Consider the following 57,671-nt stretch of genomic DNA (forward strand, 5'->3'; position numbering starts at 1 on the left):
ACAGGCGCCGCGGACCGCAGGGCGCCAGGATTTTCTTGACAAGTGTCAGGAAAGATCCAGAACGCCCGGCATGGACATCCGCCGCCGCCGCACCCGCCTGCGCCTCGACCGGGCACTGAAACAGCTTCTGTCGGAACGCCCGCTCGCGGACGTCTCGGTCGGCATGCTGTGCAAGCGCGCCGGCGTCACCCGCCAGACCTTCTACGACAATTACGGCGGCATCCCGCAGATGCTCGACGCCTACCTGACGCTGCTGCTGTCCGAGATCGAGGCGCGGCACGCGCGGCTCATGGACCACCCGCCGCCCGAGGAGACGGCCGAGCGGATGCGGGCGCTCGCGCAGTCGGTCTTCGCCGACATCGATCCCGCCGACGCGCGGCTGCGCGCGCTCTTCGACGGCGTGCCGGGCCTTGCCGCCGAGCGGCGCTTCGCCGCGCTGGTCGAGGGCTTCCTCGAGCGCGGCGATCCCTGCGGCGACGCCCTGCTCGAACCCGACGCGCGACGCGTGCACGCCCATTTTTTCACCGGCGCCTTCATCGGGCTCCTGCGGCTCTGGGTGTCGGACGCCTCGCCGCGTGACCCGGCGCTCATGGCGCACTATTTCACGTCGCTGGCGCTCGGCGGCCGCTTCGGCAGCACCGCCCCCCACACCGAACGGAGCCCCTCATGACCAGACTGACGCAGGTCCTGTCCGCCGCGCTCGTCGCGCTCTGCCTTCCCGTCGCGGCATTCGCGCAGGAGGAGGCGGCGAACCCCACCCCGCCGCCGCGGCCGGCCAAGCTGATGACCCTGCAGGCGGGCGATGACCGGATCGCGCGGCAGTTCTACGGCCGCGTCGAGGCGCGCGAGACGGTGGAACTCGCCTTCCAGGTGGGCGGCCAGATCGTCGAGTTCCCCGCGCCCGAGGGCGGGCCGATCCTCGAGGGCGGCCTCGTGGCGCGGCTCGACCTCGACCCGTTCCGCCGCCAGCTCGACGAGGCACGCGTGAACCTCTCGAAGGCCGAGCGCGACCTAGCGCGACTCGAGGCACTGTCGGGCAGCGCCGTGTCCGAGGTCCAGCGCGAGGACGCGCGCACGCAGGCGCAGTTGGCCGAGATCGCGGTCGCCGATGCCGAGGACGCGCTCGAGAACGCCACGCTGAACGCGCCCTTCGACGCGCTTGTGGCGCGGCGCATGGTCGCCAACTTCTCGACCGTGCAGGCCGGCACGCCGGTCGTGCGCATGCACGACATGTCCGAGAAGCGCGTCGCCATCGACGTGCCCGAGGTGCTGTTCCGCCGCGCCGCGGGCGGCGAGGACGTGGAGCTCTTCGCGACGTTCCCGGGGGACGACACGCGCTACCCGCTCCTGCCGCGCGAATTCGAGGCCGAGACCGCGGATGTGGGCCAGACCTTCCGCCTGACGCTCGCCTTCCAGAGCGATCCGGGCGACTGGGTGCTGCCCGGCTCGTCGACCACGGTGACGGCCCTGTCGGGCCTCGGCGCGGGCAGCGGCATCCTCGTGCCCGAGACGGCGCTCGTCTACGGCGCCGACCGCTCGCCCAACGTCTTCGTCTACCGGCCCTCGGAGGACAACGCCGACACCGGCACCGTGGTCCTGACGCCCGTCGGGATCGAGACCCGCAGCGACGGGCGCATCAGCCTTGTCGAGGGACCCGAGCCCGGCACCGAGATCGTCGAGACCGGCGCGCCGCAGCTCGAGGACGGCCAGCAGGTCCGCCGCTTCACCGGCATCGGGGAGTAGGCCCATGTCCATCGCCCGCGCCTCCATCGACCGCGCCCTGCTCACGTGGCTCCTGATGCTCGGCTGCCTTCTGGGCGGCATCTGGGGCTTTGCCACCATCGGGCGGCTCGAGGACCCCGCCTTCACCATCAAGAACGCCATCGTCATCACGCAGTATCCCGGCGCCTCGGCCGAGGAGGTCGCGCGCGAGGTGTCCGAACCGCTCGAGAGCGCGATCCAGAAGATGGCCGAGGTCGACACCATCACCTCGTCCAACAAGCCCGGCGTCAGCCGCATCGACGTGGAGATCGAGTCGATCTACGACGGCACGGAACTGCCCCAGATCTGGGACAAGCTGCGCAACAGGGTGAACGACGCGCAGGGCGACCTGCCGGAGGGCGCGGGGCCGTCGCTCGTCAACGACAGCTTCGGCGACGTGTTCGGCCTGTTCTACGCGGTCACCGCGCCCGGCTACAGCGACGCGGAACTGCACGAGCTCGCGAACTTCATGCGGCGCGAGATCCTCGCGGTCGAAGGCGTCGCCGACGTGGAGGTGGCGGGCCTGCCCGAGGAGGCGATCTTCGTCGAGCCCGACACCGCGATCACCGCCAATCTCGGCATCCCGCCCGACGCCATCGCCAACGCGCTGGCCAATTCCAACGCGGTGCAGCCGGCCGGGTCGGTCGACCAGAACGGCCAGTCGATCCGCATCGAGCGGCCGGCGGGATCGGACAGCGTCGAGGAGATCGAGGGCCTGACCATCGGGGTCGGCGGCGAGGTCATCGACCTCACCGACTTCGCGCGCGTGCACCGTGACCGGATCGAGGATCCGGGCATGATCATCCGCTTCAACGGGCAGGAGGCGTTCACGCTCGGCGTCTCGGGCAAGTCGGACCTCAACATCGTGGACGTGGGCCACGCAGTCGACGACCGCATCGACGTGCTCTTCAACGACATCCCCTACGGCGTCGAGATGCACCCGATCTACCAGCAGCACGTGGTGGTCGAGGAGGCGTCGAACGCGTTCCTGATCAACCTCGCCATGTCGGTGGCCATCGTGATCGTGGTGCTCGCCCTCTTCATGGGCTGGCGCGCGGCGCTGGTCGTGGGCGTCACGCTGCTGCTGACCGTGGTCGGCACGATCTTCTTCATGGCGATCTTCGGCATCGAGATGGAGCGCATCTCGCTCGGCGCGCTCATCATCGCCATGGGGATGCTCGTCGACAACGCCATCGTGGTGGCCGAGGGCATGCAGAGCGACATGGCACAGGGCAAGTCCTCGCGCGAGGCGGCCGGCGACGTGGCGGGCAAGACGCAGGTGCCGCTGCTCGGCGCCACGGTGATCGGCATCATGGCCTTTGCCGGGATCGGCCTCTCGCCCGACGCCACGGGCGAGTTCCTGTTCTCGCTCTTCGCCGTCATCGGCATCTCGCTCCTGCTGTCCTGGGTGCTGGCGATCACGGCAACGCCGCTTCTCGCGCACTACTTCTTCAAGCGGGGCGCGCAGGGGGCGGCAGGCGCCTATGACGGGCCGGTCTTCCGGGCCTACGGCGCGCTCCTGCGGGGTGCGATCCGGCTGCGCTGGCTCGTTGTCGTCGCGCTGATCGGGGTCACCGCAGCCTGCTACGTCGGCTTCGGCATGGTCAAGCAGCAGTTCTTTCCCGACAGCAACACGCCGCTCTTCTACGTGCATTACAAGCTGCCGCAGGGCGCGCAGATCGAGCGCACCGCGGACGACATGGGCGTGATCGAGGACTGGCTCGGGGGGCGCGACGACGTGGTGTCGGTGGCGACCTTCGTGGGCGGCGGCGCCTCGCGCTTCATGCTGACCTACGCGCCGGAGGAGAGCCTGCCGACCTACGGCCACCTCATAATCCGCACCGAGACGCTGGAGCAGATCCCGCCGCTCCGCGCCGCGCTCGAGGAGTTCGGGCGCGCGTCGCTGCCGCAGGGCGAGTTCCGCACCGAGCGGCTGGCCTTCGGGCCGGGGGGCGGCGCGCCCATCGCCGCGCGGTTCTCGGGATCGGACCCGGACGTCCTGCGCGCCCTCGCGGCCGAGGCCGAAACCCGCATGCTGGAGGCCTCGGACCAGCTGCAGGACCTGCGCACCGACTGGCGCGAACGCGAACTGGTTTTGAAGCCGGTCTACGCTGCCGAACGGGCCCAGACGGCGGGCATCGCGCGCGAGGACGTGTCGCAGGCGCTCGCCATCGCCACCGACGGCACCCGCGCGGGTGTCTACCGCGAGGGCGACCGGCTGATCCCCATCGTCGTCCGGGCCCCCGGCGCGGCGACGTCCGGTGCGAGCCACCTCGTCGACCAGCCGGTCTGGTCCGACGCGGCGAACACCTCGATCCCGCTCGAACAGCTGATCGACGGCTTCGACCACGAGGTGCACGACACGCTGTTCCAGCGGCGCGACCGTGTGGCGACCATCACCGTCGAGGCCGGTGTGCCGGCCGGCGTGAACGCCAACGCGGTCTTCACCGAGATCCGCGGCGCCATCGAATCCATGCCCCTGCCCGAGGGCTACCGGATGGAGTGGGGCGGCGAGTACGAAAGCTCCACCGAGGCGCAGTCGAGCCTCGGCCAGCAGCTGCCGCTCTCGCTCCTCGTGATGGTGCTGATCTCGATCCTGCTGTTCGGCAAGCTGCGCCAGCCGCTGATCATCTGGCTGCTCGTGCCGATGGCGGTGAACGGGGTCGCGCTCGGGCTTCTGGGCACCGGGCTGCCGTTCTCGTTCACGGCGCTGCTCGGGCTCCTGAGCCTCTCGGGGATGCTCATCAAGAACGGCATCGTGCTGGTCGAGGAGATCGACCTCACCCGCGAGGCGGGCGTGCCCTTCCACCGCGCGGTGGTCGACGCGTCGACCTCGCGCCTGCGTCCGGTCCTGCTCGCCGCGGCGACCACGATCCTCGGGATGACGCCGCTCCTGTGGGACGCGTTCTTTGCCTCCATGGCGGTCACGATCATGGGAGGTCTGGGCTTCGCCTCGATCCTCACGCTGATCGCGGCGCCGGTCTTCTACGTGCTGTTCTTCCCCCGGGCGGCACGCGAGGATCGCGCGTCCTAGGCAGGCTCCTGCCCGCCGCGCGGGCAGGCCCCGCGGTCCGCGCCCGGGAACGGGCGCGGATACGCCGATCGGGCCCGGGCCACGGGTTTTGCACGAAAAATTCACTGGACGATTCGGCTTTGCGCTCCACACCGGTAGGGCGGAACACACCGGCGGGGATGTGACCTTGAACAATACGGAAGACATGCGGCCGGACCCGGCCCGGACCATCGTGCGGCCCCTCAACCGTCGCGCCCTGCGCCGGCGGTTGCACTGGACCCGCATGTCCATCCCGGCGCGCCGCCGGCTGGTCCTCGCGCTGAACGCGGGCACGGTCGCGCTGCTCTTCGCCGCGATGACCGCCATCCTGTCGCCCGAGGGCATCGCGGCCGCCGAGGCGGCGATGCTCCTGGCCTACCTCCTGACGCTGCCCTGGCTCTCGATCGGCATCTGGAACAGCGTCCTGGGCTTCCTCATCGACCGGCGGCACGGTGACGCCGCGGCGCTGCGGGTGACGCCCGCGCTTGGCCGGGTCCGCGGCACCGAGCCCGTGACCGCGCGCACCGCCATCGTCATGCCCCTGCGCAACGAGGACCCCGAGGCGTCGGTCGCGCGCCTCCGCCGTCTCGAGGAAGAGCTGGCGCGCACGCCCTGGGCCGGGCGTTTCGATTTCCACGTGCTCAGCGACACCGACCGCCCCGAGATCGCCTGGCGCGAGGAGGCGGCGATCGCCGCCTGGCGCCGCGCCCTGCCCAACCTGCGCGTGACCTACCGCCGCCGCACCGACAACGCGGGGTTCAAGGCGGGCAACATCGCCGAGTTCCTGTCGCGCCACGCCGAAAGCTACGAGTTCTTCCTGCCGCTCGACGCCGACAGCGAGATGGGCGGGGATACCGTGCTGCGCATGGTGCGCGTGATGCAGGCCTCGCCCGAGATCGGCATGCTGCAGAGCCTCGTGACGGGCCTGCCCGCCAAGAGCCTGTTCACCCGCGCCTTCCAGTTCGGGATGCGCCACGGGATGCGGTCCTACACGCTGGGCTCGGCCTGGTGGCAGGCCGATTGCGGCCCGAACTGGGGCCACAACGTGCTGATCCGCACCGCCCCCTTTGCCCGCCACTGCATGCTGCCGGTGCTGCCGGGCCGCGGCCCGCTCTCCGGCCACATCCTGAGCCACGACCAGCTCGAGGCGGTGCTGATCCGCCGCGCGGGCTACGAGGTGCGCGTGATCGCGGAGGAAAGCGAGAGCCGCGAGGAGAACCCGCCGAGCCTCGTCGACTTCATCCGCCGCGAGCTGCGCTGGATGAACGGCAACCTTCAGTACCTGCGCCTGCTCGACATGCCGGGACTGAAGCCCGTGAGCCGCGTGCAGCTCGTCCTCGCGATCCTGATGTACGTGAGCGCGCCCGCCTGGATGGCCTTCGTGCTGATCGGCGCGGGCCTTGCCGCCTACCCCGCGCAGTTCGACAGCGTGCCGGTCTGGACCGGGCTCGCGTTCTTCGCGGTCCTGATGACGCTGACCCTGATGCCCAAGATCATGGGGATCGGACAGGTGCTGGCCGATCCCGAACGCGCCGCCGCCTATGGCGGGCGGGCCCGGATCGTGGCGGGCGGCGCGGCCGAGATCGTCCTGTCCATGCTGACCGCGCCGGTGGTGGCGCTGTCGCTCGCGCGGTTCGCGGTCGGGCTGCTGTTCGGCGTGCGCAGCGGATGGAGCGTGCAGCAGCGCTCGCGCGAAAGGCTCGGCTGGGACGAGGCGGTGACGGCGCTCTGGCCGCAGACGCTGATCGGCGCCGGCCTCTGCGCGTGGCTCTGGCACCATGCGCCATGGGCCATCGCCTTTGCGGCACCGATCCTGCTCGCGCTGACCTTCGCGGTTCCGCTCGCGGTCCTGACCACCCTGCCCGGCGCCGGCGCGTGGTCGCGCCGCACGGGACTTTTCGACATTCCCGAGGACCGCGCGCTGCCGCTCCCCGAGGACCGGGCGCTTGGCGAAAGCGCCTGACCCCTACCGGAAGAAGAGGAGGAGAGACATGTTCCGTTCCGCCACCGCGCTCTGCGCCGTCGCCGCCGCGACCCTGACCGCGCCGGCCGTGCAGGCCGAGCCCGCCACCTGGGACATCGACCCCGAACACGCGGTCGTCGCCTTCACGATCATGCACGCGGGCTACGCGCGCGTCCTCGGCCGCTTTTCCGACGTGCAGGGCAGTTTCGTCTACGACCCGGAAGCGAACGAGCTGGGCGACGTGACCGCGACGATCGGCGCGGGCAGCGTCGACACCGACCACGAGGCGCGCGACACCCACGTGCGCTCGGCCGACTTCCTCGATGCCGAGGCGCATCCCGAGATCACCTTCACTGCGACGGGCGGCACCGCCGAGACCGACACCACCGGCACGGTCGAGGGCGAGATCACCATCCGCGGCGTCACGCAGCCCATCACGCTCGACGTCACGCTGAACAAGGTCGCGACCTATCCCTGCTGCCACGGCAAGGAGACGGTGGGCGTGTCGGCCACGGCGAGCCTGTTGCGCAGCGAGTTCGGATCGACCTACGCGCTGCCCGACTTCGTCGGCGACGAGGTGAGCGTGATCCTCGAATTCGAGGCCATCCGCCGGGACGGCTGACCACCGGTCCGATCCCGCGCTCCCGCCCTGTCGCGGCCCCGGCACGGGGGCCGCACCCCACGTGCGCGTGACGTCACGCGGCGCGCCCGCGTCTTTACATCCCGTGTGCCAGCCACAAATGTCAGCCCGATGACCGACCTTGCCCACAGCCACGCCGAAGCCGCCCGCGCGTCCGACCGGACGCTGCCGCAGGCTTTGGGCGATCACGACCTGTCGGACCTGATCGGCTGCCCGTCCTGCGACGCGCTCTACGTGGCGCGGATGCCCGAACAGGGCGAGCGCGCGGTCTGCGGGCACTGCCACACCGTCCTCATCGCGCCGCGCAAGAAGGCCGGCGCGCGCATCCTCGCGTTGTCGCTCGCGACGCTGATCCTGGTCGTGGGTGCGCTGTTCTTCCCGTTCCTCGAGATCCACGCGGCGGGCTTCGGCAACCGCGCCTCGATCCTCGACGTCGCGTCGAGCTTCCAGTCGAACCGGATGGCGGCGCTGTCGCTCGCGACCGCCGCGATGATCGTGGTGGTGCCGCTGATCCGCATGGTGCTGATCCTCTATGTCCTGACGCCCATCGTCTTCGACGCGAAACCTTTTGCGCAGGCGCGACGTGCCTTCCGCTGGAGCCAGGAGCTGAAGCCCTGGGCGATGGCGGAGATCTTCGCGCTCGGCTGTGCCGTGGCGCTGGTGAAGGTCGCCGACCTCGCCCAGATCGGGTTCGGACCCGCATTCTGGATGTTCTCGGCGCTCGTCCTCATCGTGATGTTCAACGACAATTACCTGTGCACGTGGTCGGTATGGAAATCTCTGGAAAAGCGCCCCGACTGACGGCCCGCGATTCCGGGCTCGTGACCTGCCGGGCCTGCGCCCGGGTCTGGCCCATGGACGCGGAGCGGTGCGCGCGCTGCGGCGCGCGGCTGGTGTCGCGCGACCAGGGCAGCATCAGCCGCGTCTGGGCGTGGTGGGCCGCGGGGCTCATCTGCTACGTGCCCGCGAACCTCTACCCGATGCTCGTGACCGACACGCTCGTCTCCCACCAGGCGAGCACCATCATCGGCGGCGCGGTCGAGATCGCGCATCACGGCAGCTACGGCATCGCCGCGATCATCCTGATCGCGAGCGTGCTGATCCCCATGGGCAAGTTCATCGCGGTGGCCTTCCTCGCGCTCTCGGCGCGGCGCGGATCGCGCATGTCGCCGAACCGGCGCCATCACCTCTACGAGGTGGTGGAATTCATCGGACGCTGGTCGATGATCGACGTCTTCGTCGTGGCGATCCTGAGTGCGCTCGTGCAACTTTCGGCCGTGGCGCAGATCCGACCCGGCCCCGCCGCCTTGACATTCGCTCTGTCGGTCATCTTCACGATGCTTTCGGCACAGAGCTTTGACAGCCGCCTGATCTGGGACAAGGCGCGCGAGCGAGAACGGAAGACCGCACAGTGAACGACGACACACCGACCACCGGCCCCGCCACGCCCGGCGAGGTTCCGATCGAGAGCCGCCGCCGCAGCCTGTGGGACAAGGTGTCCATCGTCTGGCTGATCCCGGTGGTGGCGCTCGGCGCCGCCCTGAGCGTCGCCTGGCGCAACTACGCCGACCAGGGCCCGCTGATCGAGATCGCCTTCGACAATGCCGCGGGCATCAGCGCCGACGAGACCGAGCTGCGCTACCGCGACATCGCGGTGGGCGTGGTCGAGGACGTGGGCTTCAACGACGCGCTCGACAGCGTGATCGTGTCCGTGCGGCTCGACCGGGACATCGCGGAATACGTGGACACGGAGGCGCGGTTCTGGGTCGTGCGGCCCGAGGTCAGCGCGCGCGGGGTCTCTGGGCTCGATACCGTGCTGTCGGGCGTCTACATCCAGGGCGCGTGGGACAGCAGCGTCGGCGACGCGCGGCGCAGCTTCACCGGGCTCGAGCGCGCGCCGCTGGTGCTGACCGACAACGAGGGCGTCACCTTCACGCTGACCTCCCCCGACGGGCTTCCGACCTCCAAGACCCCGATCATCTACAAGGGCGTCGAGGTCGGCATGGTGGACGCGGCGCAGATCGACGCCACGGGGGCGGGCGTGATCGCGGACGCGGTGATCTATTCGAACTACGCCGATCTCGTGTCGACCTCGACGCGTTTCTGGGACATCTCGGGCTTCAGCTTCTCGCTCGGGGCCTCGGGCGCGCAGCTGAACTTCACCTCCTTCGCCTCGCTGATCTCGGGCGGCGTCACCTTCGAGACGCTGGGCTCGGGCGGCGAGCCGCTGCGCTACGGCGCGACCTACGAGCTGTTCCCGGACGAGGAGGCCGCGCGCGACAACTACCTCGTCGAGGGCGAGGGCGAGGCGGTCGACGTGTCGATGATCTTCGACCAGAACCTGTCGGGCCTCTCGACGGGCGCGGCGGTCGAACTCGGCGGCCTGCGGGTGGGCGAGGTGGCGAGCCTGACCGGCATCGTCGACGAGGAGCGGTTCGGCGACAGCGAGGTGCGGCTTCTCGTGACCGCGCGGATCAATCCCGGCCGCTTCGGCCTGCCCGAGGGCGCGGATGCGGAGGCGCTCTTCGACTATCTCGAGCGACGCATCGACGAGGAAGGGCTGCGCGCGCGGCTGACCAACGCCTCGATCCTGACCGGCGGGCTCAAGATCCAGCTGACCGAGATCGACGACGCGTCCGAGGCAGCGCTCGACCGGGCCGCCGAGCCTTATCCGAGCCTGCCCACCGCACCGGCCGAGATCACCGACGTGACCGCCACCGCGCAGGGCGCGCTGCAGCGGGTGTCTGACCTGCCCATCGAGGAGGTCATGCAGTCGGCCATCGACCTCATGAACCAGGCGACCACGCTCATCGGCAGCGAGGCGCTGCAGGAAAGCCCCGACGCGCTGCTGGGCATCCTGACCGCGTTCCGCGGCGTGGCCGAAAGCGACGCGGTGCAGGGGTTGCCTGACCAGGTGTCCGGTCTCGTGGGCCAGCTGCAGGAGACGTCCGAGACGCTCGACACCGTGATCGCGCGCATCGAGGAACGCGACACCGTGGGCACGCTCACCGACGCGGTGTCGACGGTGAACGACGCGGCCTCCGCCCTGCCCGACCTCCTGGCCGAGGCGCAGGGCGTGCTCGCCAACGCGCGCGAGGTGCCGCTGCAATCGCTCTCGGCCGAGGTGTCGAACCTCCTGACCACGGCGCAGGCGCTGCTTGCCGAAACCGACCGGCTGCTCGCGTCAGAGGACGTGCAGGCGGTCCCGGGCGAGGTGCGGGGGCTCCTGTCCTCGACCCGCGACGTGGTCGAGAGCGAGGGCGTGCAGGCGCTGCCGAACCGCGTCTCGGGCCTCGTGACCGAACTGCAGACCGCAACGCAGACGCTGAGCGGCTTCCTGACCGAGCTCGAGCAGCAGGATGCGGTGGGCCGCATCGTCGCCGCGATCGAGGACGTGCAGGCGGCGGCCGACGACCTGCCGGCGCTCGTCGAGGAGGCGCGCGGCGTGGTGGAGAATGCCAACGAAGTGCCGCTCGACCAGCTCGCGACCGACGCGTCCGAACTCATCACCTCGGCCGACCGGCTGCTCGACCAGGAATCGACCCGCGCGCTGCCCTCCGAGATCAACACGGCGCTCGCCGAACTGCGCGCGACGCTCGCCGAACTGCGCGAGGGCGGCATCGTCGAGAATGCGAACGCGACGCTCGCCTCGGCGCGCTCGGCCGCGGACGCCATCGCCGAGGCGAGCCAGTCGCTGCCGCAGCTCTCCTCGCAGCTGCGCGCGCTCGCGCTGCAGGCGGAGGGCACGCTCGCGGGCTTCGACGAGGACGCGGTGTTCACCCGCGACACCCGCGCGGCGATCCGCCAGGTGCAGGAGGCCGCCGAAGCCATCGAGCGGCTGGCCCGCACCATCGAACGCAATCCGAACTCGCTGATCCTGGGACGCTGACCATGACCTTCCGCACCGGCCTTGCCGCTCTCGCCCTGACCTTCGTGGCTGCCTGCGGCGGCGACGTCTACACCCCCGTCCCGCCCTCTGCTCCCGACCTGCGGCTGCCGTCGCGCTACGCGACGATCGAGGTCGTCGAGGTGCAGCTGCCGACCTACGCGGCGTCCGAGGATATCTTCGTCGAACGCGAGGACGGCACGCTCGAGGCGCTGGGGCCGCTCTGGGCGGACGACCCGGCCCGCGCGATCACGCTGCAGCTGTCGCGCGACGTGAGCCGCATCACCGGCGCGCAGGCCGCGCCCGAGCCATGGCCATTCCGCGACTTCGCGGCGGCCAAGCTCGACGTCCGTCTCGACGACATGCGCGCGACCGCCGCGGGCGACTTCCTGCTGTCTGGCCAGTTCTTCGTCGCGCCGGATTCGGGCGGCGGCAACCGCGCGGGGACCTTCGCAATCACGGTGCCCATGGCCGACGGCGCCGGCGCGGTCGAGATCGCGCGGGCCCGCTCCGCAGCGGTCACGCAGCTCGCCGAGGACGTGGCACGCCGGGGCCTCTGACCCCGGCGCCCGCGCGTCACGCGCTGCGGCGCAGGGCGTCCTTGGCCGGCACCGCCGGATCGTACGCAAGGTTCGGCGCGAGCCAGGTTTCCGCCTCGGACACGGGGATTCCCTTGCGCGCGGCGTAGTCCGCGACCTGGTCGCGGCCGATCCGGCCGATGCCGAAATAGGCCGCGTCGGGATGCGCGAAGTAGAAGCCCGACACCGCCGCGGCCGGCCACATGGCGCAGCTCTCCGTCAGCTTCAGCCCCGTGGTCCGCTGGGCGTCCAGAAGCTCGAACAGGGTGCGCTTCTCGGTATGGTCGGGACAGGCCGGGTAGCCAGGCGCCGGCCGGATGCCGCGATAATCCTCGCGGATCAGCGCCTCGTTCGGAACCGCCTCATCGGGGGCGTACCCCCAGTACTCCCGGCGCAGTCGCGCGTGCATCAGTTCGGCCAGCGCCTCGGCCAGGCGGTCGGCCAGCGATTGCACCAGGATCGAATCGTAGTCGTTGCCCTCGGCCTTGAAGCGGTCCGAGATCTCGTGCACCTCCGGCCCCGACGTGACCGCGAAACCGCCGATCCAGTCCGGCGTGCCCACCGGCATCACGAAATCCGACAGGCACATGTTCGCGCGCCCGGCGCGCTTGTCCGCCTGCTGGCGCAGCATGTGGAACCGCGCGCGTTCGGTCGCGCGGTCCTCGTCCGCCCAGACGATCAGGTCGTCACCGTCACGGTTCGCGGGCCAGATGGCAAGCGCCGCGCGCGGGGCGAACCAGTCCTCCGCCTCGATGCGGTCGAGCATGGCCTGCGCGTGCCCGTAGAGCTCGCGCGCCGTCTCGCCCTTCTCGGGATCGTCGAGGATCGCGGGGAAGGTCTGCCGCATCTCCCATGTCCAGAAGAACGGCGACCAGTCGATGTAGTCGCGCAGTTCGGCGATGGTGATGTCCTCGGGCACGATCATGCCCGTCCGCGCCGGGCGCTCCGGCACGTGGTCGCCGGGGTCGAAGGCGTTCGCGCGCGCCGCCGCGATCGGGGTCGTCGGGCGCTCGCGCGTGGTCATCCCGCCTGCGAGCCGCGCGTATTCGTCCGACACCTCGGCCAGGTATTGCGGCTTGCGCTCCTTCGACAGGAGCTTCGACACCGCGCCCACGGCCTTGGACGCGTCGTCCACATGCACGACGCCGTGCTTGTAGGCGGGCGCGATCTTGATCGCGGTGTGCTTCTTCGACGTGGTCGCGCCGCCGATCAGCAGCGGGATGTCGAGCCCCGCGCGCGTCATCTCGGACGCCACCTCGACCATGCGGTCGAGCGAAGGAGTGATGAGGCCCGAGAGGCCGATGGCATCGACCTTCTCTTCCCTGGCCCTGGCGATGATGTCCTCGGTCGGGACCATCACGCCCATGTCCACCACGTCGTAGTTGTTGCAGGCAAGCACGACGCCGACGATGTTCTTGCCGATGTCGTGCACGTCGCCCTTCACCGTCGCCATGAGGATCTTGCCCTTGGCCGAGGTGTCGCCGGCGGCCTTCTTTTCCGCCTCCATGAAGGGGATGAGGTGGCCCACCGCGGTCTTCATCACGCGGGCGGACTTCACCACCTGCGGCAGGAACATCTTGCCCTCGCCGAACAGCTCGCCGACGATGTTCATGCCGTCCATCAGCGGACCCTCGATGACATGCAGCGGGCGCTCCGCCTTCTGGCGGGCCTCCTCGGTGTCGTCGATGACGTGGTCGGTGATGCCGTGCACCAGCGCGTGGGAGAGCCGCTCCTCGACGCTCGCCTCGCGCCATTTCGGGTCGGACTTCTTCTGCGCCTCGCCGCTGTCGCGGTACTTGTCGGCGATGGCGAGCAGCCGGTCGGTGGAATCGTCGCGCCGGTTCAGCAGCACGTCCTCGACCCGTTCGCGCAGCTCCTCGGGGATGTCGTCGTAGACGGTGATCTGGCCCGCGTTCAGGATCGCCATGTCGAGCCCGGCGCGGATCGCGTGGTAGAGGAAGGCCGAATGCATCGCCTCGCGCACGGGATTGTTGCCCCGGAAGCTGAACGACACGTTCGACAGCCCGCCCGAGACCAGCGCGTGCGGCAGACGTTCCTTGATCATGCGCGTCGCGTCGAAGAAGGCGACCGCGTAGTCGTTGTGATCCTCGATGCCTGTCGCCACCGCGAAGATGTTGGGATCGAAGATGATCTCCCACGGGTCGAAACCCGCATCCCGCGTCAGCAGGTTGTAGGCGCGTTCGCAGATCTCGAACTTGTGCTGCGCCGTCTCGGCCTGCCCGTGCTCGTCGAAGGCCATGACCACGACCGCGGCGCCGAAGCGGCGCACGATGCGCGCCTGTTCGAGGAACGCCGCCTCACCCTCCTTGAGCGAGATGGAGTTCACGACAGACCGGCCCTGGACGCATTTGAGGCCCGCCTCGATCACCTCGAACTTCGAGCTGTCGATCATCACCGGCACGCGGCTGATGTCGGGCTCGGACGCGATGAGGTTGAGGTAGGTGCGCATGGCGGCTTCGCTGTCGAGAAGCCCCTCGTCCATGTTCACGTCGAGGATCTGCGCCCCGCTCTCGACCTGCTGGCGGGCGACCTCGACCGCGGTCGCGTAGTCGCCCTCCATGATCAGCTTCTTGAAGCGGGCGGAGCCCGTGACGTTGGTGCGCTCGCCGATGTTGATGAAGCTTCCGGTGCTCATGCGGCCTCTCCCGCGCCGGCGCCGGCGCCCTTCTCGAACAGCTCGAGCCCCGACAGCCGCAGCCGCGCGGCGCGGTCCGGGATCGGCCGCGGGGCCTTGCCCTCGACCGCCGCGGCGATGGCGCGGATGTGCTCGGGCGTGGTGCCGCAGCAGCCGCCGACGAGGTTCACGAGCCCCGCCTCGGCCCATTCGCCCAGGTGCGCCGCCGTCTCGTCGGGGGTCTCGTCGTAGCCGCCCATCTCGTTCGGCAGGCCCGCGTTCGGGTAGGCGCTGATGCGCGCGTCGGCGATGCCCGCGAGCGCGCGGATGTGCGGGCGCATCTCGCCCGCCCCCAGCGCGCAGTTGAGCCCGACCGAGAACGGCCGCGCATGGCTGACGGAGGCCCAGAAGGCCTCGGGCGTCTGGCCCGTCAGGGTGCGGCCCGAGCGGTCGGTGATGGTTCCCGAAATCATGATCGGGGGCACCGCGACGCCCTCGTCGCGCAGGCCCTCGATGGCGTAGAGCGCGGCCTTGGCGTTCAGCGTGTCGAAGATCGTCTCGACCAGCAGCAGGTCGACGCCGCCCGCGATGAGCGCGCGCGCGGCCTCGCCGTAGGCGGCGGCGAGATCGTCGAAGGTGACGTTCCGGAAGCCCGGGTCGTTCACGTCGGGGCTGATCGACGCGGTGCGGTTCGTGGGCCCGAGCGCGCCCGCGACCCAGCGCGGCCGGTCGGGCGTCGCCACGGCCTCGGCGGCCTCGCGCGCCAGCCGTGCGGCCTCGCGGTTCATCTCGGGCACGAGGTCCTCCATGCCGTAATCGGCCTGGCTGATGCGCGTGGCCGAGAACGTGTTGGTGCTGAGGATGTCCGCGCCCGCGTCGAGGAACGCCTTGTGGATCCCGCGGATCATGTCGGGCTGGGTAAGGCACAGCAGCTCGTTGTTGCCTGCCACGTCCGAGTTGTGCTGGGCGAAGCGGGAGCCGCGATAGGCGGCCTCGTCCGGCTTCTCGGCCTGGATCATCGTGCCCATCGCCCCGTCGAGGACGAGGATGCGCCGCGTGGCATGGGCTTCGAGGCTCGTGGCGGGCGTGCCGGTATCGGGCATGGACGGTCTCCTTCGCGGCGGCCCGGCACGGGAAATCCGGCCGGGCGGCCCTTCGCTTGACAGCCGTTACATAGGGCGTCGGGCCGCCGGACGCACACGCAGTTTTCTCATGAACATCATGTGCCATACCGGTCCCGCGGCGATCGGTCGCCCGGGCGGTTGGCGTTTGCCCCCCAGTCGGTGCATCCTCGGCGGACGCGCGAATCCGCAGGGACCGCCATGATCGACAAGCTCGAGATGTTCATCGCCGTGGCCACCGAGGGTCATTTCGGCCGCGCCGCCGAAAGCCTTGGCATCAGCCAGCCGACCCTGTCCTCGGGGATCAAGCAGCTGGAGGACCAGCTGGGCGTGCGGCTGATCCGGCGCGGGTCGCGCTATGGCGGGCTGACGGCCGAGGGCGAGGTGGCGCTGGTGCGCGCGCGCCAGATCGTCGCCGACACGCGCAGCCTGCGCGAGGAGATGCGCCATTCGCGTGAGGGCCTGAAGGGCCGGATGAAGATCGCGGTGATCCCGACCGCGCTCACCTGCGCGGCGGATCTGGTCACGCGGTTCTCCGAACGCCACCCCGAGGTGACCTTCACCATCCTGTCGCGGACGTCCGACGAGATCCTGCGCATGCTCGACAACCTCGAGATCGACGCGGGCCTGTCCTATCTCGACAACGAACCGCTCGGGCGGACGCGGACCGAGCGGCTTTACCGCGAGAGCTACATGCTGGTCTGCGCGCAGGGCTCCGACCTCGGCACGCGCGACAAGGTCGGCTGGGCCGATCTCGACGGGCGCGACCTGGGGCTCCTGACCACCGACATGCAGAACCGGCGGATCATCGACCGCAACCTGCGCGAGGCGGGCGCGGCGCCGCTGGTATCGGTGGAATCGAGCTCGCTGATCGTGCTGGCTGCCAAGGCCGCGCGCGGCGGCTGCATGACCGTCCTGCCGCGCGAGGTGGCGGCCTTCCTCGCGGCCGGGAACGGGCTTGCCACCGTTCCCATCGAGGGCGGCCAGCCCGGCCACCTCGTGGGCATCGTCGCGCCAAGGGCCGAGCCGCACCCGCCGATGATCCGCGCGCTTCTCGACGAGACGCGGCGCATGGCGCTGGAGGAGACGACGCCCGGCCTCCCGAAGGTCCGCCGGGCGCATCCCGTGTCCTGACCCCCGTGCGTCAGGCGGGCTCGGCCACCGCGTCGCCCCAGGCGGTCATTGTCTCGGTCGCGCCCGACCGCACGCGGCCGTCGTCGAGCACCGCGGCCGGGCAGGCGAAGGGATAGGGCAAGAGCGTCCGGCGCACGGCGCGCACATCCCCGACCTCCGCGAGCGCCTCGAGGACCGGCCGCGGCAGGCGGGCATCCGCGACGATCGTCTCGCCGCCCGACACGTCGATGCGCGGCCGCTCGAACGCCGCACCGAGGTCCATTCCGAAATCCGCGAAGGACGAGGCGAGCTGCACCACCGCCGACACGATCTTGCGGCCGCCCGAGGCACCGAGCGCGGTCCGCCGCCCGCCCGCGGCGCCCAGCGCCGGGCACACGTTCATCAGGCAGGTCTTGCCGGGACCAAGCGAGTTCGGCCGCCCCTGCACCGGGTCGAACCACATGATGCCGTTGTTCATCAGGAACCCGGTCGAGGGCGACACGACCCGCGCGCCGAACAGCGACAGGAGCGTCTGGGTATGCGCGACCATGTTGCCGTCCTTGTCCACCACGGAAAAATGCGTGGTCGACCCGGGCGCCGCCGGCACCTCGCCGTCCGCTCCCATGCCGGCGAGCCGCGCGCGGTAGGCGGCGCGCAGCGCGCGCGCATAGGCGGGATGCGCGGTCGCCGCGTCGTCCAGCCGCTCCTCCGCGAGTGCCGCCATCGCCGCGGCGAAGGTCGGCCCGGCGGTCAGGCCCGGCATCACGTGGAAGAGCGCGTCGCGGTAGGACACCGGCAGCGGCGCGTGGAACGTCGCGCGGTTCCGCGCGAGGTCGGCGACACTCAGGTAACCGCCCTTGTCGCGCATGTCGCGCGCCATCGCCGCGCCCAGATCGCCGCCATGCATCGCCTCGGCACCCTCGCGCGCGAGCGTGTCGAGGCTGTCGGCCATGCGCGGCATCGCGATGCGGTCGTCGGCGAGCGCGGTCCACGCGAAGGGGCGCGGCCAATGCCCCTCGGACAGGAACAGCGCCGCCGCGTCGGGATCGCGGGCCAGGTCGCGGGTCGCGCTTGCGATGACGAGCGCGGCGTACCAGTCGACACGCATGCCCGCCCGGGCGTGATCGATGGCGGGCCGGAGCAGCTCGGCCCAGGGCATCCGGCCCCAGCGGCCATGCGCGGCCGACAGCCCGTCGACCATCGCCGGCACCGCGACGGCCCTCGCGCCCGTCACGTTCACGTCGCCCGCCACGCGGTCCCACGGAAAGAGATCGCCCGCGACGCCCTCGCCCGAGAGCGGGAAATCCTCGAGCCGGAGGTCGCCCGGCGCGCACATGCCGAAATTCAGCGCATGCGCCTCGCCCGTGTCGGCGCGCCAGTGCATCGCCGCGCCGCCGCCCGCCGGGCCCGACATCCACGGCTCGAGCACGCCGCAGACGAAGCCGCAGGCGACCGCCGCGTCGACCGCATCGCCGCCCGCGCGCAGGACCTCGGCCCCGGCCTCGGCCGCCTGCCGGTGCTGCGAGGCGACGACGCCGCGGTCGGTCTCGACCACGTGCTTGCGGATCTCCATCGTCGCGGACAGGGCCTCCGACATCACGCCTCCAGCCGGCAGAAGAGTGCCGCGGCGAAACGCGCCCGCTCGGTCAGGCTGTCGACGAAGATGTGCTCGTTGAGCGTGTGCAGGTCGCGGCCGCGCACGCCGATCGAGTCGAGCGTCGGGATGCCAAGCGCGCCGGTGAAGTTGCCGTCGGACCCGCCACCTGCCGAGGCGCCCGAGACCTCGAAGCCGATCTCGCCCGCGATCTCCTGCGCGAGGCCCAGCATCGCCATGGTGCCGGGCTGATCCGGCTCCCAGACGGGGCGGGTCACGCCGCGCCGGACCTCCATGACGACGTCGCCCGCGTCGACGTTGAGCGCGAGCATCTTGGCCACTCCCTCGTCGAGCAGCTCCTGCGTCTTGGCCATGGTCAGCACCTCGGCGTCGCAGACCGACGAGACGCAGTTGACCCATTGCCCGGAATGGAACACGCCGACCGAAAAGGTGCAGTCCTCGGTGGTCATGCCCTCGATCTCGGCCACGGTGCGGGCCATGCGCGCGATGGCCGACCGGCCCTTGGACAATTGCCAGCCCGCATGGCTCGGCCTCCCGCGGGTCTGCAGGGTGAAGCGCGCGATGGCGTAACGGCCGATCACCGCGCCCCCGTCCGGGCGCGCGGGCTCGGGCACCAGCACGTAGCGATGGCGCTTCGCCTCGGTCTCGATCAGCGCCCGCGTCGACGGCGTGCCGATCTCCTCGTCGGGGGTGAAAAGCACGGTCACCGGCAGGGGTGTCTCGATCCCCGCGGCGAGAAGCTTCCGCAGCGCGTCGAGGTAGACGTAGTTCCCGCCCTTCATGTCCATGAGCCCGGGCCCGTAGCAGATGTCGCCCTCCCGCCGGAACGGCAGCCGCGCGAGCGTGCCCACGGGATGCACCGTGTCGAGATGGCCGAGAAGCAGGATGCCCCCCTGCCCCGCGCGCGGATGCGGCATCGTCGCGCGCACGCTGTCACCGAGCCCGAGGCGGCCGGGAATGCGTTCGGTGATGGCACCCAGCGCCGCGAGTTCGTGCTGGACCACGTCCATCATCCGGTTCACGGCCGCGGCGTCGAAGGTAGGACTCTCGGTCTCGATCCAGGGCCGCAGCCCCTCGAGCATCTCGTCGGTGTCGAAGGGCAGGTCGAGCGGGTTCGTCATGGGGCGGGCTCCTCGGCCCGGCCGCGGCGCGGACGCCGGGCCGGTCATTGCAGGGTGGTCGGCGGAAAAGGGCGGTCGGGTCAGCTGGCGGATCCGAGCGGCAGGCGCGTCTCGACGATCCGGGCATAGACCGAAGCGCCCACCGGCAGGATCGCGTCGTCGAGCACGAAGCCCGGATTGTGCAGCGGCACCGACCCCGCGTGGCCCACCCGGCAATAGGCGCCGGGCACGACCTGCAGCATGTCGGCGAAATCCTCGGATCCCGTCACCTGGTCCTCGGTGAGGCGCGCGCCGTCGCCGCCGACCACGTCGGACGCCGCCGACACGTAGGCCTGCGACAGGTCGGGATCGTTCATCAGCACGTCGAAGACGTTGCGCAGGTCGAGGTCGATCTCGACGCCGTAGGCCTGGCCCAGTCCCGTGCACAGCTCGCGCATCCGCTGCTCGACCATGCCGATCACCTCGGGATGGAAATAGCGCACGGTTCCGGTGATCGTCGCGCTGTCGGGCACGACGTTGTAGGCCGAGCCCGCGTTGAACGTGGTGACCGACAGCACCACGGGCTTCGTCGGCGGCGTGTTGCGGCTGACCACGGACTGCAACTGCTGGACGAGCGCGGTGCCGATCACGATCGGGTCGCGCGACTGGTGCGGCATGGCGGCATGGCTGCCGGTCCCCCGGATCGTGATGTCGAAGAAGGACGCGCCCGCCATGGCAGGGCCCGGCGTCACCGTCACCACGCCCGGCTCGGAATTCGGGTCGTTGTGCATGCCATAAAGCTCGTCGCACGGGAACCGCTCGAACAGGCCCTCGGCGATCATGCGCCGCGCCCCGCCGAGCCCTTCCTCGGCAGGCTGGAAGATCAGCACCACGGCGCCGTCGAAGTCGCGCGTGTCGGCAAGGTAGCGCGCCGCGCCGAGCAGCATCGTGGTATGCCCGTCGTGGCCGCAGGCGTGCATGCGCCCGGGATTGGTCGAGGCATAGGGCACGCCCGAGGTTTCCGTGATCGGCAGCGCGTCCATGTCGGCGCGCAGGCCCACCCGGCGGTTGCCGCCGCCCGACCCCCTGATGACGCCGACGACGCCGGTGCCGCCGATGCCCTCGTGCACCTCGTCGACGCCGTATTCGCGCAGCAGCTCGGCCACGATGCCCGCTGTGCGCGTCTCCTCGAACCCGAGCTCCGGATGGGCGTGGATGTCCTGGCGGATCGCGGTGAGGTCGGCGGCGAAGGATTCGATCTTTGGAATGACGCTCATGCGGTGGCTCCTTGATGTCTGGGCGCGCCCTCGAGCGCGCGGAAATTGGCGAAGTCCCAGTGCCGGCCGGGGGCGGCCTCGATCAGGCTGCGGGTGTACTCGTGGCGCGGCCGCGACAGGACGTCGGCAGCCGCGCCCTGTTCGACCACCTCGCCCTTCTGCATGACGACGACCTCGTCGCAGATTTGCGCGGCGACGCGCAGGTCGTGGGTGATGAACAGCATCGCGATGCCGAACCGCGCCTGCACGTCGTCGAGCAGGTCGAGGACCTGCGCCTGCACGCTCACGTCGAGGGCCGACACCGCCTCGTCCGCGACGAGCAGGTCGGGCTTCATCGCGACGGCGCGGGCGATGGCGATGCGCTGGCGCTGGCCGCCCGAGAACTGGTGCGGGTAGCGGTCGAGCGCGTCGCGCGGCAGGTCCACGAGCTCCATGAGCTCCGCCGCCCGCGCCATCGCCTCGGCCCGGGGCGTGCCGAAATTGATGGGGCCCTCGCAGAGCGAGCGCGCCACCGTCCAGCGCGGGTTGAGCGAACGGTAGGGATCCTGGAACACGATCTGCAGGTGTTTGCGGTGCGGGCGCAGCCGGCTGCGCGACAGGCGCGAGATCTCGGTCCCGGCGACGCGCACCTCGCCGCCGGTCGGGTCGATCAGGCGCATGATGCAGCGCGCGACGGTGGACTTGCCCGACCCGCTTTCGCCGACGATGCCCAGCGTGCGGCCGGGCCGGATGGCGAAGGTCACGTCGCGCGCGGCGCGCACGCCCTCGGACGGCCGGAACCATCCCCCGCCGCCATAGGTCATCTCGAGCCGCGCCACGTCGAGCACCGGCGTGTCCGCCGGCATCGCACGGGCGGGCCGCGGCGCGAGGTTCGGCACCGCCGTCAGGAGCTTGCGGGTGTAATCCTCGCGCGGCGCGGTCAGGAGCTCGCGGATCGGCGCACGCTCGACGATCCGGCCCTTCTGCATGACGCTCACGGTGTCCGCGATCTCGGCCACCACGCCCATGTCGTGGGTGATGAAGAGCACGGCGGTACCGTGACGCTCCTGCATCTCCTCGATGAGCTTGAGGATCTGCAGCTGCGTCGTGACGTCGAGCGCGGTGGTGGGCTCGTCGGCGATCAGGAGGTCGGGATCGAGCACCAGCGCCATGGCGATCATGATCCGCTGCCGCTGCCCGCCCGACAGCTGGTGCGGGAAGGCCTGGTAGATGCGCTGCACGTCCGGCAGGTGGACCTGCTCCATGATGTCGAGCGTGCGCGCCTTGGCCTCGGCGGCCGACAGATCGGTGTGCATGTTCAGCACCTCCTCGATCTGCTCGCCCACGCGCAGGACCGGGTTCAGCGCCGTCATCGGCTCCTGGAAGATCATGGCGATGCGCCGCGCCCGCAGGTCGCGCATCTGCGCGTGGCTCGCGGCTGTGATCTCGAAGCCCTCGAGGTCGATGATCCCCCCCGTCACCTCGAGCGCGTCCTTGGGCAGGAGCCCCATGACCGCGAGCGAGGTGACCGACTTGCCCGACCCGCTCTCGCCCACGAGGCAGTGCGTCTCGCCGGCACGGATGTCGATGTCGATGCCGTCGAGGACGGGCGCCGCATCCGGTCGGCCCGACAGGCCGACCTTGAGGTTGCGGATCTTCAGGACCTGCGGACGGTCCGAGAGGTCGCGGCTGCGGAATTCCATCGCTCAGCCCTCCCGCTTCTTCATGCGCGGATCAAGAAGGTCGCGCGCGGTGTCGCCGAGGAGGTTGATGCACAGGATGCAGAGCGACAGCAGCAGCCCCGGCCAGAAGATCAGCCCCGGCTTGATCTGGAAGTAGCTCCGCCCCTCGGCCATGATGTTGCCCCAGGTCGGGATCTCGGTCGAGACGCCGGCCCCGAGGAAGGACAGGATGGCCTCGATCAGGATCGCCGAGGCGCAGATGTAGGTGCCCTGCACGATGAGTGGCGCGAGCGTGTTGGGCATCAGGTGCTGGATGAGGATCTTGGGCATCGACGAGCCGAGCGCGATCGCCGCCTCCACGTAGGGCTCCTCGCGCGCGCTCAGCACCACCGAGCGCACGAGCCGCACGACCCGCGGCACCTCGGGAACCGTGATGGCGACGATGACGGAGCCGAGCGAGGGACCGTTCAGCGCCACCAGCGCGATGGCCAGGAGGATCGCGGGGATCGCCATGAGGCTGTCCATGATGCGCATGATGACGCCGTCCGCGGTGCGGAAGAAGCCCGCGACGAGCCCGATCATCAGGCCGACAGCGACGCTGACCGCCGCCGCCCCGATGCCGATCAGGAGCGACACGCGCCCGCCCGTCATCACGCGGCTGAAGATGTCGCGCCCGTAGGGGTCGGTGCCCAGCAGGAACTCCTCCGAGGGCGGCCGCAGGCGCGCCATGGCGTTCATCGCGAGCGGGTCGTAGGGCACGTAGAGCGGCGCGAGGAGCGCCGACAGCACGATCGCCACGAGCACGAGCGCCGCGATGGTCGGCCCGGCGCCGATGCGCGCGCCCGCGGGCAGCGCGAAAAGGCCTGTCAGGACGTGGAAGGCGCTGGCGCGGGAGGTGGGGATCTCTGTCATCAGTACCGGATCCTCGGATCGAAGAAGGAATAGGACACGTCGACGAGCAGGTTCACCATCACGTAGATGAAGGCCGTGAGCAGGATCATCGCCTGGATCACCGGGTAGTCGCGCGCGAGGATGGCGTCGACGGTCAGCCGGCCGATGCCGGGGATGTTGAACACGCTCTCGGTCACCACGACGCCCGAGATGAGCAGCGCGAAGCCCGTGCCGATGATCGTCAGGATCGGCACGGCCGCGTTGCGCAGCGCATGGCGGAAGAGGACCACGTTCTCGCGCACGCCCTTGGCGCGGGCGGTGCGGATGTAGTCCTCGCCCAGCACCTCGAGCATCGAGGCCCGCGTCATGCGCGCGATGAGCGCGATGTAGATGGTGGCGAGCGTGAGCGCGGGCAGGATCGCACGGCTGAAGAACGCGCCGAGGCCCTCGGACGGCGCGCGGTAGCCCTGTACCGGCACCCAGCGCAGCTCGATCGCGAAGATCTGGATCAGGATGTAGCCGATCACGAAGACCGGGACGGAAAAGCCCAGGACCGAGAAGCTCATGACGGCGAAATCGACCCAGGTCCGGTGGCGCCAGGCCGCGATCACGCCCATCGGCACGGCAAGCAGGACCGAGATCACGATGGTCATCACCGCAAGGTTGATGGTCGGCCCCAGCCGGTCGACGACCATGCCGGTCACCGAGGTGTTCGAGATCAGCGACGTGCCGAGATCGCCTTTCAGCATCTGCCCCACCCACGTGATGAACTGCACGTGCAGCGGGTCGTTGAGCCCCAGGCGGTCGCGGATCCGCTCGAGCTGGGCCGGCGTCGCGGCGTCGCCCGCGAGAATGGCGGCCGGGTCGCCAGGCGTCAGCCGCAAGAGCAGGAAGACGAAGATCGCCACGATCACGAGGACCGGGATCGTCGCGAGAAGGCGCTTCAGGATGTAGCCGAACATGCGCGGTGCTCCCTCGGGTCGGACGGGACGGGTGCGAGGCGGGCGCGCGCCGTCACGCGCGCGCCCGGGCGGATCACTCCGCTTCCTTGGTCATGTTCCAGAACACCGGCACCGGCGACGGGATCATGTTCTGGATCGCGTTCCGGCGCGCCTGCGGGATCACGTATTCCCCGAGCATGAGGTAGTTGACTAAGTCCATCGCGTGCTCCTGGATCTGCACGGCGATCTCCTTCTGCGCCTCGGGCGTGTCGGCGCTGACGAAGGCCTTGCGCATCTCCTCGATCTCGGGATCGGTCGGCCAGCCGAACCAGGCGTCGTCGCCGCGCCCGTTCAGCATCACGTTGATGAGCGGGTCCGAGATCTCGGGCACCATCCAGTTGGTGAAGAACAGGTTCCAGCCGCCCTCGGACGGCGGGTTCTGCTGCGCCCGGCGCTGCACGACCGACTGCCAGTCCATCGACTGCATGTCGACCTCGAAGCCCGCCTCGCGCAGCGCCTGCGCCGCGACCACCGGCTGGTTGCTGAGACTGGTCACGTCCGTCGGCGCCATCAGCACGACCGGCGTGCCGTCGTAGCCCGCCGCCTCGAGCATGGCCCGCGCCTCCTCGGGATTCGCGCCCGAGGTGATCGGCTCGGACCCGCTCTCGTCGCCGAGCGGTGTCGCGCAGCCGAAGACCGCGCCGCAGACGTTGTAGTATTCGGGGTCGCCCTGCATCGTGGCCAGCATGTTCTCCTGGCTCAGCGCGTGCATCGCGGCCTGGCGGATCTCCTTGTTGTCGAAGGGCGGGAACAGGAAATTCGGCCGCCCGATCGTCACGTAGCCCAGTGGATCGCGCGTCTCGACGGTGACATCGGGGCTGTTCTGCAGGATCGGCATGAGGTCGATCTGCACCTGCTCGAGATAGTCGATCTCGCCGGCCGCGAGCGCGTTCATGGCGGTCAGCGCGTCGGGCATGGTCGTCCACACCACGCGGTCGACGTTCACCACCTTGCCGCCCGCCATCCACGACGGCTCGCCTTCGCGCGGGACGTAGTCGTCGAACTTCTCGTAGGTGACGTTCACGCCCGGCTCGTATTCCTCCTCGTTGAACACGAAGGGACCGGAGCCGACATATTCGGTGATGGTCTCGTCGGGCGAGGTCTCGGCCACGCGGGCGGGCATGATGAAGGGCGGCACCGCCGACTGCTTGGAGATCACGTCCATGAGCGGCGCGAACGGCTCGCTCAGCGTCCAGACGATGGTCTTGTCGTCGGGCGCCTCGAGGCTCTCGGTCACGTCGAAGATCAGCTGCCCGCCCGAACCGCGCTGGCCCCAGCGGGTGAGCGAGGCGACCACGTCGGCGCCGGTCACCGGCGCGCCGTCATGGAACATGAGCCCGTCGCGCAGGGTGAAGGTGTAGGTCAGTCCGTCCTCGGACACCTCCCAGTCGGCCATCTGCGGCTGCGGCTCGAAATTCTCGTCCACCGCCGTCAGCACGTCGTAGATCATGTAGCCGTGGTTGCGGGTGATGTGGGCGGTGGTGATGACCGGGTCCAGCACGCGCAGGCCCGAATGCATGACCGCGGTGATCGTGGTCTCGTCCTCCTGCGCGGGCGCGATTGCGGGCACGACGAGCGCGCTGCCGGCGAGAAGCGCCGCGGCCAGCCTGCGCCGGCCACGCATCGGGGATCTCAACGTCTTCATCTGGTAACTCCCTGTTGGGTCGCGTTGGGGTGGTCTTGGGCCGAGGCGGAGGGACCGCCGCGGCCGGGGCGCGCGGACATGGCCGCGCGCGGCCCCCCGAAGGCCGGGCCGTTCGGGGACAGGCGAAGCCCCGGGCGCAGCCGCTCGAAGGGCAGCGCGGCGGGATCGAAAGGCATGGGACCCGGCGCGATCCCGATCAGGATGTCGCCGGCGATGGGCGCGAAGTCCGCCCGGAAATGCGTCGAGCTCTTGACCACGAGGATTGCCTGCGCCTCGGGCGCGATGCCCACCATGCGGAACATCTCGCGGTCGGCGGTCTGGGCGATGCGGCTCGCCACCGCGATGCGCACGCCGCCCACCCGCAGGCAGGCCGCGGGGCCCAGATCCATGGCGGTGCCGCCGTAATAGGGCCCCGAGGCGATGATCCGGCCATCGGACAGGGCCTCGACCACGGCCTCGATCTCGACCGGCGTCTCGTCCGGCAGGTGCGGATGGCCGCCCACGCGGAAGGTCGCGCGGCTGCCCTGCCCCACCTCGTGGGCGCGCGCCGCCGTGGCCGGATCGACGAGGAGCCCGATCGCAGCGTCCCGGGCGTCTGCTTCGACCAGCGCGCGCAAAAGGCCGGTCGTGGCGGCGACGCCGCCTGCGCCCGGATTGTCCTGCGTGTCCGCGATGACCACCGGCCGGCCGAGGCGCGCCGCGCGTGCCGCCGCCTCGCGCACGGCGTCGGCCGCGTCGTAGGTCGTGCCGTCGAACCGGTCTTCCGCCGCGGCATAGGCGGCGGCGATGCGGTCCGCCGCGCGGTCGGCCGCCGCCTGGCTGTCGGCGTAGACCACGGCGCACGGCCCGCACATGGGAATGTCCGCGGCCGGGAAGCCCATGAAGAGCGAGGCGGCACGCACCTGCGGGTCCGCCTCCTCGATCGCCGCGAGGTCGGCATAGAGCGCGTCCGCGGGCGCGATGTCGGTACTCTGGAACGGGATCGGCACAAGGTAGTCCATCTGCCGGAAGGCGCGCGCCGGCCGCATGCCGCCGCGCATGATCCGCTCGAGGAGCGTCGCCGCCCGGCGCCCGGTCTCGGCCATGTCCACATGCGGATAGGTGCGGAAGCCTGCGCAGCCGTCGACCTCGGCCACGAAGTCCTCGGAGATGTTGCCATGGAGGTCGAGCGCCGCCACCACGGGCACGTCCGACCCCACCGCCGCGCGCACCCGGCGGGCAAGCTCGGCCTCGCCGTCGTCCAGGTGCTCGGTCACCATGGCGCCGTGCAGGTCGAGGAACACTCCGTCGAGCGGCCCCGCGGCGCGGATGCCCGAAACGATCTCCTCCGCGATGGTCTCGAACGCCTCGCGCGTCACCCTGGCCGACGGGATCGCGCCGGCCCAGAGAACCGGCACGATGTCCCAGCCGTGGTCCCGCCCGGCCGACACGGCGCCGGCGATGCCGAGGTTCACGCCCTCGACCGCGGCCAGCATGGCGTCGCCGCGGCTCAGAGGCACGTAGCCCCCGCCGGCACGGAACGCCGCGAGATCCGCCGGATCGGGCGCGAACGTGTTGGTCTCGTGAAGAAAGCCGGCCAGTGCGACGCGCATGCCCTTCCCCGGTATCCAGTCTTGGCGCCCGTCTTCGGCGCGATCGACACACAATGGTCGTCTCGACAAAAGTATCGCCAGGCGATACCCTTGTATCGTTATGACGGTAGAAGGCTTTGTGACGCGCCGTCAACAGCGAGGTTTCGATGTCCGGCATTCTACGCGCAGAACCGACGACGGTGACCGATTTTCGGTCGGAGGACGGCGATGCGCTGTTCGTGCGCGCCGCGGGACGCGCGATGCAGGTGCTCGGCGCCTTCCACCAGGCCGGCGGCCCGCTCAGCCTGAGCGAGATCGCGACGCGCGCCGGCATCGACCGCTCCGCCGCGCAGCGGCTCGTGCACACGCTGATGCGGATGGGATACCTGCGACGCGGTCCCGACGGGCGCGGCTATCTCCCCGGGATCCGGCTGCTCGATCACACGCTCGACGTGCTGCGGCTCGATCCGGTGGTACAGAAGGCGACGCCGGTCCTGCTCGAGTTGCGCAAGACGGTGCGCGAGCGCGTCGATTTCAGCCTCTACGACGAATCGCGGCTGGTCTACGCGCTGCGCATGCAGAGCAAGCGCGAGACGTTCTATGCCACGCTTGTCGGCCACAGCGTGCCCACCTACTGCACCGCGGGCGGGCGCGCCGCATTGTCGGTGCTGCCCGAGGATACCGCGCGCGAGATCGTGCAGCGCACCGCGCTCGAGCGGTTCACGCCGCGCACGCTCACCGATGCCGACGCGATCCTCGAGGAAGTGCACCGCGCGCGGCAGAACGGATTCGCCGTGGTGGTCGAGGAATTCGTGCCGGGCGAGGTCGCGCTCGGCGTGGCGATCCACCGCGGCGATGGCGTGCCGCTCGGCGCCATCCACGTCGCCGGGTCGCTGTCGGAATGGACCCCGGACGCCTTCGTGAACCAGGTCTCGCCGGTGGCGGTCGAAGCCGCCCGCGCGATCATCGGCAGCCTCTAGCCATCCTCCCTTCCGTTGCTCCCATGGCACCTTTCCGCCGCATCGCGCGTTGGAGGGCAGTATTCCGCCGTCTGCCGCGCTAGGGGCGGGACCGCGACTTCACGGGAGACACACATGAGAAGACCTCTTGCAGCTCTCTTGAGCTGTGCCGCGGCGGGCCTGCTTGCCGCCTGCACCGCCCTGCCGTCGGCTGCGCCCGTCGCAGGCCCGCGCCTGAGCCCGGAGACGCGCGCGATGTACGACGCCGTCGAGGACAACGGGCGCATCGTGCCCGCGATCGAGGCCGAGTACCTGTCGGAGGACAAGAAGCGGCAGGAGGTCACCTACCTCGCGCCCTACAGCCCCGGCACCATCGTCGTCGATCCCGGCGCCAAGCGGCTCTACCGGCTGCTCGGGAACGACCGCGCCATGCGCTACACCGTCGCGGTCGGCGCCGCGGGCTACGGGTTCTCGGGACAGGCGACCGTCGCCTATACCCGCGCCTGGCCGAACTGGACGCCGACGCAGAACATGCTGCGCCGCGAGCCCGAGAAGTACGAGCGGTACGCCGCAGGCGTCGAGGGCGGTCTCGACAATCCGCTCGGGGCACGCGCGCTTTACCTCTACCGCAACGGCCGCGACACCTACTACCGCATCCACGGCACGCCGAGCCCGTGGACGATCGGGCATGACGCGTCCTCGGGCTGCATCCGCATGTTCAACCAGGACGCCATCCACCTCGCCGCGAACGTCGACAAGGGCGCGCGGGTCATCGTCCTGCCGCGCGAGGACCGCGGCAAGTGGACCGCCTCCGACGCCGGCGACGCGGTCGCGGCCTCGGCGGACGCCGGCGCGGACGCCACCGACCCCGCCTGATCCCTCGGGCGCCTCTGCAGGCCCGGAAAACCGGGCTTGCAGAATTCTCTCATAGATTGTGCGACTCGCCCCTTGGCCGACGCACCCCGGTCAAGCGCTCGCTGCGCGGACACAACCATAAGCCTACATCCGCCGACACCACTCAACCGCGCGGCGGGAATCCGCCGCCCGGCCCGAAGTGCCGTCAGGTCATTGGATTTGAAGCCTTCCCACATGGCAGAACTTGCAGGACTGTTTTCGTATTGACGCTCGTGACCGGCCTTCGGGCCGGCGCGCTTTCCGGGTCTCCCCTGCGGTGCAACCTTTGCCGGATGCTGTTTGCCAGCATCGGATCCCGGAAGATTTGTCTACTGCAAGTTGCATAATGGGAGGGACAGCAGATGCCGTCAGCGCCGCAGAACGACACCCAGTGGTGGGTGAACGACCAGACCCCCGACAATCCGTTCGGCAAGAGCGAGGACTACGAGGGCTTCCTCGACTATCTCGGCGCGCTCGGGCGCAGCCTGACGCCCGCGATCGCCGCCGAGCCGCTGCTCATCAACGTCCAGGACCTGAACGACCATCCCGAGTACAAGGAGGCCGCGATCGGCGCGCTCGAGATGTGGTCGTCGGTCACGCCTCTCGAGTTCGAGGTCGTGGACGACCAGCCCTTCGACCGCGCGACGCAATGGATGGAGGTCGTGAGCCCGGATCTGGGCGAACCGAACGACGGCAGCGCGTTCTCGTCCAACCGCTATGTCAGCGTCGGCCAGCGCTTCCATGACACCGAACCGAACCTGACCGACATCGGCGGCTATGTGTTCGATTCCTTCGTGCACGAGTTCGGCCACGAATTCGGGCTGAACCATCCCGGGCTCTACAATTACAGCGGTCCCGGCGGCGTGCAGATCAACTACCTCAACAACGCGACCTGGACCTACGACCGCCAGCAATACAGCGTCATGTCCTATTTCGACGGCATCGACGTGGGCGAGGACAGCCGCTGGTCGTCGGTCACGCCCATGGTGGGCGACATCGAGGCGATCCTGCGCCGCTTCTTCTCGACCGTGGATGAAAACGGCGTGCGGACCTATCAGGACGTCACCTTGAACACCGGCGACGACGTCTACGGCTTCGGCAGCGACAAGTACGGCTACCTGCTCGAATCCTCCGGCATGAAGAAGGACATCGGCTTCGTCATCCACGACACCGGAGGCGACGACACGATCGACTTCTCCGGCTCGACCGCGGGCACGATCCTCGACCTGCGCGCCGGCCAGTTCTCGAGCGTCAACGGGCACAGCAACAACGTGGCGATCTTCGACGGCCACAACGCCGACGGGACCGAGTACTACATCGAGACCGGCATCGGCAGCGCCCATGACGACGTGCTGATCGGCAATGACGGCGACAACGTGCTGGACGGGCGCGGCGGCGCCGACAGCATGGCCGGCAATGGCGGCGACGACACCTACTTCGTCGACAGCGCCGACGACGTGGTGCGCGAGCTCGAGGACGGCGGCAACGACACGGTGATCGTGCTGGCCGACGACCTCGACCTGGGCGAGATCGCGAATGTCGAGACCATCCTCTACGCCGGCGCGTCGGATACCGGCCCGGACGCGCCCGACGACGATGATCCGACCGACACCGTGCCGGGCGGCTCCGGGCCGCTGCTCGTGGGCGACACGGGCAACGACACGCTGACCGGCGGCGCGGGAGGCAACACGCTCCTCGGGCTCGACGGCGACGACCTGCTGATCGGCGGGAGGGATTCGCTTGCGAGCCGCGACATCAACAACACCATCGACGTCGAGGACCTCGAAGACCAGACCGAGAGCGATGACGGTGACGACGCGCTCTATGGCGGACGCGGCAACGACACGCTGGTGGGCGGCGCGGGCGACGACCTCCTCGACGGGGGGGCCGGGAACGACGTGATGCGCGGACAGGACGGCATCGACGTGTTCCGCGGCGGCGCAGGCGTCGACACCGTGGACTACAGCCAGGAAAGCCCGTTCCAGCTGCTCGTGAACCTCGAGACCAACGTGGCGAGCGGCGGCACCGCCTCGGGCGACACGTTCTACGGCATCGAGAACCTGATCGGGTCCGACGACCGCATCGACCGCTTCATCGGCACCGACGCCGACAACCACTTCTGGGGCCAGGGCGGCGGCGACTTCTTCAACGGCGGCGCGGGCAACGACACCCTCGACGGCGGGCGCGACGGCGACATCCTCTACGGCGAGGACGGCGACGACCTGCTCATCGGCGGCGCCGGGCAGGACTACCTCGACGGCGGCGCAGGCACCGACACGGTGGACTATGCCGGCAGCTCGGACGGCGTGACGATCGACCTCGCGAACGGCACGGCGATCGGCGGCGACGGCGACGGCCCGGTGCAGATCGTCGGCCGCGGCACGCTCATCCGCAACGACATCATCGTCGACGTCGAGAACGCGGTCGGGTCCTTCCACGACGACCACCTGATCGGCACCGGCGACGTGAACGAACTGTCGGGCGGCTGGGGCGACGACACCCTGACCGGCGGCGCGGGCGCCGACATCCTGAACGGCGGCGCGGGCAGCGACACCGCCGACTATGCCGACGCCGAGGAGGGCGTGTCCGTCAATCTCAAGCGCGGCGGCCCGGACGGCGACCGCTTCGACTCGATCGAGAACCTCGCCGGTTCGGGGTCGGACGACCGGCTGACCGGCGACAATTCGGCGAACGTGCTGACCGGACAGGGCGGCGACGACTTCCTGCGCGGCGGCGGAGGCGACGACACGCTGCTCGGCGACTTCGCCTATGCGGGCGACGCGCCGCCGCAGCCGGGTTTCGGCACGGGCTACGCCACGCTCGGCCCGGACGCCACGAACAGCTCGATCGAGACCGCGTTCGACATCTCGGACAACTTCTCGCTCGAGGACGACCCGGACATCTTCGACGCGACCAGCGTCCCCCACACCACGGTCAACGCCGTGGGCACGGGTGACGGCGCCTATTACCGGATCGAACTCGCGGCAGGGACCGTGCTGACCGTGGACATCGACGGCATCGCCGATCCGAACGTCCACGACAGCTACGTGCGGCTTCTCGACAGCGACGGCGAGGTGGTGGCCGAGAACGACGATGGCGGCAGCGATCCCGGATCGAACAGCAACCGCGATTCGAGCCTCGTGCACGTGGTCGAGGAAACCGGCAGCTACTACATCCTAGAGGGCCAGTGGTCGCCCGACGCGCCCGGCAGCGGCTGGGACGAGGCAATCCCCGAAGGCTCGGAATACGAGCTGAACGTGTCGGTGGCCTTTCCGCCCGCTCCGGCGCAGCCAGGCACCGCGGGCAACGACCGGCTGACCGGCGGGCGCGGCAACGACCTGCTCGATGGCGGGCTCGGGAACGACATGCTCGACGGCGGCCAGGGCGAGGACGCGTTCCGCTTCTCGACCGAGCTCGGGCCCGACAACGTCGACCGCATCCGCGACTTCGACGTGTCCGAGGACTACATCCTGCTCGACAGCCTGATCTTCACCGAGATCGGCGCAGAGGGACCGCTGTCCTTCGGTGCGTTCCACGCGAGCGCGTCGGGCACGGCGCAGGACGGCGATCACCGCCTGCTCTACGACACCGATCGCGGCACGCTGTCCTACGACGCGGACGGCTCGGGCGACACCGACGCGGTGACGTTCGCCCGGCTCGAGGCGGGACTGGGGCTTTCCGCCTCGGACTTCGTCATCATCTGACGCACCCGGAGAGGGCGGTGCGTCCGCCCTCTCCGCCCCTCTCCGACGGAGTGCCGCCGATGCCTGTCCGCCTCGACCGCCGCGCGATCCTGCGCCTGGCCGGTGCCGTCCTCGCGGCGCTGGCGACCGGACCGGCCGCCGCGCGCGGCGACACGCTCGACGGCACGGTCGTCTTCGCCGATGGCGGCGCTGTGCCCGAGGGCCGGCTCCGGATCATCGCCGAGGATGCCGCCGGAACGGTCACCTCGGAGGTGGAGATCTCCAGCGACGGCACGGCGCCGCGCATCGGCTTCACCCTGCAGGCCGCCGGCACGGACGAGGTGGTGGCCTGGCTCGAACGGGCCGACGGCTGGGTCCTGGCGCGCGGCGCGGCCTCTGTCCCGGCGGGGGCGCCGCTCACCGTCACGCTTTACGCCGCGATGCACTGAGCGCGCGTCACGCGGCGGCGTGCGCCACGTCCGCGCGGTCGCGCCCGAGCTGCGCCCGGCCCGCGACATAGACCTGCGCCACCGCGCGGTCGTCGCCCAGCACCTGCAGCGCGAACAGCTCCTCCGACAGGCTTTCGGCCCGCGACAGGCGCAGCGCCATGTCCGGCGTCGCACGGGAATCGAGCACGACCACGTCCGCCTCGGTGCCCGGATCGAGCGTGCCGATCCGGTCGGCGAGACCCAGCACCTCGGCGTTGCCGCGCGTGATCCAGTCGAAGGCGGCAAGCGGGTGCAGCTTCTGCCCGCGCAGCTGCAGCACCTTGTAGCCCTCGGACAGCGTCGCCAGCATCGAGTAGCTGGTGCCCGCGCCCACATCCGTGGCGATGCCCGGCACGATGCCCCGCGCCCTCAGCCCCGCATCGTCGAAGAGCCCGCTGCCGAGGAAGAGGTTCGAGGTCGGGCAGAACACCGGCCGCGCACCGCGTTCGGCCAGGGCGTCGATCTCGCGCGGCTCGAGGTGGATGGCGTGCCCGAGCAGCGTGTTGCCGCGGACGAGCCCGTGGCTCTCGTAGATGCCGAGGTAATCCGGCGCGTCAGGAAAGAGCGCCCTGGTCGCGGCGATCTCGGCCGGGTTCTCGGACAGGTGCGTCTGCACCGGACAGTCGGGAAACTCCGCCGCGAGCGCCCCCGCCGCCTGCAGCTGCGCGGGCGTCGAGGTCAGCGCGAAGCGCGGCGCGATGGCGTAGCCCGCCCTGCCGCGCCCGTGCCAGCGCCCGATCAGCGCGCGGCTCTCGTCGTAGCCGCGCTGCGCGGTGTCCCGCAGGCCCTCGGGCGCGTTGCGGTCCATCATGACCTTGCCGGCGAGCATGCGCATGTCGCGCCGCGCGGCCTCGGTGAAGAAGGCGTCCACCGATTGCGGATGCACCGACCCGAACGCCACCGCGGTGGTCGTGCCGTGCGACAGCAGCAGGTCGAAGAACGCCCGTGCCATCGCCGCGGCGTGGTCCGGATCGTCGAAGCGCAGTTCGGTCGGGAAAGTGTAGGTGTTCAGCCAGTCGAGAAGCTGCGCCCCCCAGGACGCGATCATCTCGATCTGCGGAAAATGGATGTGGGTGTCGACGAAGCCCGGCAGGATCAGGTGCGGCCGGTGATCGACGACCGGCACCTCCGGGGCTGCGGCGCGCACCTCGTCCCACGTGCCGCGGGCGACGATGCGCCCGTTCGCCACGTGCAGCGCGCCGTCCTCGAGATAGGTGTAGGCGTCCCGGTCCTCGGGTCCCTCGGGGCGACGCGCGAAGCTCAGGAGGCGTCCCCGCAGGATCTGGTCGGTCGGTGTCATCTCGTCCCTCGCAAGAATGTCGCGGGCGGGCGCCACGGCCCCCGCCCGCAGGGTGTCATTCGCCCGGCTGCAGCCCGGCGGCGGGCGCGTCGGCACGGCCGCGCGTCTCGTCCCGGTGCAAGACCGGGTAGAACGCGAGGAAGGCCGCGGCCATCAGGTAGCCCAGCGCCACGGGCGTCGGCGTCGGCCATTGCAGGCTCGCCGCGTGGATCACGCCGAAGGCGGACATGACGGCGGCGGCGAAGGCGAAGCCCGCCGCGGCGCGGAAGCGCCCGTCGATCACGTCGGCGACGATCGCGCCCCAGATGAGGCCCGTCAGGATCGCGCCCTGGCTCAGCAGCAGGTGCCCCTGATAGTGCGCCCCCTGCATCAGGAGGTTGGCGGTCAGCTGCGGATCGCCGAGCGCCGGCAATCCCTCGGCCCCGCCCGCGGCGAGCGCGCTCATCATCGCGTTCCACTTGGTCACGAGGAAGCTCGAGATGTGGGGCATCATCGCGATCGTGACGGCGGCGATGTGCGCGGGCTTCACCGACTGCGCGGTGTTGGTGATGAGGCTCAGCGCCACAAAGACGAGCACGGGCGCCGCGGCGGCAGTCGGGATGAACCCGTTCAGGAGCGCGAGCCCCCCGGTGAAGGCCGCGAGCGGGATCACCGTGCCGACGCCGATCACGTAACCCGAATGGGCCCCCATCCGCTTGTAGGCCGGGTGGCCGATATAGGCGGTCGTCGGAAACGGCGAGCCGAAGACCGCCCCGATCATGGTGCCGACGCCGTCCGTCACCTGGCAGAGCCCGACGGGGTAGCTGTCGCCCACGGCCTCGGCGCTCTCGACGTTGTTCATGGTCTCGATGAAGTTGTAGATCTGCACCGGCACCAGCACGAGGAACAGCTCCGGATTGGCGAAGAGGTGCGAGATGCCCGCGACGAGGTCGCCGAGATAGGGCATCGGCAGGTAGAGGCCGACATTCGAGGTGTCGATCTCGGCCTTTCCGAGCGCCAGCGCGACCGCGGTGCCCGCCACGAGCGCGAGCAGTCCCGCCGGCACGTTGCCGGGCAGGCGGAAGCGGCCGACGAGGCCCCAGAGGATGATGATCATCGAGGCGAAGCCCACGTACGGGTCCTCGAACACCGTGGCGAGCGGCACCGTCCCGATGAAGACGAGCGCGATGCCGCAGAGCGTGCCGAGCATGCCCGCGCGGGGCGTCACACGCTTCAGCCATGGGCCGACCAGCGCGCCCGCGGCCGCCACGATCCCGCCGATGAATCCCGCGCCGATGCCCACCTGCCAGGCGAGGACCGGGTCCTCGGTCGCCCAGTAGATCGGGCCGATCACGCCGAAGAGGTAGACGAACATCACCGGCGTCGAGATGCCGTAGGGCAGCGCGGTCACGTCGCGTCCGGTGCGCTCGGCGGTGCGCTTGGCGAGCCAGACATAGACCGCGACGCCGGCGATGATGGCGACGGCGGCGCCCGGCACGATGCGGCCGAACACGATCTCGCCCGGCATGCCGAACACGAAGCGGCAGATGCCCGAGAGCACGATCAGGTTCACGAGGTTGTCGGTGAAAAGCGCCCAGAAGGCGCTGAAGTCGCTGCGCGAGAACAGCCTGTAGCTGTGATGGCCGGTGTCCATGCCGGGTTCCTCCCTTGATGACTGCGCCTGTGATCCTCCCTCGCGGCGTCAGCCGCGCGGGACCTCCCGGATCGCGGCGCCGCGTGTGTCCATGCCGCGGCATGGGGTTTCGAGCCGCGGACCCGCCGCGGCTGTCGTCGTCAGTGCGGTCATCACCTCGGCGGTGACGCAGGCGGCGATGATCGCCGGCCGCTTGTCGCGCGAGGGCCCCGCCCCGATCGGGCAGGTCAGCCGCGCACTGTCCGCGGCCGTGCCGTGGTCGCGCACGAAGCGGTCGAACTTCGCGCGCTTCGTGCGCGACCCGATGAGCCCGACATAGGCAGCGTCGCCCCGCGCCAGCGCGGCATCGGCGACGAGGAAGTCGAGCGCGTGATCGTGCGTCGCGACGATGAAGGCCGCACCGCGCCCGGCCAGTGCCACGTCCGCCTCTGGCAGCACGGAGACCCTCATCTCGACCCGCGCCGTCGCGCGGCCAAGCTCCTCGGGCCGCGTGTCGAGCAGGACCGCGCGGACCGGCATGTGCTGCATCAGGTCGGCGATGGCGCGGCCCACGTGGCCCGCGCCGAAGATCAGCACCTCGGGCGCCGCGGCGCGCGCGGCCTCGTCGCGGGCATGTGCCGCGGCGCGGTCGCGCGCGCCCATGCGCGCCAGCGTCACCTCGACCCGGCCGCCGCAGCACTGTCCGATCTCGGGACCGAGCGGCAGGTCCATCCGGTCGCCAAGGATGCCCTCGCGCAGCATCTCGCGCGCGCGGGCGATCGCCATGTATTCGAGCCGTCCACCGCCGATCGTGCCGTGCAAATCGGTGTCGGCCACAAACATCTCGGTGCCCGCCTCGCGCGGGGACGAGCCGCGCACGCGGCCGAGCGCCACGCGCACGACCGCGCGGTGCGCGTCGAGGAAGGCCGCGAGGCTCACGCCCCGCCCCCCTTCAGCCGCTCGACCGCCATCAGCACGCGCTCGGGCGTCGCGGGCGCGTCGAGCCGCGGGCAGGTGCGGTAGCCGTCCACGCTCGCCACTGCCATCGACATTGCCTCGAGCACCGAGATGCCCAGCATGAAGGGCGGCTCGCCCACGGCCTTGGACCGCTTGACCGTGCGCTCGCGGTTCTCGTTCCAGGCGACGAGGTCGACGTTGAAGATGCGCGGCACGTCCGAGGCGAGCGGGATCTTGTAGGTCGAGGGCGCGTGCGTCCTGAGCCGGCCCGCATCGTCCCACCACAATTCCTCGGTCGTGAGCCAGCCCATGCCCTGCACGAAGGCGCCCTCGACCTGGCCGCGGTCGATGTCGGGGTTCAGCGACCGGCCGACATCGTGCAGGAGGTCGGTGCGCATCACGCGGTACTCGCCGGTGAGCGTGTCGATCTCCACCTCCGAGCAGGCCGCGCCGTAGGCGTAGTAGTAGAACGGCCGGCCGGTGCCGCTCGCGCGGTCCCAGTGGATGTCCGGCGTCTTGTAGAAACCCGCCGCCGACAGCTGGACCCGCGCCATGTAGGCGGATTTCACGAAGGCGTCGAAGGCCACGACCTCCTCGCCGATGACGACGGCGTTCGGCACGAAGCGCACGGCCTCGGGCGCGACGCCGCGCGTCTCGCAGGCAAAGGAGACGAGCCGCGCCTTGATCTGCTCGGCCGCGTCGAGCGCCGCCATGCCGTTCAGGTCCGACCCCGACGAGGCCGCGGTGGCCGAGGTGTTCGGAACCTTCTCGGTGGTGGTCGCGGTGATGCGGATGCGGTCGATGTCCACCTGGAAGGCGTCGGCCACCACCTGCGCGACCTTGGTGTTGAGCCCCTGCCCCATCTCGGTGCCACCGTGGTTCAGGTGGATCGAGCCGTCGTTGTAGACGTGCACCAGCGCGCCGGCCTGGTTGAAATGGGTGGCGGTGAAGGAGATGCCGAACTTCACCGGCGTCAGCGCGATGCCGCGCCGGATCACCGCGCTGTCGCGGTTGAAGGCGAGGATGTCCTGCCGGCGTGCGCGGTAATCGGCCCGCGCCTCGAGTTCCTCCACCAGCCGCAGGATCACGTTGTCGGTGACCTCCTGGTGGTAGGGCGTCACGTCGCGGCCGGCGCGGTAGAAGTTCGCCTTGCGGATGTCGAGCGGATCGCGCCCGAGGGCATAGGCGATCTCCTCGATCATGCGTTCCGCGGCGACCACGCCTTGCGGCCCGCCGAACCCGCGGAAGGCGGTGTTCGACACGGTGTTGGTCTTGAGCGGGCGGCTCTCGAGCCGGACATGCGGATAGAAATAGGCGTTGTCGGCATGGAAGAGCGCGCGGTCGGTGACCGGCCCCGACAGGTCCGCCGAAAAGCCGCAGCGCGCGGCGAACGTGCCCTCGACCGCGTGGATGGTGCCCGTGTCGTCGAAGGCCACGTCGTAATCCACGACGAAATCGTGCCGCTTGCCGGTCGCGGTCATGTCCTGGTCGCGGTCGGGACGGATCTTGACCGGGCGGTCGAGCTTCTTGGCGGCGAGCGCCGCAACCGCGGCGAAGAGGTTCATCTGGCTCTCCTTGCCGCCGAAGCCCCCGCCCATGCGGCGCACCTGCACGGTCACCGCGTTCGACGGCACGCCCAGGACGTGGGCGACCATGTGCTGCGCCTCGCTCGGATGCTGGGTCGAGCAGTACACCGTCACGGTGTCGTCCTCGCCCGGGATCGCGAAGGAGATCTGCCCCTCGAGATACATGTGGTCCTGCCCGCCGATGCGCACGGTGCCGGCGATCCGGTGCGGCGCCGCCTGCCGTCCCTCCGCGAGCGTGCCGCGCCGGAGCGTCAGGGGCTCCGTCACCATCGGATGGCCGGCGGTGATCGCGGCCTCGGGATCGAGCGCGTGCGGCAGCGGCTCGGCGTCGAGGCGGGCCAGCGCCGCCGCCCGCCGGGCGAGGTCGCGGGTCTCTGCCACCACGGCAAAGAGCGGCTGGCCGTGATATTCGATCAGCGTCTCGGGAAAGACCGGGTCGTCGTGCTTGCCGGTCGGGCTCACGTCGTTCGCGCCGGGAATGTCGGTGGCGGTCAGCACCGCCACCACGCCCGGGGCCGCGCGCACCGCCGACAGGTCAAGCGCGCGGATGCGGGCATGGGTCACGTCCGACTGGCCGAGATAGGCATGCAGCGTGCCCGCGGGTTCGGCGATGTCGTCGGTATAGGCCGCCCGGCCGGTGACGTGCTTCGCGGCGCTGTCGTGGATGAGCCCGGTATGCACGGCGCCCCGGATCGGCGCGTGGATCGGCTTCATGTCGGTCATCGGGTCCTCCTTTCCCTCAGGCGCTGAGCCGGACGCGGGCCGCGCCGGACTGTTCGAGATGGAAGCGCCGCAGCAGGTTCTGCGCGGCGAGGCGGCGATACCCGGCCGAGGCGCGCCAGTCGGTCAGGGGCGCGAAATCGTCGCCGAGCGCCTCGGCCGCGGCCTCGAACGCGGCCGCGTCGAACGGCCTGCCCTCGAGCGCCGCCTCGGCGCGGGGCGCACGGCGCGGCGTCGCCGCCATGCCGCCGAAGGCGATGCGGGCCGACGTTATGCGCCCCTCCGCCACGCGCACGCTGACTCCGCAGGCAAGCGCCGAGATGTCCTCGTCGCGCCGTTTCGACACCTTGTAGGCGGCGTCGATCTGGCCCGGCGCGGGCAGCGGCACGCGCACGCTCTCGACGAAGTCGCCGGGGACGCGGTCCTGCCGGCCGTAATCGACGAAGAAATCCTCGAGCGGCAGCGTGCGCCGCGCCTCGCCGTGCCGAAGCGTGACCGTGGCGCCGAGCGCGATCAGCACCGGCGGGGTGTCCCCGATGGGCGAGCCGTTGGCGATGTTGCCGCCGATCGTGCCCATGTTGCGCACCTGCCAGCCGGCGATGCGCGCCCAGTAGGGCGCGAGATGCGGCAGGTGCGCGGAGATGGCGGGCTCGAGCGCGGAATAGCTGACCCCCGCCCCGATCTCGAGCGCGCCGTCCGCCACGCGCACCGCCTGCAGCTCCTGCAAGTGGCCGGTGAACACCGCGGGCCCGATGGGGCGCAGGAACTTCGTGACCCAGAGACCCACGTCGGTCGCGCCCGCGACCACGGTCGCCTGCGGCGTCGCGGCCAGCACGCGCGCGAGGTCGTCCACGTCGGCGGGCAGAATCGCGCGGTTGTCCTCGGGCCCGGTGACGACGCGGCGCCCGTCGCGCAGGCGGCCGAGCGTCTCGGCGATGCGGTCGCGCTCGGCGGCGATCGGATCGCGTTCGGGCGTGCCGTAGCCGTGGATCGCCTGCGCCGCCCGCAGGATCGGCGCGTAGCCGGTGCAGCGGCAGAGGTTCCCCTGCAGCGCCGTCTCGACCTGCTCCGTGGTCGGGCGCGGCGACCGCATCCAGAGCGCGTAGAGCGACATGACGATCCCCGGCGTGCAGAACCCGCACTGGCTGCCGTGGTGGTCGACCATCGCCTGCTGCACCGGGTGCAGCGCCCCGCCCCGCGGGGAGAGGTGTTCGACCGTCACCACGTGGCAGCCGTCGAGCGAGGCGAGGAAGCGGATGCAGGCGTTGACCGTCTCGTAGTGCAGGCGGCCGTCACGCAGCCGGCCGACGAGCACGGTGCAGGCACCGCAATCGCCCTCGGCACACCCCTCCTTGGTGCCGGTCAGGCGCCGGTCGAGCCGAAGGTGGTCGAGCAGCGTGTCGGACGCTGCGACGCCCTCGAGGCTCACCTCGCGGTCGTTGAGCAGGAATCGGATGGCTGTACGATGCTCCACGGTCTCTCTCCCCCAGCGTGTCCCGGTCATCTGCGCATCATCCTACAGCCGCCCGACCCCTTGCGTTAACGGCGCCTGTTGGCAAATTCTTTCAACGAACCGTTGATAATCGCCGCGCGCTGCGCTCTCCTTCCCCGCGGGAGGAGACAGCGTCATGCCCTATGTCGAAAGCCTTCGGGTCTTTGCCCGCGTGGTCGAGCTCGGCAGCATCACCTCGGGCGGCCGCGACCTGCGGCTGACGCCCGCGGTGGCCAGCAAGCGCATCAAGGAACTGGAACAGAAGCTGGGCGTGCGGCTCTTCAACCGCACCACCCGGTCGCTGACGCCGACCGAGGTCGGCCGCATGTTCTACGAGGAGACGAAGGAGGTGCTCGACCGGCTCGACCGGGCCGAGGCCGCCGTCGCGACCTATTCGCACCGGCCGCGGGGCGCGATCCGGGTGACCGCACCGCTCGGGATCGGCCGGCGGCTGATCGCGCCCATCGTGCCGGGCTTCACCGACGCCTATCCCGAGACCGAGGTGCGGATGCGGCTCTCGGACCGGCGCGTCGACATCCTGGGCGAGGAGCTCGACGTGGCGTTCTTTCTCGGGAACCCGCGCGATTCGACGCTGACCATGCGCAAGATCGCGGACTGCCCGCGGGTGCTGGTGGCGGCCCCCCGCTACGTCGCCGAGCACGGCGCGCCGCGGGTGCCCGACGACCTGCTGGGCGGGCGTCACAATTGCCTGCTGCTGCGCTATCCGCGCTCGCCGGAATATTACTGGGTGCTCGACACGCCCGACGGGCCGCGCAAGCTCGAGGTGTCGGGCCGCTTCGACGCGGATGACGGCGACATCCTGACCGACTGGGCACTCGCCGGGCGTGGCATCGCGATGAAGCCGCTCTTCGACGTGGCGCGCCATCTCGAGAGCGGCGCGCTGGTCGAGGTGCTGCCGGATCACCGGCCCCCGACCGCGCTGTTCGGCTGCCTCTACCCGCACAAGCGGCTGCAGGACACCAAGGTGCGGCTCTTCATCGACCACGCGGTCGATGCCGCGCGCCGGGCGCTGGCGTTGCCCGCGCCCTAGTGGTCGCGCGGCTGCGCGCTTGCCACCTCGAGGTCGCGCGCGCGTTCGCGGTGGAACACGTAGATGCCCGAGCCGAGGATGATCGCCGCGCCGAGGATGGTCATGCCGTCCGGGAACTCGCCGAAGATCAGGAAACCGACCGCCGTCGCGCCCACGATCTCGAGATACTGGAACGGTGCGAGGATGCTCGCCTCGACCTTGCTGAAGGCAAAGGTGATCATCAGGAAGGTGACGGTCGCCAGCATGCCCGCCGCCGCCACGGCGATCATCGCCCAGCCCGGCATCTCGAGGAGCGGGCCGCCGCCGCCGCCGAGCGCGAGGCGCACGATCTCGGCCCCGCCCAGCAGGGCGGCGGCGCAAAGCGAGGCGCCGACCTGGAAGCTCAGCGCCGACTGCCGCAGGGAGGCCTTGCGCAGGACGATCATGTTGAGCGCGTAGGCGACCGCGCCCACAAGCGGCAGGAGCGCGACCGGCCCGAAGACGGCGAAGTTCGGGCGGATCACGATCATCGCGCCGACGAGCCCGACGCCCACGGCGGCAAAGCGGCGCGGCCCCGGCACCTCGCCGAGGAAGATGCCGGCGAGCAGCGTCAGCACCAGGGGCTCGAGGAAGAAGATCGCGATCGCCGTCGCGATGGGCATGACCGAGAACGCGGTGATGAGCGTGTAGGTCACCGTCGCGATCAGGGCCGCGGAGGCGAGCGAGGCGAGGGTGAAGATCGGCCCCGCGAGGTGACGCCGCAGCAGCACCGCGACAGGCACCAGGAACGCGGCCTGCGCCAGCGCGCGCAGCACCGTCACCTCGAAGGGCGGCAGGACCGAGGTCAGGGATTTCGAGATCGCGTCGCCCACCGGCAGAAGACCCATGGCGAGGCACATGACGATCATGCCGATGCGCTTGTCGGCGTCGGATCCGGTCGACGTGGCGGTTGTCGTGGTCACGGAAACCTCCTCAGGCGCCGCGGGGGCGCACGAACGGTCCGGGCGTTCAGGACGGTGTCACGGGGGGTGCGGGACGCCATCCCGCACCTCCGGCCAGCTAGCCGCTCGGGGCGCCCCGGTCAACCGCGCGCACGATCGGATGAACCGGATGCCCTCGGCGCGCGTATGTCCTTCAGGTCCTGAACGGAGGCAGCATGCAGATCGCTCTACTCTACGTCGTGACGGCCGCGATCTTTCTCGCGGCGGATGCCGTCATGTTGCGCGCGGTGATGAAGCCGCTCTTCACCAAGCACCTCGGCGACGCGGTGCTCGACAGTCCCCGGCTCGGCGCGGCGGTGGGGTTCTACCTCGTCTACGTGGCGATCCTGCTCTGGTTCGCATCATGGCCGGCGCTGCGCGACGACATGCCGGTGCAGGCGCTCCTGAACGGGGCGCTGATCGGCATCGTCGGTTACGGCACCTACGAGATGACGTCCTACGCGGTCATGCGCGACTGGTCGCTCGAACAGGTGGCGGCGGACCTCACCTGGGGCACGGTGCTGACCGCGGTCTCGGCGTGGCTGGGCGTCGTGATCGTGCGGGCGCTGCCCTTCGGGTGATCCCGCGGCGGCCGCGTCAGCCGGGCCCGTCCTTGCGCAGGGCGGCAGGGATGCACGCCTCGAGCCCCGCGGGCAGGACGAGCCATGCGCCCGCCGCGTAGGTTCGTGCCACGAGGTCCGGGCCGTCGGCGCGGAGCGTGAGCGACAGGGGCGAGGCACCGGTGACCGCCACGCCCTGCCCCAGCCGCGCGACGAGCCCCTCGGGCGGGAACGGCACGAACACCGCCGGCGCGCCGCCGCCCGCCCGCAGGACGAGCGCGAGGATCGCGATCCACGCGGCCAGAAGAACCGGAAGCGCGGCGAGGAGGCGGAGGATCATCGGCCGCGCCCCATCAGTAATCGTGCACGTGCTCGAGCCGCAGCCCGGCCGCGTCGAGCCCGCGCAGGCGCTCGGCCAGGTCCCGCACCGGCACGAGGAGGAGCGCCCGCGTGTCGCCGTGGCCCTGCCGAGGAAACGTGGCGAGCGCGCCCGGGACATCCGCCCCATCGGACAGCGCGGTGAAGAGGATGCGATCGTTGCCGGCCATGTCGACGAAGGTGGCGCCGGCCTCGGCCCAGTCCCGAAGGATGTGGGTAAGCGCGCGGTAGCGCGGCGTCTCCACCTCGATTCCCTCGGGCAGGGTCCGCAGGACGCGCACGCCCTCCGGCGCCTCGAGCGTCTCCGCCGGAAGGTCCGCCACCACCATCTGAAGCGTCGTGTCGTCCTGCCCGGTCGCCGCCACGCCGCGCGCGATGAGCCCCGCATAGGCGGCACGCGCCCGGTGCTCGAGCCCGAGCGCCAGCGCGCGCTCGCGGTCGCGCAGGCCGCCCTCCGATGCTTCGCGCAGCGCCGCCGCGTCGGCGCGGAAATCGTAGCGGTACCACGGCACCTGCTGCAGAAAGGTCGCGTAATCCGCCGCCTGCGCGGCCGACAGCGCGTCGAGCGGCGCACGATCCGGCCCCCGGAGGCGCGCGACCGCCCGGCCCGCGGTTTCCTCGTAGGCGGCCTTCATCAGCATCTCGAAGGTGAAGGACACGCCGATCACGTGCACGAGCGTCCGCGTCGCGCCGTCGATCTCTCCGAGGGCCGCGCTCTCGCGCCTGAGCGTGCAGAGGCCGCGCCAGTATCCCGCGACCGCCGGCAGGAAGTCGTAGGCGTGCGGGTCGTGGTCGCGGATGACGCGCGCGTAATCGTCGTAGGCGTGGACGATGTGCCATTCGGGATAGGTCAGGAGCGTGCGCACCGCCGGCCGCGTCTCGGAAGACAGGGGCCTGCGCGGCGCGGGCGCGGCGTCGCCGTGGCAGAGCGTCTCGACATACGCGACCGGGGCGCCGAGCAGGACGACCGGCAGGAGCAGGATGCCGAGCGCCACCGCGGCCCGGCGCGCCCAGCGCCTCATGACCGGCCCGCGCGCACGAGGCCAGCGACGAGCGCGACGGACCCGAGCCCCAGATGCGGCAGGTTCGCCGCGATCCTGAGCGGCGCGAGGCTCGCCCCGAGCGAGGGATTGGTGAAGATCCCGAAATCGAGGTAGCCCCACCCGGTCAGGAGGCCGCAGAGCCCGTCGCCCAGATAGGCGGCGCCGAAGAGGACGAGAAAGAGCCGCGCGGCGCGGCTCGAGACCAACGCGGCGGCGAGCGCCCAGAGCGCCGAGGCGAGGTGAAGCGCGTCGTCGAACGGATCGAGCGCGAAGATGCCGAAGGCGCGCCCGTCCGCATCCGTCAGGCCGGGCACGTAGTTGATCGCGGCGGCCGCGAGCAGGATCGCGGCGTAGACGAGGGAAAGTCTGCGTTCGGGGGTCACAGGTCCGCCATGTAGCTGTCCCAGAGGTTGTTGCGCAGCGCGAGCCGCGGGTCGAGGGCCCGCTTGGCGGCCGCGAATTCCGCCGCGCGGGGATAGGCGGCGGCGAACTGGTCGGCCCGCGCGTGCGGGCGGTAGGGCAGGTAATAGCTGCCGCCCAGCGCCAGCACCCGGTCGATCAGCCGGCGCGTCATGCGCACGTGGTCGGCCTCGGCCCGCGCGGTGCGTTCCTGGGTGAACGACATGACCGCGGCGATGCGGGGCGTCGGCGAATGCGCGAGCACGCTGACCGGGTCGGCCTCGACGTGCCGCAGCGTGACGTTCAGGAACTCGGCGAAGGCGTCGGGAATGACCTCGCGGCATGCCTCGAGAAAGCCGCCGAACGCCGCCTGCGGCAGAAAATATTCGTGCAGGATGTCGACGCGCCCCGGGTCGCGGTCGTCGAGCGTCGCAACGGGCTCGTTCATCAGCGCGTTGCGGGTGGCCGGTCCCGCGATTCGGGGGCCGAGGCCGCTTTCGATCCACCAGCGGACGCGCTTCATGCCCTCCCGGCCGACCTGCGCGCGGTAGAGCCGCGCTGCGGCGTGGGACACGAAGCCCGACCCGGCCGCCGGCGGCAGGTCGGACTGGTCGGCCGCGGGCGCGTAGGTCACGAGCAGCGCCTCCTCGAAGAGCCGCGCGCGGTCGACGTTGAGCCGCCCGTAGGCCATGGGCGTCGCGGGATCGGCCACCGCCGCGGCGAAGGCGGAGGGGAACGCGTCGGCCGGCATCACCACGAAGGCGGGTTCGAGCCGCGCGTTCGCGACCATCTCGACCTCGAGATCGACGATCAGCCCGATCAGCCCGTAGCCGCCCATGGCAAGCGCGAAGAGGTCGGGATTCTCGGTCCGCGAGGCGGTGACGAGCGTGCCGTCCGCCAGCACCATGCGCAACGACCGCACCGTCGCCCCCATGGGACCGTAGGGCACGGGCCAGCCGTGCGCGTTCACCGAAAACGTGGCGGCCACGCCGAAATCGTTGTTCGACTGCATGACCGCGGGACCGAAGCCCAGCGGATCGAGCGCCGCGATCACGTCCGCCCAGCGCGCGCCGCCGTTCACGCGGTAGGTGCCGGCGGCGGTGTCGGGCTCGATCCACGCGTCGTCCACGGTGATCGCGGTGCCCTCGCGCGGGATCGCCTGCCCGCCCATGGAATGGCGCGCCGCGCCCACATTGACCGGACGCCCGTCGGCGCGGGCCGCCGACAGTTCCGCGCGCAGCGCGTCGACGAGTGCCGTGCCAGGGGAGCGCGGGCGCACATGGGCGCGGACCGGCGTCGCCGACAGCCCGCTCGCATCGTCGAGGATCAGCGGATCGGCAGGCACCACTTTTGCGGGCACGCCGCCAAGCCCGGGAAGGCCCGGCGCCCAGGCCCGCCCCGCCACGTAGCCCGCCGCCGCGCCGCCGAGGACGAGCGCGCCGCGCCGCGTGATCCTGCCGATGCCTGCCACTCCGTGCCCCGCCTGCCGTGCCTGCCCACCCGCCTTGGTAGCGCACCGCCCGGCCTGCCGTAAGTCAGGATAATCCGACCTCGGGGACGCAGGAACGGCCCGCCGCAGGCGCGACGGGCCGTTCCCTTGTCCGCCGGGACGCGTCAGGCGTGCCCGCGTTTCTTCACCAGCGTGTTGAAGATCAGCCCGCCGAGCAGCGCGCCGATGACCCACGCGTAGCCCGACAGGAACGCGAGCCACGGCACCCAGACCGTCGCGACCGAGAAGATCGCGGCGATCCCGAAGGCCTTGACCGCGGCACCGTTCCAGCCGTTGACGTAGTGGTATTCGCCGCCCCGCAGGTTGTAGAGGTCGTCGAGATTCAGCCGTTCCTTCCGGTGCCAGTAATAGTCGACGATCATGATCCCGAAGATCGGCGCCAGCGTCGCGCCCAGCGTGTTGACGAAGCCGCCGATCCCGAACTGGCTGATGAAGCTCGTCCAGAATGCCCCGATCACCAGCGCGAAGGCCGAGGTGATGAGGCCCGCATTGCGGAAGCTGATGCGGTCGGGCGCGAGGTTCGCGATGCCGTTCACTGCCGGGATGAAGTTCGCAACGAGGTTGATGCCCACCGTCGCCGCGAAGAACGTCACCGCCGCGATCACGCCGAGCAGCACGCTGTCGGTGCGCTCCACGATCTCGGTCGGGTTGATGATCGCCTCGCCGTAGACGACGGCCGCGCCGCCGGTGGTCAGGAGTGCCAGCGCCGAGAACAGGATCATGTTGAACGGCAGGCCGACGAGGTTGCCGAGCTTCATCGACGCCTTGTTCCGGGAATATCGCGAGAAGTCGCTGAAGTTGATCATGACCGCGGCGAAATAGGCGACCATGGTGCCGACGATGGCGATGAAGCCCGAGACCTCGGTCCAGAACGTGCCCTCGGGATTGGCGAAGATCGTCGCCGTCGCCTCGAGCAGCTGGCCGTGCGACCGCTGCCAGAGAACGATCACGAGTCCGATCATCACGAGGTAGACGAAGGGCCCCGCGATGTTGAGGAAGGTCTCGACCCAGCCCATGCCGCGCCAGAAGATCACGATGTGGAATGCCCAGACGATGAGGAAGGACACCCAGTCGACCCCCGTCAGGCCGAGGATCTCGGGGCCGCCGGTCGCGCCCGTGACCGAGCGGATCAGGAGCGCGAGCGCGGTCGAGGCGAAGTAGACCTGCACCCCGTACCAGAACACCGCGACCGTGGCGCGCAGCACCGCCGGCAGCTTTGAGCCGCCGGTGCCGAGGCTCGCCCGCGCGAAGACCGGATAGGGAATGCCGTATTTCTCGCCCGCCGCGCCCGAGAGGTTCACCATCCACATCACGAAGAGGCCCGCGAAGATCAGCGCAGCGAATGCCGTCCAGCCGCCCACCCCGTAGGAGATGAAGAGCGAGGCCACGAGCGAGTAGCCGAAGAGCGACTGCACGTCGTTCGCCCAGATGTTGAAGATCGCGAACCAGCCCCACGTCTTCTCGTCGGGACCGACGGGATTGAGCGTGTGGGTGCTGTCGCCCGATATCGTGTCGCCGCGCGCGACATGCATGTCGTCTGCCAAGGCCATCGGTTCCTCCCTTGCCGCCCCGCTTCGGACCGCCGGCGCCGCGCCGGCAACATCCCGCGAGGACCCCCTTGCAACTGACATGTTAGTTAATATCCTTGTCATCCAACTATAAAAAACTCGAGATAACACCTTACGGATGACGCGAAGAATGAAAGACGCGGATTTCTCCGCCGAACGCCCACAGGATGCGCAGCTCATGGCCACGCGGGCGCAGGACGCGCTCTGGGCCGCGCTGCGGAGCGGGCGGCTGCGCGACGGGCAGTTCCTGTCCATGGCACAGCTGGTGGATCTGCTGGAATTTCCCATTGCCGCCATCCGCGAGGCGGTGAAGCAGGCAAGCTCGCACGGGCTGCTGGCGGCGCTGCCGAAGCGCGGCGTGCAGGTGATGGAGGCGCGGCCCGAGACGATCCGCGAGTGCCTCGATTTCCGCATGGCGCTCGACCAGGAGGGTGCGCGGCGGCGGATCGCGGGGCACGCGCTCGACGGGCTCGGGGCGCTCAGGGCCCGGCACGTGGCGCTGCGCGACGCGGCGCGCGCCCACGCGGCGCACGACATGCCGCCGGAGGCGGTCGAGACGGATCTCTCGCTGCACGATTTCCTGGCCGCGGGGCTCGGCAATTCGCGGCTGGCGGATTCCTATGCCGCCAACCGGATGCGCATTGCGATCATCCAGAACTCGCGCCCCTTCGTGCCCGACCGGATCGCGTCGGCGATGGAGGAGCACCTCGCGATCATCGACGCGCTCGCGGCGCGCGACGCCGCCGCCGCGACCGAGGCGATCCGGCACCATTGCGCGCAGACGCTGCGCTGGTGGGGCGTGCCGCCGGTCGCGGGGGCGCTTTCCTCCCGCCCCGAAGCGGTCTAACTCGAGGATATCCCGCGACCGTGCAGGGGCAGGCATGAACGCCGAGAAGCGCAAAGAGACGCTGCGCGACACCGTGCTGACCCACGGCATCGTCAGCGAGAACCCGGAAATGCTCCTGATGGGCCAGGGCTGGCGCGTGGCATGGGCGGTGCTGTGCGAGGCGTTCCTGCGGCTCTGGAGCGACGACGCCTTCGGGCTTGCCGGCAACGTGGCCTTCCGGATGCTGCTGGCGATCTTCCCGTTCCTGATCTTCACGTCGTCGCTCACCGCCTTCATCGGGGACCGGTCCATGGCTGAGGACCTCACGCGCTTCCTGATCGAGATCGTGCCCTCGGCCCTGGTCGACCCGATCCTGTCCGAGGTGCAGCAGGTTATGTCGGTGCAGCGCGGCGGCGTGCTGAGCCTCGGCATCCTGCTGACGATCTGGTTCGCTGTGGGCGGCGTCGACGGCGTGCGCGTGGGCCTGAACCGCGCCTACGGCGTGCGCGAGACGCGCTCCGCCGTGGCGCTCTACGCGGTGCAGGCGGTGATGGTGCTCTTCACCGGCCTCGTGCTCGTCCTCGTGGGCTACCTGCTTGTGCTCGCGCCGCGGGCGGGATCGTGGCTGCACATGCTGATGCCGAGCTTCGATCCCGCCTCGGTCACGATGGGGCTCGTGCGCTACCCGGCGGCGGCGGTGATCCTGCTCGCCGCGCTGCTCGGCGCGCACATCTTCCTGCCGGCGCGGCGGACGCGGTTCTCGAGCATCTGGCCGGGCGTCCTCTTCACGGTGATCGCGTGGTCGGTGCTGACGTCGGTCTTCTCGTTCTACCTGTCGAGCTACGCCGCGTATTCGAGCTATTACGCGGGTCTCGCGGGGATCGTCGCGGCCCTCTACTACATGTACCTCGCCGCGCTGGTCCTGATCCTCGGCGGCGAGCTGAACCGCGCGATCCGCATCCGCCGGCTCGCCCGCGCGCTGCGGGTGGGCGACTGAGCCGCCCTGCCCGGCCGTCAGGACACCCGGCGAAGGAACTGCCGCAGGCGCGGATCCTCGGGCGCGTCGAGCACCCGGTCGGGCGGGCCGTCCTCGACGATCCGGCCGCCTTCCATGAACAGGACGCGATCGGCGATCTCGCGCGCGAACTGCATCTCGTGCGTGACGATGAGCATGGTCTGGCGCTGCTCGGCCACCCGGCGCATGAGGTCGAGGACCTCGCCCACCCATTCGGGATCGAGCGCCGAGGTCGGCTCGTCGAAGAGCATGAGCTCGGCCCCGATCGCCATGGCGCGACCGATGCCCACGCGCTGCTGCTGGCCGCCCGACAGCGCGGCGGGATAACTGCCCGCCTTGTCGGCAAGACCGGTCTCGGCCAGCACGTCCCGCGCGATCCGCCCGGCCTCGGCCCGGGAGCGTCCCTGCACGGTGACGAGCGCCTCCATGATGTTCTCCTGCGCGGTCATGTTGGCGAAGAGCGCGTAGTTCTGGAACACGAACGCCGTCGCGCGGCGGAGCGCGAGGATGTCGCGGCGCCCGGCCTTCGCCGCGTCGACCCGCACGTCGCCCACCTCGATCGAGCCCGCGTCGGGCCGGTCGAGGAAGTTCAGGCAGCGCAGGAGCGTCGACTTGCCGGTGCCGGACGGCCCGATCACCACCACCCGCTCGCCGTCGGCGATGTCGAGGTCGATCCCGTCGAGAACGGTCGTCGCGCCGAACCGCTTGGTGAGGCCACGCACCCGGATCATCGCGCGTAGGCCCTGTTCAGGCGCAGCTCGAGCCGTTTCTGGCCCTGGTTCAGCGTCTCGACCATCACCCAGTAGATGATCGCCACGACGAGGAACGCCTCGAAGTAGAGGAAGCTGCCCGACGCCTCCTTCTGGGTCGCGCCCATCATCTCGGTCACGCCGAGGGTGAAGGCGAGCGAGGTGCCCTTGATCATGTCGATGAAGTAGTTGACCAGCGTCGGGGCCGCGATCCGGCCCGCCTGCGGCAGGATGATCCGCCGCATCATCTGGACCTGGGTCATGCCGATCGACTGCGCGGCCTCCCACTGGCTGCGGTCGACGCCGGTGATCGCGGCGCGGATCGCCTCGGCCATGTAGGCCGAGAAGTGCAGCGTCAGCCCCATGATCGCGGCCGTCACGCCGTTGATCTGCGTGAGGAACGCCAGCACCTGCGGCAGCCCGTAATAGAACAGGAAGAGCTGCACGAGGAGCGGCGTTCCCCGGAAGAAGCTGATGAACAGCACCACCAGCCAGTCGAGGCCGGGCACCTTGATGACCCGCTCGACCGCGAGGAGCGAGGCGAGCACCAGCGCCAGCGCCATGGCCGCCACCGCCATGAACAGTGTCAGCGGCACGTAGCCCAGGATCACGGGCACCAGCCCCAGCATGTAGTCGAGGTCGAGCGCCCGCATGTCTCAGCTCATTCCGTCGCGGCGGTGGTGATGTCGCTGTCGAACCACTTCTGCGAGATCTCGGCGAGCGTGCCGTCCTCCTTCAGCGTGGTCAGCGCGGCGTCGACCCGGTCGCGCAGGGCGCGGCCCGCCTCGTCGTCGCGGAACGGCAGCGCATTGCGGATCTCCGAGAACGGCTGGCCGGCGAGTTCCAGCGGCAGCGGGCTTTCCTGGATCACCTGCGCCGAGGACACCCGGTCCATCACGAAGGCGTCGACCCGGCCCAGCGCCGTGTCCTGCTCGATGTTCGACTCGTAGGTGCGGATGTCGATCTCGTCCGCGTAAGGCAGCTCGCGCAGCAACTGCTCGAAGTTCGAGCCGAGGTTCACCGCCACCGTCTTGCCGCGCAGGTCCTCGACGCCGCCGATCTCCTCGTTGCCTTCCTTGGTCACGACCTGCGCCCCGTCGATCACGTAGGGCTGGGTGAAGGCGAAGGCCTCCTCCCGCTCGGGCGTGATGGTGATCTGGTTCGCGATCGTGTCGATGCGACCGGCCTCGAGTGCGCCGATGAGACCCGAGAACGACATGGTCTCGAACGCGATCTCGAGGCCCGCCTCCGCGCCCACGGCGTTCATCACGTCCACCTCGAAGCCCTGCAGCTCGTCCTGCCGCACGAAGGTGAAGGGGAAGTAGCCGCCGGACATGCCGACGCGCAGCGTCTCGGACTCCTGCGCGGCGACGGGTGCGGACAGGCCCGCGGCGACGAGGGCGGCGGCGATCAGGGTTCTGGGCATCGGAAGGCTCCTTCTGGCATCGGGGGCCTTACGTGTCGCCTCAAGCCCACGCGATCAACGCCCTTCGAGAAATAAGTCCGCGCGTCCCGAAGCCAAGCGCGGGCATGGAACGCTGTCCCGGCGGACGCCGCCCGGGCGAACATCCGATCCGGCCCCGCGGGCGGTCAGGTCGCGGCGAAACGGGAGCGCAGGTGCTCGAGATAGGGTCGCGGGTCGCCCGCATCGCCGCCGAGCCCCGCGACGAGCGCGGCGCGGGGCTGCCGGCGCGCCTTGCGCCAGACCGCCTCCGACAGCCGCGCGCGCAGCGGTTCGAGGTCGCCCGCCGCGAGGGCGGCGTCGAGGCCGGCCGCGGCCCTGCGCAGGCGGTCCATGATCTGCGCCGCGGTGACATTGCCGATCGTGTAGGTCGGGAACGACCCCATGTAGCCATGCGACCAGTGCACGTCCTGCAGGCAGCCGCGGGCATCGTCCGGCGGATCGAGCCCGAGATCCGCGCGCATGCCCTCGTTCCAGGCGGCGGGCAGATCGGCCGGCGCCAGCGCGCCCTCCATCATCGCCACCTCGAGCCGGACGCGCAGCATGATGTGCAGATCGTAGGTCAGCTCGTCCGCCTCGACCCGGATGAAGCCGGGCTCGACCCGGTTCACCGCCGCCACGAATTCATCGACGCTCACGTCGGACAGCTGGTCGGGGAAGATGTCCCGCAGCATGCCGAAATGCACCTCCCAAAAACCGCGGCTGCGGCCCACGTGGTTCTCGAGAAGGCGCGACTGGCTCTCGTGCATGCCGAAGCTCGTGCCGGCGACGGCATAGAGCCCGCGCAGGTCGGTCGTGTGCGCGCTGCGCACCAGGACCGGGTCCGCGCCCTGTTCGTAGAGGGCGTGACCGGTTTCGTGGATGGTGCCGAAGATCGACATGGGCAGGTAGTCCCGCGGCCAGCGCGAGGTGATGCGCACGTCGGACCGGGTCTGGCTGATCTCGAAAGGGTGCACGGCGGTGTCGAGCCGCCCGCGGTCGAAGTCGTAGCCGAGCCATGCGGCCACGTGGCGTGCGAAGCGCTGCTGCCCCTCGACGGGGTAGTCGCGGGCGAGGAAATCGGTGCGCGGCTTGGGTCGTCCGAGCGCCACGTCGAGGATCGGCCGGATGCCCGCCCTGAGCGTGCCGAAGAACGCGTCGAGCGAGGCGGCCGTCTCGCCGGGCTCGAAGAGGTCGACCATGGGATCGTAGGGGTGGCCCGCGCCGCCCAGCGCCGCCGCCGTCTCGCGCGAGAGCGCCACCATCGCCTCGAGATGCGGCAGGAAGAGCGCGAAATCCGACCGCGCCCGCGCCTCGGCCCAGGCGGCCCCGGCGAGCGCCGAGCGCTCGGCCTTGCGGCGCAGGAGGTCCGCGGGGATGCGGGCATGGTAGGCGATGGCCTCTGCCACCGAGGCCGCGGCCTCGCGTTCCAGCGGGTCGCCGCCGTGGCGCGCGGCATCGGCCGCGTCGGCCAGCGCGGGATCGAGGATCATCTCGCGCGCGAGGCCCTTCAGCGTCGCGATCTGGTGCCCGCGGCTTTCGGCGCCGCCGCGAGGCATCATCACCCGCGTGTCCCATTCGAGCGCGTTGACCGCGCAGAGGACGTCGTTGATCCGCGCGACGCGGTCCGACAGGCCGCTCATGCCGCCACCGCCCCCGCCGCGACGCCACCATCGTGCAGGTGGCAGGCGACCTCCCGTCCCCCCTGCTGCAGTTTCAGACGCGGGATCTCGGCGCGGCAGCGCGGGCCCGCCATGGGGCAGCGCGGATGGAACGCGCAGCCGGGCGGCGGCGCCAGGGGCGACGGAATCTCCCCCTCGATCGGATGGAACCGCGCGCGGCCGGTCCCGAGCGTCGGAACGGACTCGAAGAGCGCCCTTGTGTAGGGATGGAGCGGCGCGTCGTAGAGCGCGGCCGCATCGGCGAGCTCCACCACCCGGCCGAGATACATGATCGCGACGCGGTCGCAGACATGGCGCACCACCGACAGGTCGTGACTGATGAAGAGCGCGGTCAGCCCGAGGTCGCGACGCAGGTCGGTGAAGAGGTTGAGCACCTGCGCCTGGATCGACACGTCGAGCGAGGCCACCGCCTCGTCCAGCACGAGGAGGTCCGGCATCATGGCAAGCGCACGCGCGATGGCGATGCGCTGGCGCTGCCCGCCCGAGAACTGGTGCGGCAGCCGGTCGGCATAGGCCGCCTCGAGCCCCACCTTCTCGAGCAGCGCAGCGGTCCGCTCGCGGATCTCCCGCGCCGTGCCGTAGCCGTGCACGCGCGGTCCCTCCCCGATGGTCTCGCCCACCTTCATTCGGGGATTGAGGCTTGCGAACGGGTCCTGGTGGATCATCTGCACCCGCGTCGTCCGCTTTTCCGCGACGCCGCCCCGCACCTGCGCGACGGGTGCGCCGTCGAGCAGCACCGCGCCCTCGCTCGGCCCGTAGATGCCCGCGACGATCCGGCCGAGCGTCGATTTCCCGCAGCCCGATTCGCCCACGATGCCCAGGACCTCGCCCTGCGACACGGACAGGTCGACGCCGGTCAGCGCATGAACGGTCGCGCCGGCTTTGGCCCCGGTCAGCCGGGCGACGCCCCGCTCGATCAGGCCGGCGCGGCGGGTGAAGCGCTTGGACACGCCGCGGATCTCGAGAAGCGGGTCGGTCATGACGCCTCCAGCGGGTGATGGCAGAGCACGCGGCGCGCGCCCTCGCCCAGGTCGGGCGGCACAGTCTCGCAGAGCGCGGTCGCGCGGGGACACCGGGTGCGGAAGGCGCAGCCCGAGGGCAGGCGCGACAGCTGCGGCGTCGATCCGGGGATCTGCGGCAGCTTCTCGCCGGGGCTGTGCAGGCCCGGCACCGACTGGATCAGCCCCCAGGTGTAGGGGTGGCGCGGCCGGGCGATCACCTCCTCGGCGGTGCCGCTCTCGACGATGCGGCCCGCGTACATCACGCAGATGTCGTCGGCGAGCGAGGACACGACGGCGAGGTCGTGCGTGACCCAGACGATGGCGGTGCCGGTCTCGTCGGCGAGCCTGCGTACCTCGGACAGGATCTGCCCCTGGATCGACACGTCGAGCGCTGTGGTGGGCTCGTCCGCGATGATCACGGACGGGCGGTGCAGGAGCGCCGTCGCGATCGCCACGCGCTGGCGCATGCCGCCCGACAACTGGTGCGGATAGGCGCGGAGCCGCTCGGCGGGCGCCGGGATGCCCACGATCTCGAGGGCGGCGCGGGCGCGGTCCCACGCGGCAGCCTTCGACACCCGGTCGTGCACGCGCACGGCCATGGCCATCTGGTCGCCCACGCGCAGCACCGGGTTCAGCGTCATCATCGGGTCCTGGAACACCATCGCGACCTTGCGGCCGCGCATGCGGCGCTGCGCCTCGGGCGACATGGTCCGCATGTCCTCGCCCTCGACCAGAACGTGGCCCGCGACGATCTCGCCCGGCGCGTCGATGAGCCCCAGGACGGAAAAGCCGGTGACGCTCTTGCCCGACCCGCTCTCGCCCACAAGGCCGAGGATGCGGCCCGGCGCGACAGAAAAGCTCACGCCGTCGACGGCAGTGACGGGACCGGCACGAGTGGCGAAGCGGGTGGTCAGGCCCCGGACCTCGAGCGCCGGGATCATCGCGACCGCCTCGGGTCGAGCACGGTGCGGACCTGGTCGCCCACGAGGTTGATGGCGACGACGGTGACCATGAGGAAGAGCCCCGGATAGATCGACAGCCAGGTGCGGTCGGTGTGGATGTACTTGAACCCGTTGGAGATGAGCGAGCCGAGCGAGGGTTCGGTCAGGGGAAGACCCACGCCGAGGAAGGACAGCGTCGCCTCGAGCGCGATGGCGCTCGCCACCTGCACGGTCGCGACGACGATGAGCGGCGGCATCACGTTGGGCAGGAGGTGCCGGAGCAGCACCCGCCGGGTCGGCAGTGGCGTCGAGCGCGCGGCCTCGATGTAGTCCTTGCTGCGTTCGACGGTGGCCGCGCCATGGGTCGTGCGGGCGAAGTAGGCGTATTGCGCGACCACCAGCGCCGCGACGATCTGCGCGACCCCCTGCCCCAGCACGGCGACCATCACGAGCGCGAGCAGGATCGCGGGCATCGACAGCTGCAGGTCGACGATCCGCATCAGCACGCTTTCGGTGCGGCCCCGGAAATAGGCGGCGGACAGCCCGACGCAGATGCCGATGGCGAGCGCCAGCACCCCGGCTGAGATGCCGATGACGAAGCTCGTGCGCAGCCCGTAGAAGATCGCCGACAGCATGTCGCGGCCCGCGTTGTCGGTTCCGAGGACGTGCACGTAGCCGCCCGACCCCGTGGTGCCCGGCCGCAGGAAGGCATCCATCCAGTCGAGCGCGGCCATGTCGTAGGGGTCCTGGGGCGAGACGAGCGGCGCGCCGAAGGACACGCCGAGCAGCACCAGGATCACGCCCAGCGAAACGACCGCCACCGGCGACTGGCGGTAATCGGCCCAGAAGTTGCGCCATCGGTCCGCGCGCGTCTCGCGCGGGGCGGCTGAGGGCACGGCGATCGTGCCGCCGGTGGTCGTGGCGGTGTCGGCATGCGCATTCGTCATGCGTCCTCTCCCCGCAGCCGCACGCGCGGGTCGAGCCGGGCGTAGACCAGATCGACGGTCAGGTTGATCAGCACGAAGAGGACGACGACGAGTACGAGGTACGACACCATCACCGGCCGGTCGAGCTGCAGGATCGAGTCGATGATGAGCTTGCCGACGCCCGGCCAGTTGAACACGCTCTCGGTGACGACCGCGAAGGCGAGCGTCGAGCCAAGCTCGAGCCCGAACACGGTCACGATGGGGATCGAGATGTTGCGCAGCACGTGGCGGAACACGATCTGCCGGTCGGGCAGCCCCTGCGCCCGGGCGAAGCGCACGTAGTCGGTCGACATCGCCTCGACCATGCCCGCGCGCGTCAGGCGGATGAGCAGCCCCATCTTGAAGAGCGAGAGGTTGATCG

Annotated in this window: 47 protein-coding genes (1 of these 47 running past the window's edge); 18 read left to right on the forward strand and 29 right to left on the reverse strand. The window is 70.5% G+C overall.

Annotated elements, in window-relative coordinates:
• The first annotated feature begins 70 nt into the window (after nt 1-70).
• From RISW2_RS23525 to RISW2_RS11955, 9 genes are all read left to right on the forward strand, one after another.
• On the forward strand, nt 71-670 hold the full coding sequence (locus RISW2_RS23525) for a TetR/AcrR family transcriptional regulator (protein WP_051491977.1): 600 nt from the start codon (nt 71-73) through the stop codon (nt 668-670).
• Complete coding sequence (locus RISW2_RS11920; RefSeq protein ID WP_043771320.1) at nt 667-1,743, forward strand: efflux RND transporter periplasmic adaptor subunit; 1,077 nt, start codon at nt 667-669, stop codon at nt 1,741-1,743. The genes RISW2_RS23525 and RISW2_RS11920 overlap by 4 nt, the downstream gene beginning before the upstream one ends.
• 4 nt (nt 1,744-1,747) lie before the next feature.
• Nucleotides 1,748-4,795 carry an efflux RND transporter permease subunit gene (locus RISW2_RS11925; RefSeq protein ID WP_043771324.1) on the forward strand — a complete coding sequence of 1,016 codons (3,048 nt, stop codon included), beginning with the start codon at nt 1,748-1,750 and terminating at the stop codon, nt 4,793-4,795.
• Nucleotides 4,796-4,961: 166 nt separating this feature from the next.
• Complete coding sequence (mdoH, locus tag RISW2_RS11930; protein WP_244437555.1) at nt 4,962-6,776, forward strand: glucans biosynthesis glucosyltransferase MdoH; 1,815 nt, start codon at nt 4,962-4,964, stop codon at nt 6,774-6,776.
• A gap of 28 nt (nt 6,777-6,804) precedes the next feature.
• Nucleotides 6,805-7,398 carry a YceI family protein gene (locus tag RISW2_RS11935; protein WP_043771327.1) on the forward strand — a complete coding sequence of 198 codons (594 nt, stop codon included), beginning with the start codon at nt 6,805-6,807 and terminating at the stop codon, nt 7,396-7,398.
• A 129-nt stretch (nt 7,399-7,527) separates the two neighbouring features.
• Complete coding sequence (locus RISW2_RS11940; RefSeq protein WP_084615369.1) at nt 7,528-8,217, forward strand: paraquat-inducible protein A; 690 nt, start codon at nt 7,528-7,530, stop codon at nt 8,215-8,217.
• Complete coding sequence (locus RISW2_RS11945) at nt 8,187-8,831, forward strand: paraquat-inducible protein A (protein ID WP_051491978.1); 645 nt, start codon at nt 8,187-8,189, stop codon at nt 8,829-8,831. The genes RISW2_RS11940 and RISW2_RS11945 overlap by 31 nt, the downstream gene beginning before the upstream one ends.
• On the forward strand, nt 8,828-11,305 hold the full coding sequence (locus RISW2_RS11950) for a PqiB family protein (protein WP_051491979.1): 2,478 nt from the start codon (nt 8,828-8,830) through the stop codon (nt 11,303-11,305). The genes RISW2_RS11945 and RISW2_RS11950 overlap by 4 nt, the downstream gene beginning before the upstream one ends.
• A 2-nt stretch (nt 11,306-11,307) precedes the next feature.
• Nucleotides 11,308-11,862, forward strand: a complete 555-nt coding sequence (locus RISW2_RS11955; protein ID WP_043771331.1) for a PqiC family protein — start codon at nt 11,308-11,310, stop codon at nt 11,860-11,862.
• Between the two features lie 16 nt (nt 11,863-11,878).
• Here the strand turns inward: RISW2_RS11955 and metH are convergent, their stop codons facing one another.
• Both metH and RISW2_RS25475 read right to left on the reverse strand, forming a co-directional pair.
• The gene (metH, locus tag RISW2_RS11960) at nt 11,879-14,536 is read right to left on the reverse strand and encodes a methionine synthase (RefSeq protein WP_051491980.1); all 2,658 of its coding nucleotides are present in this window, start codon (nt 14,534-14,536) and stop codon (nt 11,879-11,881) included.
• On the reverse strand, nt 14,533-15,618 hold the full coding sequence (locus tag RISW2_RS25475; protein ID WP_051491981.1) for a homocysteine S-methyltransferase family protein: 1,086 nt from the start codon (nt 15,616-15,618) through the stop codon (nt 14,533-14,535). The genes metH and RISW2_RS25475 overlap by 4 nt, the downstream gene beginning before the upstream one ends.
• Nucleotides 15,619-15,837: 219 nt before the next feature.
• On the opposite strand from RISW2_RS25475, the gene RISW2_RS11965 reads away from it, so the two are divergent.
• A complete protein-coding gene (locus RISW2_RS11965; protein ID WP_051491982.1) occupies nt 15,838-16,770 on the forward strand; it encodes a LysR family transcriptional regulator in 933 nt (310 codons plus the stop codon).
• 10 nt (nt 16,771-16,780) lie between these two features.
• Here the strand turns inward: RISW2_RS11965 and RISW2_RS11970 are convergent, their stop codons facing one another.
• The 8 genes from RISW2_RS11970 to RISW2_RS12005 form a co-directional block, all read right to left on the reverse strand.
• Nucleotides 16,781-18,346 carry a gamma-glutamyltransferase gene (locus RISW2_RS11970; protein ID WP_043771335.1) on the reverse strand — a complete coding sequence of 522 codons (1,566 nt, stop codon included), beginning with the start codon at nt 18,344-18,346 and terminating at the stop codon, nt 16,781-16,783.
• Nucleotides 18,346-19,485, reverse strand: a complete 1,140-nt coding sequence (locus RISW2_RS11975) for a M20/M25/M40 family metallo-hydrolase (protein WP_043771339.1) — start codon at nt 19,483-19,485, stop codon at nt 18,346-18,348. The genes RISW2_RS11970 and RISW2_RS11975 overlap by 1 nt, the downstream gene beginning before the upstream one ends.
• 80 nt (nt 19,486-19,565) lie before the next feature.
• Nucleotides 19,566-20,741, reverse strand: coding sequence for a M20 aminoacylase family protein (locus RISW2_RS11980; RefSeq protein ID WP_043771343.1), 1,176 nt, complete (start codon nt 20,739-20,741; stop codon nt 19,566-19,568).
• Nucleotides 20,738-22,423: an ABC transporter ATP-binding protein gene (locus RISW2_RS11985; RefSeq protein ID WP_043771348.1), complete on the reverse strand. Its 1,686-nt coding sequence runs from the start codon at nt 22,421-22,423 to the stop codon at nt 20,738-20,740. The genes RISW2_RS11980 and RISW2_RS11985 overlap by 4 nt, the downstream gene beginning before the upstream one ends.
• 3 nt (nt 22,424-22,426) lie before the next feature.
• Complete coding sequence (locus tag RISW2_RS11990) at nt 22,427-23,314, reverse strand: ABC transporter permease (RefSeq protein WP_043771351.1); 888 nt, start codon at nt 23,312-23,314, stop codon at nt 22,427-22,429.
• Nucleotides 23,314-24,255 (reverse strand): ABC transporter permease, encoded by a 942-nt coding sequence (locus RISW2_RS11995; protein WP_043771354.1) that lies wholly within the window; start codon nt 24,253-24,255, stop codon nt 23,314-23,316. The genes RISW2_RS11990 and RISW2_RS11995 overlap by 1 nt, the downstream gene beginning before the upstream one ends.
• A 73-nt stretch (nt 24,256-24,328) precedes the next feature.
• Nucleotides 24,329-25,939, reverse strand: a complete 1,611-nt coding sequence (locus tag RISW2_RS12000; RefSeq protein ID WP_043771357.1) for an ABC transporter substrate-binding protein — start codon at nt 25,937-25,939, stop codon at nt 24,329-24,331.
• Nucleotides 25,936-27,531 carry a M81 family metallopeptidase gene (locus RISW2_RS12005; RefSeq protein ID WP_051491983.1) on the reverse strand — a complete coding sequence of 532 codons (1,596 nt, stop codon included), beginning with the start codon at nt 27,529-27,531 and terminating at the stop codon, nt 25,936-25,938. The genes RISW2_RS12000 and RISW2_RS12005 overlap by 4 nt, the downstream gene beginning before the upstream one ends.
• 179 nt (nt 27,532-27,710) lie before the next feature.
• On the opposite strand from RISW2_RS12005, the gene RISW2_RS12010 reads away from it, so the two are divergent.
• The 4 genes from RISW2_RS12010 (at nt 27,711) to RISW2_RS12025 (ending at nt 33,495) form a co-directional block, all read left to right on the forward strand.
• Nucleotides 27,711-28,490: an IclR family transcriptional regulator gene (locus tag RISW2_RS12010; RefSeq protein ID WP_244437556.1), complete on the forward strand. Its 780-nt coding sequence runs from the start codon at nt 27,711-27,713 to the stop codon at nt 28,488-28,490.
• A gap of 114 nt (nt 28,491-28,604) precedes the next feature.
• Complete coding sequence (locus RISW2_RS12015; RefSeq protein WP_043771359.1) at nt 28,605-29,345, forward strand: L,D-transpeptidase; 741 nt, start codon at nt 28,605-28,607, stop codon at nt 29,343-29,345.
• Between the two features lie 380 nt (nt 29,346-29,725).
• A complete protein-coding gene (locus RISW2_RS12020) occupies nt 29,726-33,067 on the forward strand; it encodes a M10 family metallopeptidase C-terminal domain-containing protein (protein WP_043771363.1) in 3,342 nt (1,113 codons plus the stop codon).
• Between the two features lie 59 nt (nt 33,068-33,126).
• The gene (locus tag RISW2_RS12025) at nt 33,127-33,495 is read left to right on the forward strand and encodes a hypothetical protein (RefSeq protein ID WP_043771366.1); all 369 of its coding nucleotides are present in this window, start codon (nt 33,127-33,129) and stop codon (nt 33,493-33,495) included.
• Nucleotides 33,496-33,502: 7 nt separating this feature from the next.
• Here RISW2_RS12025 and guaD read toward each other — a convergent pair whose 3' ends face one another.
• The 5 genes from guaD to xdhA are packed head-to-tail and all read right to left on the reverse strand — an operon-like array spanning nt 33,503 to nt 41,183.
• Nucleotides 33,503-34,834, reverse strand: a complete 1,332-nt coding sequence (gene guaD / locus RISW2_RS12030) for a guanine deaminase (protein WP_051491999.1) — start codon at nt 34,832-34,834, stop codon at nt 33,503-33,505.
• Between the two features lie 55 nt (nt 34,835-34,889).
• Complete coding sequence (locus RISW2_RS12035; protein WP_043771369.1) at nt 34,890-36,467, reverse strand: permease family protein; 1,578 nt, start codon at nt 36,465-36,467, stop codon at nt 34,890-34,892.
• Between the two features lie 48 nt (nt 36,468-36,515).
• Nucleotides 36,516-37,385, reverse strand: coding sequence for a xanthine dehydrogenase accessory protein XdhC (gene xdhC / locus RISW2_RS12040; protein WP_084615371.1), 870 nt, complete (start codon nt 37,383-37,385; stop codon nt 36,516-36,518).
• Nucleotides 37,382-39,712, reverse strand: a complete 2,331-nt coding sequence (gene xdhB, locus RISW2_RS12045; RefSeq protein ID WP_425277790.1) for a xanthine dehydrogenase molybdopterin binding subunit — start codon at nt 39,710-39,712, stop codon at nt 37,382-37,384. The genes xdhC and xdhB overlap by 4 nt, the downstream gene beginning before the upstream one ends.
• A 16-nt stretch (nt 39,713-39,728) precedes the next feature.
• Nucleotides 39,729-41,183: a xanthine dehydrogenase small subunit gene (xdhA, locus tag RISW2_RS12050; RefSeq protein WP_043771372.1), complete on the reverse strand. Its 1,455-nt coding sequence runs from the start codon at nt 41,181-41,183 to the stop codon at nt 39,729-39,731.
• 154 nt (nt 41,184-41,337) lie between these two features.
• On the opposite strand from xdhA, the gene RISW2_RS12055 reads away from it, so the two are divergent.
• Entirely contained in the window at nt 41,338-42,252 is a 915-nt protein-coding gene (locus RISW2_RS12055) for a LysR family transcriptional regulator (protein WP_043771376.1), read from the forward strand.
• On the opposite strand, the gene RISW2_RS12060 is transcribed toward RISW2_RS12055, so the two are convergent.
• The gene (locus tag RISW2_RS12060) at nt 42,249-43,193 is read right to left on the reverse strand and encodes a DMT family transporter (RefSeq protein WP_043771379.1); all 945 of its coding nucleotides are present in this window, start codon (nt 43,191-43,193) and stop codon (nt 42,249-42,251) included. The two genes, RISW2_RS12055 and RISW2_RS12060, sit on opposite strands and share 4 nt — an antisense overlap.
• A gap of 194 nt (nt 43,194-43,387) precedes the next feature.
• On the opposite strand from RISW2_RS12060, the gene RISW2_RS12065 reads away from it, so the two are divergent.
• On the forward strand, nt 43,388-43,792 hold the full coding sequence (locus RISW2_RS12065; RefSeq protein WP_043771382.1) for a DUF2177 family protein: 405 nt from the start codon (nt 43,388-43,390) through the stop codon (nt 43,790-43,792).
• 16 nt (nt 43,793-43,808) lie between these two features.
• Here the strand turns inward: RISW2_RS12065 and RISW2_RS12070 are convergent, their stop codons facing one another.
• From RISW2_RS12070 to RISW2_RS12090, 5 genes are all read right to left on the reverse strand, one after another.
• Nucleotides 43,809-44,111, reverse strand: coding sequence for a hypothetical protein (locus tag RISW2_RS12070; protein ID WP_043771385.1), 303 nt, complete (start codon nt 44,109-44,111; stop codon nt 43,809-43,811).
• A gap of 13 nt (nt 44,112-44,124) precedes the next feature.
• Entirely contained in the window at nt 44,125-45,171 is a 1,047-nt protein-coding gene (locus RISW2_RS12075; RefSeq protein WP_043771389.1) for a hypothetical protein, read from the reverse strand.
• Nucleotides 45,168-45,575: a DUF4383 domain-containing protein gene (locus RISW2_RS12080; RefSeq protein WP_043771393.1), complete on the reverse strand. Its 408-nt coding sequence runs from the start codon at nt 45,573-45,575 to the stop codon at nt 45,168-45,170. The genes RISW2_RS12075 and RISW2_RS12080 overlap by 4 nt, the downstream gene beginning before the upstream one ends.
• The gene (locus RISW2_RS12085) at nt 45,572-47,062 is read right to left on the reverse strand and encodes an FAD-binding oxidoreductase (RefSeq protein ID WP_043771396.1); all 1,491 of its coding nucleotides are present in this window, start codon (nt 47,060-47,062) and stop codon (nt 45,572-45,574) included. Before RISW2_RS12085 ends, RISW2_RS12080 begins: the two co-directional genes overlap by 4 nt.
• A 143-nt stretch (nt 47,063-47,205) precedes the next feature.
• Entirely contained in the window at nt 47,206-48,651 is a 1,446-nt protein-coding gene (locus RISW2_RS12090) for an NCS1 family nucleobase:cation symporter-1 (RefSeq protein WP_043771398.1), read from the reverse strand.
• A gap of 148 nt (nt 48,652-48,799) precedes the next feature.
• On the opposite strand from RISW2_RS12090, the gene RISW2_RS12095 reads away from it, so the two are divergent.
• Together RISW2_RS12095 and RISW2_RS12100 are read left to right on the forward strand one after the other, a co-directional pair.
• Nucleotides 48,800-49,516, forward strand: coding sequence for a GntR family transcriptional regulator (locus RISW2_RS12095; RefSeq protein WP_051491984.1), 717 nt, complete (start codon nt 48,800-48,802; stop codon nt 49,514-49,516).
• Between the two features lie 34 nt (nt 49,517-49,550).
• Nucleotides 49,551-50,492: a YihY/virulence factor BrkB family protein gene (locus RISW2_RS12100; RefSeq protein ID WP_043771401.1), complete on the forward strand. Its 942-nt coding sequence runs from the start codon at nt 49,551-49,553 to the stop codon at nt 50,490-50,492.
• Nucleotides 50,493-50,509: 17 nt separating this feature from the next.
• On the opposite strand, the gene RISW2_RS12105 is transcribed toward RISW2_RS12100, so the two are convergent.
• From RISW2_RS12105 to RISW2_RS12140, 8 genes are all read right to left on the reverse strand, one after another.
• A complete protein-coding gene (locus RISW2_RS12105) occupies nt 50,510-51,241 on the reverse strand; it encodes an amino acid ABC transporter ATP-binding protein (RefSeq protein WP_084615372.1) in 732 nt (243 codons plus the stop codon).
• A complete protein-coding gene (locus RISW2_RS12110; RefSeq protein ID WP_043771404.1) occupies nt 51,238-51,912 on the reverse strand; it encodes an amino acid ABC transporter permease in 675 nt (224 codons plus the stop codon). The genes RISW2_RS12105 and RISW2_RS12110 overlap by 4 nt, the downstream gene beginning before the upstream one ends.
• 8 nt (nt 51,913-51,920) lie before the next feature.
• Nucleotides 51,921-52,685, reverse strand: coding sequence for an amino acid ABC transporter substrate-binding protein (locus RISW2_RS12115; protein WP_043771408.1), 765 nt, complete (start codon nt 52,683-52,685; stop codon nt 51,921-51,923).
• Between the two features lie 164 nt (nt 52,686-52,849).
• On the reverse strand, nt 52,850-54,343 hold the full coding sequence (locus RISW2_RS12120) for a gluzincin family metallopeptidase (protein ID WP_043771412.1): 1,494 nt from the start codon (nt 54,341-54,343) through the stop codon (nt 52,850-52,852).
• Complete coding sequence (locus tag RISW2_RS12125; RefSeq protein WP_043771415.1) at nt 54,340-55,362, reverse strand: ABC transporter ATP-binding protein; 1,023 nt, start codon at nt 55,360-55,362, stop codon at nt 54,340-54,342. Before RISW2_RS12125 ends, RISW2_RS12120 begins: the two co-directional genes overlap by 4 nt.
• A complete protein-coding gene (locus RISW2_RS12130) occupies nt 55,359-56,324 on the reverse strand; it encodes an ABC transporter ATP-binding protein (protein ID WP_043771416.1) in 966 nt (321 codons plus the stop codon). The genes RISW2_RS12125 and RISW2_RS12130 overlap by 4 nt, the downstream gene beginning before the upstream one ends.
• Nucleotides 56,321-57,271, reverse strand: a complete 951-nt coding sequence (locus RISW2_RS12135; protein ID WP_084615373.1) for an ABC transporter permease — start codon at nt 57,269-57,271, stop codon at nt 56,321-56,323. Before RISW2_RS12135 ends, RISW2_RS12130 begins: the two co-directional genes overlap by 4 nt.
• Nucleotides 57,268-57,671 carry the final stretch of an ABC transporter permease gene (locus tag RISW2_RS12140; protein WP_043771420.1) on the reverse strand. 574 nt of this gene lie beyond the right edge of the window, so the window shows 404 of its 978 coding nt (coding positions 575-978); its start codon lies off the right edge, out of view; the stop codon is at nt 57,268-57,270. Before RISW2_RS12140 ends, RISW2_RS12135 begins: the two co-directional genes overlap by 4 nt.

It is taken from the genome of Roseivivax isoporae LMG 25204 (assembly GCF_000521865.1).
GTDB classification, from domain to species: Bacteria; Pseudomonadota; Alphaproteobacteria; order Rhodobacterales; family Rhodobacteraceae; genus Roseivivax; species Roseivivax isoporae.

What these genes read in the sequence shown, in the direction of transcription:
- RISW2_RS23525 (WP_051491977.1), top strand. Translation starts at nt 71, where the DNA reads ATGGACATCCGCCGCCGCCGCACCCGCCTGCGCCTCGACCGGGCACTG.
- RISW2_RS11920 (WP_043771320.1), top strand. Translation starts at nt 667, where the DNA reads ATGACCAGACTGACGCAGGTCCTGTCCGCCGCGCTCGTCGCGCTCTGC.
- RISW2_RS11925 (WP_043771324.1), top strand. Translation starts at nt 1,748, where the DNA reads ATGTCCATCGCCCGCGCCTCCATCGACCGCGCCCTGCTCACGTGGCTC.
- RISW2_RS11935 (WP_043771327.1), top strand. Translation starts at nt 6,805, where the DNA reads ATGTTCCGTTCCGCCACCGCGCTCTGCGCCGTCGCCGCCGCGACCCTG.
- RISW2_RS11940 (WP_084615369.1), top strand. Translation starts at nt 7,528, where the DNA reads ATGACCGACCTTGCCCACAGCCACGCCGAAGCCGCCCGCGCGTCCGAC.
- RISW2_RS11945 (WP_051491978.1), top strand. Translation starts at nt 8,187, where the DNA reads ATGGAAATCTCTGGAAAAGCGCCCCGACTGACGGCCCGCGATTCCGGG.
- RISW2_RS11955 (WP_043771331.1), top strand. Translation starts at nt 11,308, where the DNA reads ATGACCTTCCGCACCGGCCTTGCCGCTCTCGCCCTGACCTTCGTGGCT.
- metH (WP_051491980.1), bottom strand. Translation starts at nt 14,536, where the DNA reads ATGAGCACCGGAAGCTTCATCAACATCGGCGAGCGCACCAACGTCACG.
- RISW2_RS25475 (WP_051491981.1), bottom strand. Translation starts at nt 15,618, where the DNA reads ATGCCCGATACCGGCACGCCCGCCACGAGCCTCGAAGCCCATGCCACG.
- RISW2_RS11965 (WP_051491982.1), top strand. Translation starts at nt 15,838, where the DNA reads ATGATCGACAAGCTCGAGATGTTCATCGCCGTGGCCACCGAGGGTCAT.
- RISW2_RS11970 (WP_043771335.1), bottom strand. Translation starts at nt 18,346, where the DNA reads ATGTCGGAGGCCCTGTCCGCGACGATGGAGATCCGCAAGCACGTGGTC.
- RISW2_RS11975 (WP_043771339.1), bottom strand. Translation starts at nt 19,485, where the DNA reads ATGACGAACCCGCTCGACCTGCCCTTCGACACCGACGAGATGCTCGAG.
- RISW2_RS11980 (WP_043771343.1), bottom strand. Translation starts at nt 20,741, where the DNA reads ATGAGCGTCATTCCAAAGATCGAATCCTTCGCCGCCGACCTCACCGCG.
- RISW2_RS11985 (WP_043771348.1), bottom strand. Translation starts at nt 22,423, where the DNA reads ATGGAATTCCGCAGCCGCGACCTCTCGGACCGTCCGCAGGTCCTGAAG.
- RISW2_RS11990 (WP_043771351.1), bottom strand. Translation starts at nt 23,314, where the DNA reads ATGACAGAGATCCCCACCTCCCGCGCCAGCGCCTTCCACGTCCTGACA.
- RISW2_RS11995 (WP_043771354.1), bottom strand. Translation starts at nt 24,255, where the DNA reads ATGTTCGGCTACATCCTGAAGCGCCTTCTCGCGACGATCCCGGTCCTC.
- RISW2_RS12000 (WP_043771357.1), bottom strand. Translation starts at nt 25,939, where the DNA reads ATGAAGACGTTGAGATCCCCGATGCGTGGCCGGCGCAGGCTGGCCGCG.
- RISW2_RS12005 (WP_051491983.1), bottom strand. Translation starts at nt 27,531, where the DNA reads ATGCGCGTCGCACTGGCCGGCTTTCTTCACGAGACCAACACGTTCGCG.
- RISW2_RS12015 (WP_043771359.1), top strand. Translation starts at nt 28,605, where the DNA reads ATGAGAAGACCTCTTGCAGCTCTCTTGAGCTGTGCCGCGGCGGGCCTG.
- RISW2_RS12020 (WP_043771363.1), top strand. Translation starts at nt 29,726, where the DNA reads ATGCCGTCAGCGCCGCAGAACGACACCCAGTGGTGGGTGAACGACCAG.
- RISW2_RS12025 (WP_043771366.1), top strand. Translation starts at nt 33,127, where the DNA reads ATGCCTGTCCGCCTCGACCGCCGCGCGATCCTGCGCCTGGCCGGTGCC.
- guaD (WP_051491999.1), bottom strand. Translation starts at nt 34,834, where the DNA reads ATGACACCGACCGACCAGATCCTGCGGGGACGCCTCCTGAGCTTCGCG.
- RISW2_RS12035 (WP_043771369.1), bottom strand. Translation starts at nt 36,467, where the DNA reads ATGGACACCGGCCATCACAGCTACAGGCTGTTCTCGCGCAGCGACTTC.
- xdhB (WP_425277790.1), bottom strand. Translation starts at nt 39,712, where the DNA reads ATGACCGACATGAAGCCGATCCACGCGCCGATCCGGGGCGCCGTGCAT.
- RISW2_RS12055 (WP_043771376.1), top strand. Translation starts at nt 41,338, where the DNA reads ATGCCCTATGTCGAAAGCCTTCGGGTCTTTGCCCGCGTGGTCGAGCTC.
- RISW2_RS12065 (WP_043771382.1), top strand. Translation starts at nt 43,388, where the DNA reads ATGCAGATCGCTCTACTCTACGTCGTGACGGCCGCGATCTTTCTCGCG.
- RISW2_RS12070 (WP_043771385.1), bottom strand. Translation starts at nt 44,111, where the DNA reads ATGATCCTCCGCCTCCTCGCCGCGCTTCCGGTTCTTCTGGCCGCGTGG.
- RISW2_RS12075 (WP_043771389.1), bottom strand. Translation starts at nt 45,171, where the DNA reads ATGAGGCGCTGGGCGCGCCGGGCCGCGGTGGCGCTCGGCATCCTGCTC.
- RISW2_RS12090 (WP_043771398.1), bottom strand. Translation starts at nt 48,651, where the DNA reads ATGGCCTTGGCAGACGACATGCATGTCGCGCGCGGCGACACGATATCG.
- RISW2_RS12095 (WP_051491984.1), top strand. Translation starts at nt 48,800, where the DNA reads ATGAAAGACGCGGATTTCTCCGCCGAACGCCCACAGGATGCGCAGCTC.
- RISW2_RS12100 (WP_043771401.1), top strand. Translation starts at nt 49,551, where the DNA reads ATGAACGCCGAGAAGCGCAAAGAGACGCTGCGCGACACCGTGCTGACC.
- RISW2_RS12105 (WP_084615372.1), bottom strand. Translation starts at nt 51,241, where the DNA reads ATGATCCGGGTGCGTGGCCTCACCAAGCGGTTCGGCGCGACGACCGTT.
- RISW2_RS12110 (WP_043771404.1), bottom strand. Translation starts at nt 51,912, where the DNA reads ATGCGGGCGCTCGACCTCGACTACATGCTGGGGCTGGTGCCCGTGATC.
- RISW2_RS12115 (WP_043771408.1), bottom strand. Translation starts at nt 52,685, where the DNA reads ATGCCCAGAACCCTGATCGCCGCCGCCCTCGTCGCCGCGGGCCTGTCC.
- RISW2_RS12120 (WP_043771412.1), bottom strand. Translation starts at nt 54,343, where the DNA reads ATGAGCGGCCTGTCGGACCGCGTCGCGCGGATCAACGACGTCCTCTGC.
- RISW2_RS12125 (WP_043771415.1), bottom strand. Translation starts at nt 55,362, where the DNA reads ATGACCGACCCGCTTCTCGAGATCCGCGGCGTGTCCAAGCGCTTCACC.
- RISW2_RS12130 (WP_043771416.1), bottom strand. Translation starts at nt 56,324, where the DNA reads ATGATCCCGGCGCTCGAGGTCCGGGGCCTGACCACCCGCTTCGCCACT.
- RISW2_RS12135 (WP_084615373.1), bottom strand. Translation starts at nt 57,271, where the DNA reads ATGACGAATGCGCATGCCGACACCGCCACGACCACCGGCGGCACGATC.